Origin of the sequence: Pseudonocardia oceani, from assembly GCF_019263585.2 — a bacterium.
Lineage (GTDB): Bacteria > Actinomycetota > Actinomycetes > Mycobacteriales > Pseudonocardiaceae > Pseudonocardia > Pseudonocardia oceani.
Genome location: NZ_JADQDF010000001.1, coordinates 6,332,243 through 6,389,913 on the forward strand (window position 1 = coordinate 6,332,243; position 57,671 = coordinate 6,389,913).

The following is a 57,671-nucleotide window of genomic DNA, read 5'->3' on the forward strand; positions in this document are numbered from 1 at the left end:
TGACCGCGACCGTCGAGCGCTTCGGCAGCCTCGACATCCTGGTCAACAACACCGGCATCAACCCCACCTACGGCTTCCTCATGGACACCGACCTCGCCGCGGTGAGCAAGACCTTCGACACCAACGTCGTCGCCGCGCTGGGCTACGTGCAGCTCGCCTACCGCGCCTGGATGGGCGAGCACGGCGGCAACGTCGTCAACATCGCGTCGGTGGCGGGCCTGCGCTCCACCGGCGTCATCGCGGCCTACGGGGCGTCGAAGGCGGCGCTGATCCGCCTCACCGAGGAGCTCGCCTGGCAGCTCGGGCCCTCGATCCGCGTCAACGCCGTCGCGCCCGCCGTCGTGAAGACGAAGTTCGCGACGGCGCTCTACGCCGAGGGCGAGGAGAAGACGGCCGCGGCCTACCCGCTCAAGCGCCTGGGCGAGCCCGAGGACGTCGCGCGGGTCGTCGGCTTCCTGGTCTCCGACGCCGCGGCCTGGATGACGGGCGAGACCGTGCGCGTCGACGGCGGCGTGCTGTCGACGGGGACGCTGGGCGCGGTCTAGCCGCGGTCCGGCTACAGCACCGCGGCGTCGGTCCACAGCCGCCCGCTGCGGCCGGTGAGGACGTCGAGCAGCGCACTGGCCTGGCCGTCGGTGAGGCTCGCGGTGTAGTCGACGACCGCCCGCCCGCGGGCCTGGGCGAGCGGGAGTCCCTGGCTGCGGGCCAGCTCGGCGAGGTCGTGCAGCCGCGGGGGCAGGCGCGGGGCGTCGTCGTCGCTGAGCCAGGACGCGAGCGAGCCGACCAGCGAGCGCAGCACCGTCGCCTGGCCGCGCTGGTGCGACGCGAGATCCGCGCGCTGCAGCACGAACCGCTGGTGCACGAACTTCAGCACCGCCACCTCGTGCCACTGCGCCACGGCCAGGGCGACCGGCCCGGAGCGCACCGGCGGGTCGTGGTCGACGACCACACCGCCCGCGAGCCGGGCCGTCCAGCGGGCGGAGAACTCGGCCACCGCGCGCTCCGCGGCCATCGAGCCGTCGAACGCCGTGGCCAGCAGACCGTCGACGAGCTCGTCGCGGACGCGGTCGACGGCCGCGGTGAACGCGTCGTCGTCGTAGGCCCAGCCGTCCTTGTCCGCCAGGCGCCGGCGCAGCGCCTCCAGGCCGGCGCCGGGCCCGGCCGTGGCCGCGTTGCGCCGCCACCCGGCGAGCTCGGCGGCGACCCCGGCCTGCTGCAGCACCCCGACGCGGTGGAAGTCCTCCAGGTCGTGGATGGCGTAGGCGATGTCGTCGGCGGTGTCCATGACCGCGGCCTCGACGGTCTGGCGCCACGGTCCGGTGCCCGGGAAGGCCGCGCGGGCCGAGAGCAGGTCGTCGACCTCGGTCTCGTAGCAGGAGAACTTGGCCGACCCGGAGTCCGGCTCGCCGGGCAGCGGACCGCCGCCGCGGGGCGGCAGCGCGGCCCGGCTGGGGTGCGGGTCGGGGTACCCGCGGCGCGTCCACGGGTACTTGAGGACGGCGGCGCGCACGGCCGCGGTGAGGTCGAGCCCGACGCCGCCGGGCCCGTGCAGGTCGATGGTGGTGACGATGCGGAAGCTCTGGGCGTTGCCCTCGAACCCGTCGGGCAGGCCCAGCTCCTCGCGGGCGGTGCGGTCGAGGACCTGCTCGCCGAGGTGGCCGAACGGCGGGTGCCCGAGGTCGTGGGCGAGCGCGGCGGCCTCGACGACGTCCGGGTCGCACAGGTCGGCTCCCACCCGTTCGCCGACCGCCCGGGCCACCTGCGCCACCTGCAGCGAGTGGGTGAGCCGGTTGTGCACCAGCAGCCCCGACCCGACCGGGCTCACCACCTGCGTGACGCCCGCGAGGCGCGCGAAGAACGGCGAGGCGACGATCCGGTCGCGGTCGACGCGGAACGGGCTGCGCGCCAGGCCCGCGCCGGACTCGCCCGGCCCGGAGCGCCGGGCGGCCCGCGCGGAGGTGATCACGGCGCCACGCTAGCGCCGCCGGGCGACCCGGGCGGGCCTGCGGGTACAACTTCGGTGTGAGCGCCTCCCCCACCGGCCCCGACGGGCACGGCCGCGGCGCCGACGACGTGCTGGTGGTCGGCGGCGGCCCCGCGGGGCGCGCGCTCGCCGCGGAGTGCGGGGCCCGGGGGCTGCGCACGACCCTGCTCGACCCCGCCCCCGCCCGGCCCTGGCCCGCGACCTACGGCGCCTGGGTCGACGAGCTGCCCGACCTGCCGGCCGGCGTCGTCGCCGCGCGGGCCGCGGGGCGGGCGGTGGCGCTCACCGCGCACCGGCTCGACCGCGAGTACGCCGTGCTCGACGTCCCCGCGCTGCGCGTCCACCTCGACGACGGCATGGACCGCGGCGGGGTGCGGGTCCGCGCCGGGCGGGCCGTCGGCTCCCCCGCGCCGGGGTCCGTCGCGCTCGCCGACGGCACCGTGCAGCGCGCGCGGCTGGTCGTCGACGCGGGCGGGCGCGCGCAGCCGCTCGACCCGGGCGCGCCGCGCCGGGTGCCGACCGAGCAGACCGCGTACGGCGTCACGGTCGACGCCGACGTCGCCGCGCCCGTCGTCGCCGACGGCGAGGCGCTGTTCATGGACTGGCGCCCCGACCACGGCGAGCCCGGTTGGCCGACCTTCCTCTACGCCATCCCGCTCGGCGGGGGGCGCGTGCTGCTCGAGGAGACCTCGCTGGCGCGACGCCCCGGCCTGCCGCTGCCCGTCCTGCGCCGGCGCCTGCACGCCCGGCTGCGCCGCCACGGCGTCGTCGTGCCCGGCGACGCCCCGGTGGAGAAGGTGTCGTTCCCGCTCGACCGCCCGCGCCACCGCGCACCGCACGTCCTCGGCTTCGGCGCGGCCGCGCCGCTGGTGCACCCGGCCACCGGCTTCAGCCTCGCCTCCGCGCTGGCGCTGGCCCCCGCGGTGGCCCGCGCCGCCGAGTGCGACGACCCGCTCGCCGCCGCCCGCGCCACCGTCTGGCCGCCCGCCGCCCGGGTGGTGCACCGCGTCCGGGGGGTCGGGCTGGAGGCGCTGCTGCGGATGCCCGCCGAGGAGGTCCCGGGCTTCTTCGAGGTGTTCTTCGGCCTGCCCGAGCGCCACCGCCGCGCCTACCTCTCCGGGCGCGACGACCTGCGCGGCACGCTCGTGACCATGACCGCGCTGTTCGGCTCGGCCGACGGGCGGCTGCGGCGCCGGCTCGTCGGACCGGCGCTGCTCCCGCGCCTGCGCGACAACGGCGAGGAGCGGGAGGCTGCCCCGATCGGGTGATCAGGGCGGTACGGCAACCCAGGGCAGTGCGGCAACCGGGTGCTACCCCGGGTAACCTCGGCGTCCCCGAGACGGAGGCTCCCCCATGTCCGCGTACCGCACCATCGTCGTCGGCACCGACGGTTCCGACACCTCGCTCGCCGCCGTCGACCGCGCCGCCGCCGTGGCCGCCGACAGCGCCGCCGAGCTGGTCATCGTCTGCGCGTACACCCCCGCGGGCCGCGGCGACACCGCGGGCGCCGAGGACGCGCTGAAGGACGAGGCCTACCTCGTCGTCGGGTGGACGCCGGCCGAGGAGACGTTGCGCACGGCCGAGGAGCGCGCCGCGAAGGCCGGCGCCGGGAACATCCGCACCGTCGCCGCCGACGGCGACCCCGTCGAGGTGCTGCGCACCGCCGCGCGCGACGCCGGCGCCGACCTGCTCGTCGTCGGCAACCGGGGACTCAACACGCTCTCGGGCCGCATCCTCGGCTCGGTGCCCTCGGACGTCGCGCGCCGCTCGGGCGTCGACGTGCTGATCGTCCACACCACCTGACCCTTGTCCGCGATCAGGCGCGGGTCCCGGTTCCTCGCCGGCGTCGGCCGACTGTTCTCCGGCGCGGTCGTCCGGCACGTCGCCGGGGACGGGCCGCTCGACGAGGCCGTCGAGGAGATCGTGCTCGGCGCGCCCCGCCGCTACACCCGCGCCGGGCTGGCCGAGGCCACCGACCTCGACGTCGACGAGGGCCGCCGGCTCTGGCGCTCGCTCGGGTTCGCCGAGGTCGGCGACGACGAGGTGCTGTTCACCGACCAGGACGTCGCCGCCGTCCGCCTGATGGCCGGGCTCACCGAGGCGGGCGTGCTGGAACCCGAGGTGCGCGAGGCCGTCGCGCGGGCGGTGGCGCAGTCGATGTCGCGGCTCGCGGAGTGGCAGGTCGGGATGCTGCGCCGGCTGCTGGAGGGCCACGGGCAGGACCTCACGCCGGTGGAGTCGCTGCAGGTGGCCGCAGCCGTCATCCCCGCGCTGGAGCAGCTGCAGAGCTACGTCTGGCGCCGCCACCTCGCCGCGACCGTGCACCGCATGCTGGCCACGGCCGCCGGGCCGGGCGACGGCAGCGACACCTGGCCGCTGGTCGTCGGGTTCGCCGACATGGTCGGCTTCACGCGCACGACCCGGAAGCGCTCGGCCGACGAGCTGTCGGAGATGATCGAGCGGTTCGGCTCGACCACCACCGAGGTGATCGCCGACGGCCGCGGGCGCATCGTCAAGACCGTCGGTGACGAGGTGCTGTTCGTCGCCGACGACGCCCCCGCCGCGGCGTCCATCGCGCTGGGGCTGCAGGAGCGCGTCCGGGCCGAGGACGTCCTGCCCCAGCTGCGGATCGGGCTCGCCGCGGGCCCCGTGCTGACCCGCTACGGCGACGTCTACGGCGAGGTCGTCAACATCGCCTCCCGGCTGACGACGCACGCGCGGCCCGACACGGTCCTCGTCGACGACGCCGTGGCCGCCGCCCTGGCCGACGACGGACGCTTCCGCGTCCGCGCGCTGCGCCCGGTGTCGGTGCGCGGCTACCGGAGCCTGCACCCGTGGCTGCTGGAAGACCGCTCCTGACCTGACCGCGCTCTTGACCTGCAGGCGGGTGCAGCGGGCACGCTGCACCCCATGAGCGACCGCTACTTCGCCCGGATCGGCCTCCCCGCCCCGGCCGCCCCCGACCTCGCGGCGCTGCGCGACGTCGTCGCCGCCCACACGCGGACCATCCCGTTCGAGAACCTCGACCCGCTGACCGGCCGCGACGTCGACATCTCCCCCGACGCCGTCACGGCCAAGCTCGTCGACGGCGGCCGCGGCGGCTACTGCTTCGAGCACAACACGCTGCTGCGCTCGGTCCTCGACGGGCTCGGCTACCGCGTCACCGGGCTCGCCGCGCGGGTCGTGTGGGGCGTCCCGCCCGGCGCCGCCCCCACCCCGCTGAGCCACATGCTGCTGCGCGTCGAGCTGCCCGAGGGCCCGCACCTCGTCGACGTCGGGTTCGGCGGGCAGACCCTCACCGGTGTGCTCGCGCTCGTCCCGGACCTCACGCAGGAGACACCGCACGAACCGTTCCGGGTGCACCTGGACCCGGACTCCGACGGGGTGCACGAGATGCAGGCCCGCATCGGCGACGAGTGGCGGCCGATGTACCGGTTCGACCTGCGGCCCGCGCCGGAGATCGACTACGAGGTCGGCAACTGGTACGTCTCGCGCCACCCCCGCTCCGGCTTCGTCACCGGGCTGCGGGCCGGGCGGGCGGCGCCGGACCGGCGGTTCGCGCTGGGTGGCGTGCTCGCGGGCGGCGGCGCCGCGCTGTCGGTGCACCACCTCGGCGGGCCGAGCGAGCGCCGGGACCTGGGCTCGGCGGCCGAGCTCCGCGAGGTCCTGGAGCGCGACCTGCTGATCGACACCTCCGGCCTGCCCGACCTCGACGAGCACCTGGCCCGCTTCTTCTGAGGCAGCGCCGAACCCGGAGCTCGCACACAGCCTGCGGGGCTCGCACACAGCCTGCGGGGCTCACACACAGGGCCGGACCTGTGTGCCGCCCCCGGGATGTGTGTGCGAGCCGCCTACGATCCCGGTATGGGCGACGTCACGGCCGGGGTCGTGCTCTCCGGGGGCCGCTCGTCGCGCATGGGCACGCCGAAGGCGGCGCTCGAGTGGCACGGTTCGACGCTGCTGCACCGCACGGCGGCGCTGCTCGCCCGCACCGTCGACGGCCCTGTGCTCGTCGTCGCCTCGCCGGGGCAGGAGCTGCCCGCGCTGCCCGCGGGCGTCGAGGTGGTGGAGGACCCCGTCGAGGGCGTCGGCCCGATGCAGGGCATCGCCACCGGCCTGACCGCGCTGCGCGACCGGGCGGGCACCGCGTTCGTCTGCTCCACCGACATGCCGTTCCTGCACCCCGCGTTCGTCGGTGCGGTGCTGCGCGCGGCCGAGCCGGGCGTCGACGTGGCGCTGCCGTTCGCCCGCGGCTTCCGCCAGCCCCTCGCCGCGGCCTACCGCACCGGGCTCGCGGACCTGATCACCTCGCTCATCGCCCAGGGACGCAGCCGCCCCGGGATGCTCTACGAGCACTGCACCGTCGCCCGCCTCGACGACGCCGACCTGCTCGCCGACCCCGCCGTCGCCCGGCTCGACCCGGACCTCGACTCGGTGCTCAACGTCAACGAGCCCGACGACTACACCGCCGCCCGGGCCCGACCGCCCGCCGACGTCGTCGTCCAGTGCTTCGGCGCGCTGGCGGGCGGGGGCAGGCGCGGGCAGCGCACCGTCGCCGCGGCCACGCTGGGCGCCGCCGCGCAGGCGCTCGGGCTGGAGCTCGACCGGCACGTCGTCGCCGCCCTGAACGGCGACCGCATCACCCGCGAACCCCTGCTGCCCCTGGTCGCCGGCGACTCGGTGGCGTTCCTGTCGGCGGACGCGGGGGGCTGAGGCGCGTACGGTCGCCGGTATGACGGCGGGCGGGTACTTCGGGCGGGCCCTGGTCGTCGACGTCGACGGCACCACCGCCACCGGCACCGCGCTCCCCCTCTCCGACGAGGTGCTCCGCGCCTACCTCGGCGGGGTCGGGCTCGGCACCTGGCTGCTGCACCGCCTGGCCCCGGCCGGGGTCGACCCGCTCGCGCCGGAGGCACCGCTGGCGTTCGTGTTCTCCCCGCTCGTCGGCACCCCGCTGACGACGAGCGCGAAGTTCGCCGTCGTCGCGAAGTCGCCGCTGACGGGGCTGCTGACCGACGCGCTGGCGTCCAGCCGGTTCGCGATCGCCGGCAAGCTGACGGGCCACGACGCCATCGTGCTGCGCGGCCGCGCCGCGGAGCTCTCGGTGGTCGTCGTCGACGGCGACGGCGCCCGCCTCGAACCCGCGCCCGAGCTGGCCGGCCTGCCCGCCGCCGACGCCGAGACCGCGGTCCGCGAGCGCTTCGGGCGCGGCTGGAGCACCGCCGCGATCGGCCCGGCGGGCGAGGCGGGCGTCCGCTACGCCACGGTCAGCCACGACGGCCGCCACGCGGGGCGGGGCGGGCTCGGGGCGGTGCTGGGGGCGAAGAACGTCAAGGCGGTGCTGGTCCGGGCCGCCACGCGCGCCGAGGTCGCCGACCCCGCCGCGGTGCTGGCCGCCGCGAAGGACCTGCGCGAGCGCAGCTTCGGCCCGGCCACGGCCAAGTACCGGGAGCTGGGCACGCTCGCGAACCTGCTCGCCTTCAACGCCGTCTCGACGCTGCCGACCCGCAACTTCACCGCCGCCACGTTCGACGGCGCGCACCGCCTCGCCGCCGAGGAGCTCCACGAGCTGCGCGGCGTGGCCCGCAACAGCTGCGCGTCCTGCTCGATCGGCTGCGAGCACATCTACTCGCGCAAGGGCGGCGGCAGCCAGCGCATGGAGTACGAGAACGTGTTCGCGCTCGGGCCGATGTGCGGGGTGTCCGACCCCGACGACGTGTTCGCCGCGTCGGCCCGCTGCGACGAGCTGGGCCTGGACACGATCTCGGCGGGCGGCACGGTCGCGTGGGCCATGGAGTGCGCCGAGCGCGGGATCATCGACGCGCCGTGGCTGCGCTTCGGCGACGGTGCCGCCCTGCTGCGCGCGCTGGACCTCATCGGCCGCCGCGAACCCGGCCTGGGTGCGCTGCTCGCGCTCGGGTCGCGGGCGGCGGCACACGTCGTCGGGCAGGGGTCGATCGACTTCGCGCCGCAGGTCAAGGGCCTGGAGCTGCCCGGGTACGAGCCCCGGACGCTGCAGGCGATGGCGCTGGGCCTGGCCGTCAACTCCCGCGGCGCCGACCACAACCGCTCCGGCGCCTACGAGGCCGACCTCTCCGGCGAGCACGACCGGCTCGACGGCGGCGCCGCGCACGTGGCCGCGGCCGTCGGCACCGAGGACCGGGCCGCGGTGATGGACTCCATGATCCTCTGCAAGTTCCTCCGGGGGGTCTTCACCGAGCCCTTCGACGAGTGGGCCGCGCTGCTGGCGCCGGTCACCGGCTGGGACGTCGACGCCGACGAGCTCCGCGCGGTCGCCCGGCGGATCGTCGCGGCCAAGCGCGCGTTCAACGCCCGCGAGGGCGCGACGGCCGCCGACGACACGCTCCCGGCCCGGATGCTGCAGACGCCGCTGGAGCTGGCGTCGGGTCGCACGGCCACCCTCACGGCCGACCGGCTCGCGACGATGGTCGCCGGCTACTACACCGCCCGCGGCCTCGACGGGACCGGGCGCCCCGGCCCGGACGCCGCCGCGGACCTCCTGCTCGACGGGTGAGGCGGGGAGCGCCGGACCGGCGTCCGGTCCTCTAGTGTCGGGTGGCCGCCATCACCGCCGACCGGGGGACCACATGACGACGCTGCAGGAACCGCCGGCACCCACGTCGGCCCCGACCGTCACCGCCACGATCGACGGGCGCGAGGTCACCGTCGCCGAGGGCACCACGATCTTCGACGCCGCCAGGCGGGCCGGGGTGGACATCCCGGTGCTGTGCCACGACGAGCGCTACGACCCCGTCGGCGTCTGCCGCATGTGCGTGGTCGACACGGGCGGCCGGGTGTTCGCCGCGGCCTGCGTGCGGCCCTGCGAGGACGGGATGGAGGTCGTCACCACCTCCGAGGAGCTCGACCGCAGCCGCGCGGTGCTGACCGAGCTGCTGGTCGCCGACCAGCCCCCGATCGCCGAGGACCCGAAGCAGACCACCACCGGCGACAACCTGCTGCTGGCGCTGGAGCAGGGCCTCGGCGTCGAACGGGGAGCGCTGCCGTGCGGGTCGGGACGCGGGACCGACTCGTCGAACCCGGTCATCGACGTGAACCACGACGCCTGCATCCTCTGCGACCGCTGCGTGCGCGCCTGCGACGACATCCAGGGCAACGACGTCATCGGCCGCACGGGCAAGGGCTACGCCACCCGGATCGCCTTCGACCTCGACGACCCGATGGGCGCCTCGTCCTGCGTCACCTGCGGCGAGTGCGTGCAGGCCTGCCCGACCGGCGCGCTGACGAACAAGTCGATCCGCGACATCGCGATCCGCCCGCGCGAGGAGCTCGACGCCGTCGAGTCCGTCTGCCCCTACTGCGGCGTCGGGTGCGCCATCACCTACCGCGTCGACCGCGAGCAGAACGCGATCTCCTTCGCCGAGGGCCGCGACCAGCCCGGCTCGCAGAGCCGGCTGTGCGTCAAGGGCCGCTACGGCTGGGACTACGCCGCCTCGCCGCAGCGCCTGACGGTCCCGCTGATCCGGGTCGACGCCGCCTACCCGAAGGGCCCGCTGTCGGCCGACGTCCGCGGCGAGGGCACGGGCGACCGGGCCACCGGCCGGGGGGACGCCGACGACGACCGGGGCCGCGGCGGGGGCGGCGGGGACCGCAGCCGCAAGCCCGGCGACAAGCGCGGCGGCCACCGCAAGCCCGGCGGGCTCGTCGACTACGACGAGGTGCTGCCGCACTTCCGCGAGGCCACCTGGGAGGAGGCGCTCGACCTCGTCGCGCGCCGGCTGCGCGAGATCCACGCCGAGGGCGGGCCGGAGTCGATCGCCGGGTTCGGCTCGGCGAAGTGCTCCAACGAGGAGGCCTACCTCTTCCAGAAGCTGGTCCGCACCGGCTTCGGCACCAACAACGTCGACCACTGCACGCGCCTGTGCCACGCGTCGTCGGTGGCGGCGCTGTTCGAGGGCGTCGGCTCGGGCGCGGTGTCCACCACCTACGGCGACGTCGTCAACGCCGACGTGGTGATCATCACCGGCTCCAACCCGACGGCGAACCACCCCGTCGCGTCGAGCTTCTTCAAGCAGGCCCGGCGCCGCGGCACGAAGATCATCTACGTCGACCCGAGGGCGTCGACGGTCGCCGAGCACGCCGACATCCACATCCAGCTCAAGCCGGGCACCGACGTCGCGTTCTACAACGCGGTGATGCACGAGGTGATCCGGCTGGGGCTGATCGACCGGGAGTTCATCGCGTCGCGCACGTCGAACTACGACGAGCTCGCCCGCACCGTCGCCGACTACCCGCCCGAGCGCGCCGCGCAGATCACCGGGGTCGACGCCGACTCGATCCGGGAGGTCGCGCGCACCTGGGGCGAGGCGGGCGCCGGGGTCGTCTACTGGGGCATGGGGATCTCCCAGCACACCACCGGCACCGACAACGCCCGCTGCCTGATCGCGCTGTGCTCGATCACCGGCAACGTCGGGCGCCCGGGCACCGGGCTGCACCCGCTGCGCGGGCAGAACAACGTCCAGGGCGCCTCGGACGCCGGGCTGATCCCGATGTTCTACCCCGACTACCAGGGCGTCGACCGCGAGGCGACGCAGGCGCGGTTCGAGCAGGCCTGGGGCACCCCGCTCAACCCGCAGCGCGGGCTGACGGTCACCGAGATCATCTCCAGCGCGCTGCAGCCCGACGGCGGCGTGCGCGGCATGTACATGCTGGGCGAGAACCCGTTCCTGTCCGACCCCAACATCAACAAGGTGCGCAAGGCGCTGTCGGCCCTGGACTTCCTGGTCGTGCAGGACATCTTCCTCACCGAGACCGCCGAGTTCGCCGACGTGATCCTCCCGGCCACCTCCTACCTGGAGAAGGACGGCACCTACACCAACACCGACCGGCGCGTGCAGCTCGGACGCAAGGTGCTCGACGCGCCGGGGCAGGCCCGGCCCGACTGGGAGATCGTCCAGGACATCGCGCAGCGCGTCGGCCTGGACTGGGCCTACGGCTCGCCCAGCGAGGTGTTCGACGAGATGGTCGCGCTGATGCCGTCCTACGCGAACCTCGCGCACGGCAACCTCGGTTCGTCCGGCAAGCTCTACCCCAACGCCGATCCCGAGCACACCGACGGCACGGTGGTGATGTTCGTCGAGCGCTTCAACACCGACGACGGTCTCGCGCACCTGGTGCCCGCCCAGTGGCTGCCGCCCAAGGAGCTCCCGGACGGCGAGTACCCGCTGGTCCTCAACACCGGGCGCCTGCTGGAGCACTGGCACACCGGCTCGATGACGCGGCGCTCCTACGCCCTCGACGCGATCTCCCCGGTCGCGGAGGTCTACATGCACCCCAAGGACGCGGCCGAGCGCGGGATGGCGCACGGGCAGCGGGTGCGGGCGCGGTCGCGGCGCGGGCAGATCGAGCTGCAGGTGCGGATCAGCCACCGCGAGCAGCTGGGCAACGTCTTCATCCCGTTCCACTTCCGCGAGGCCGCGGCCAACCTGCTGACGATCGACGAGGTCGACCCGTTCGGCAAGATCCCCGAGTTCAAGTTCTGCGCCGTGCAGGTGGAGGTTCTCTGAATGACCGAGACGGCCGATCGAGGGGTCACCGAGCGGGCGGGTGAGGTGCGCGCCCGGCGCGTGCCCGGCGTCGAGGCGCGGGCGGGCAAGTTCCCCGGCCCGTCGCTGATCCCCGCGCTCACCGCGATCCAGGCCCGGCTGGGCTGGCTGCCGCGCGAGGAGCTGGAGGAGCTGGCCCGCGAGGCCCGCCGCCCCCGGTACGAGATCGAGGGGCTCGTCTCGTTCTACCCGCACTTCCGCACCTCGCCCCCGCCCGCGGTCGCGCTGCACGCCTGCCACGACCTGCCGTGCTACCTGCGCGGCGGCGAGGAGCGGATCGCGGAGCTGCGGGAGCGGTTCGGCGAGGGCGGCCCCGACAACCCGGGCGACGTCGAGCTCGTCGAGGTGTCCTGCCTGGGCCGCTGCGACGTCGCCCCCGCGGTGGCGGTGAACGAGCGGCCCGCCGCGCTGTCCGACGTCGACGACCTGGTGGCCGCGGCGCGCGCCGGCGGCGTCGGCGACGCCGCCGCGAAGGGGCGCGAGGAGCCGTGGCCCAACGACCCGTACCCGGCCGGCACCGGCGCCGCGCAGCGCTACGCGACCCTGCGCGCGCTGCGCGCCGGGGAGACCGACGCCGACGCGGTCGTCGCGGCGCTGAAGGACTCCGGCCTGCGCGGGATGGGCGGCGCCGGCTTCCCGACCGGGCAGAAGTGGGACCTGGTCCGTGGCGCGCAGCCCGGCTCCACCAAGTACGTCATCTGCAACGCCGACGAGTCCGAGCCCGGCACGTTCAAGGACCGCCAGATCCTCGCCACCCAGCCGCACCTGGTGCTGGAGGGGCTGCTCGTCGCGATGGAGGTCGTCGACGCGCAGGAGGGCTGGGTCTTCATCCGGCACGAGTACGGGCCCGAGGAGCACGTGCTGCGCGCGGAGATCGACGCGCTGCGCGAGGCCGGGCTCGTCGGTCCCGGGCGGCAGGTCGACGTGTTCGTCTCCCCCGGCGGCTACATCCTCGGCGAGGAGACCGCGCTCTTGGAGTGCATGGAGGGCCACCGGGGCGAGCCCCGCAACAAGCCCCCGTTCCCCGGCAGCTACGGCCTGCACGGGCGCCCGACGCTGATCAACTCGGTGGAGACGTTCGCCGACGTCCCGGTGATCGTGCAGCGCGGCGCGCAGTGGTGGGCCGACCAGGGCCTCGGCGAGTCGGTGGGGTGGAAGTTCTTCGCCGTGTCCGGGCACGTGGAGCGCCCCGACGTCTACTGCGTGCCGATGGGCACCACCGTCGGTGCGCTGATCGAGCTGGCCGGGGGCGTGTCGGAGGGCCGCGCGCTCGGGGCGGTGCAGCCCGGCGGCGCCTCGTCGAACTTCATCGGGCCCGAGCGCCTCGGCACGGCGCTCGACTTCGGCAGCGCCGCGGAGGCGGGCACGATGCTCGGCTCGGGGGCCCTCGTGGTGCTGGCCGAGGGCAGCGACCTGCTGGCCGCGTCCACGAACGTGCTGCGCTTCTTCCGCAACGAGTCGTGCGGCAAGTGCGTGCCGTGCCGGGTGGGGTCGACGAAGGCGCACGAGCTGCTGGTCGGGCGCTCGGAGCTCGACGACGACGAGCGCGCGCAGATCCTGCGGCTGGAGGAGGCGATGCGCAAGACCAGCATCTGCGGCCTCGGCCAGGTCGCGCTCGGTCCGGTGGTCAGCGTGCTCGGGCTCGACAAGGGCGGTGCCGCGGCCCGCGACCAGCCCAAGCCCGGTGGCGAGCCCGCGCAGCCCGACCGATGACCGGTCGTCCCTCGTGCGCGTCGGGGACGGAGTGAGCGGGCGGGAGTTCTTCACCGCCCGCACCGTCGCCGAGGCGCTGGCCGGGTTCGCCCCGGCCCGCCGCACGGCCGTGGAGACGGTCGCGGCGGCGGACGCCCGCCACCGCGTCCCGGCCGCGCCCGTGCGGTCGGCCGCCGCCCTGCCCGGGTTCGCGAAGTCCACCGTCGACGGCTTCGCCGTGCGCGCCGCCGACACCTACGGCGCGTCGGAGGGCCTGCCCTCCTACCTCGATCTGGCCGGTGCGGTGCGGATGGGCCGCGCGCCGACCGTCGCCGTGCCGCCCGGCGGCGCCGTCGCGATCCCGACCGGCGGCGTGCTTCCCGAGGGCGCGGACGCCGTCGTGATGGTGGAGCACACCGCGGAGACGATGCCCGGCACGATCGAGGTGACGCGCCCGGTCGCGCCCGGGGCGGGCCTGGTCCGCGCCGACGAGGACGTCGCCGCGGGCGGTGAGCTGGTGCGCGCCGGTCGGCCCCTGCGCGCCCCCGACCTCGGGCTGCTCGCCGCGGCGGGCGTCACCGAGATCGCCGTGCACGCGCGGCCCCGGGTCGTGGTCCTGTCCACCGGCGACGAGGTCGTGCCCCCGTCGACGCGCGAGCTCGCGCCCGGCCAGGTCCGCGACGCCACCGCCTCGGCGCTGGCCGCGCTCGTGGCCGACGCGGGGGGCGTCCCGGAGCTCGCCGGGATCGTGGGCGACGAGCCGGGCGCGCTCACCGCGGCGCTGCGCGACGTGCTCCCGCGCGCCGACCTCGTGGTCGTGTCCGCGGGCAGCTCGGTCGGCACCCGCGACGAGACGGCAGGCGCGGTCGCGGCGCTGGGCGAGGTGTGGTGCCACGGCCTCGCGATCCGGCCGGGCAAGCCGACGCTGCTCGCGGAGTGCGGCGGCGTCCCCGTGGTCGGGCTGCCCGGGAACCCGCTGTCGGCGCTGGTGGTGTTCGGGCTCGTCGGCGTGCCGCTGGTGTGGCGCCTCGCCGGGGCGCAGGCGCCGCCGCAGCCCGGCACCCGGGCGCACCTGGCCCGGGACGTCGCCTCCGCGGCGGGCCGGCTCGACGTCGTGCAGGTCGAGCTGCGCGACGGGCGGGCGCACCCCGTGTTCGGGCCGTCGGCGCTGCTGTCGGTGCTCACCCGCGCCGACGGGTACGTCGTGGTGCCCGAACCCGCGACCGGGCTCGCCGAGGGCACCGAGGTGACCGTCACCCTGCACCGGTGACCATGGGCGCCCCCGGCGCGGTTACCGTCGGTGCGGTGACCCGCACGAGCCCTTTCGTCTCCGACGTCCCCACCGCCGAGGCGACGGCGGCGTGGCGGGCGGCGTGCGCGGCGGCCGGGTGCCCGGAGCGGACGGGCACCGAGCAGGTGCCGGTGGCCGGCGCCGTCGGGCGCGTCCTCGCCGAGCCGGTGTGGGCGCTGCGCTCCTCTCCCGCCTTCGACTCGGCCGCGATGGACGGGATCGCGGTCCGCGCGGCCGACACGGTGGGCGCCGCCGACACCACGCCGGTGCTGCTCGCCGACTTCGCCGTCGTCGACACGGGCGACCCGATGCCCGCGGGCTACGACGCCGTGGTGATGCGCGAGCACGTGCACCACACCGCCGACGGGCGCGCCGAGCTGCGCGCCGCCGTGCCGCCCTACGAGCACGTGCGCTCGATCGGCGAGGACATCAGCGCCACGGAGCTGCTGCTCCCGGCCGGGCACCGGATGCGGCCCGTCGACATCGCGGCGGCCGCGGCGGCGGGGGCCGTGGCGCCGACGGTGCACCGCAGGCCGCACGTGGTGGTGATCCCGACCGGCGACGAGATCCGCCCGGTCGGCAGCGAGCCCGGCCCGGGCGAGATCCTCGACACCAACTCGATCATGTTGGTCGCGCAGGCCCGCGAGGCCGGGTGCACGGCCGCGGCGACGGAGATCGTCCCGGACGACCCGGAGCGGATCACCGCGGCGCTGCGCGCGGCCGCGGAGGACGCCGACCTCGTCGTGCTCGTCGCCGGGTCCAGCGCCGGGCGCGACGACCACACCGCCCGCGTCGTCGCCGGGGCCGGGACGCTGGCCGTGCACGGGGTGGCGGTGCGGCCCGGGCACCCGGTCGTCCTGGGCGCGGTCGACGGCGGCACCCCCGTCCTCGGGGCACCCGGCTACCCCGTGTCGGCCGCGCTGACGTTCGAGATCTTCGCCCTGCCGCTGCTCGCCGCGCTGGAGGGCGCCGCCCCGCGCGAGCGCCCCTCGACGACCGCCCGCCTCGCGCGCAAGCTGGCCTCGGCGATCGGCTCCGACGACTGGGTCCGCGTGCGGCTGGGCCGCGTCGGCGGCGAGGTCGTCGCCACCCCGCTGCCGCGCGGCGCCGGGGTGCTCACCTCGCTGGTGCGCGCCGACGGCCTGCTCGTCGTGCCGGCCGGGGTGGAGGGCCACCACGCGGGCGAGCGGGTGCGGGTCGAGCTGCTGCGCGGGCTCGCGGAGATCGCGCGCACGATCGTCGCCATCGGCTCGCACGACCTGGTCCTCGACATGGCCTCGTCCGCCCTGCGCTCCGCCGACCCGCTGCTCACGCTCGCCTCGTCCAACGTCGGGTCGCTCGGCGGGCTGGTCGCGCTGCGCGACGGCCTGTGCCACCTCGCCGGGTCGCACCTGCTCGACCCCGCGACCGGCACCTACACGCTGCCCTACGTCGACCGCCTGCTCGGCGACCTCGACGTCGCCGTCGTCCGCCTCGTGCACCGCGACCAGGGCCTGATCGTCGCGCCGGGCAACCCCCTGGGGCTGACCGGGATCGACGACCTGGTCCGCCCGGGCCTGCGCTACGTCAACCGCCAGCGCGGCGCCGGCACCCGCGCCCTGCTCGACCACGAGCTGGGCGCGCGCGGCGTCGACCCGTCGGCGGTGCCGGGCTACGCCCGCGAGGAGCACACGCACCTCGCCGTGGCCGCCGCGGTCGCCGCCGGGCGCGCCGACGCCGGGCTCGGCATCCTGGCCGCCGCCCGCGCGTTCGGGCTGGACTTCGTGCCGGTCGCGCAGGAGCCCTACGACCTGGTGGTCCGCGCCGACGCGCTGGACGACCCGCTGCTCGCGCCGCTGTGGGCGCTGCTCGACGACCCGGCGTTCCGGGGTGGGATCGAGGCCCTCGGTGGGTACTCGTGCGTGGAGACGGGGAGAAGGGTGCGCTGATGGGGCGATTGAGCGTCCGCAGGCCGGTCGTGCGGATCGGGCCGGGCGGCGCGAAGCGCGCGCTCGACACCCTCGCCGCCGAGGAGCCGCTCGAGCTGCGCGTCGACGGGAAGCCGCTGTCGGTCACGATGCGCACACCCGGGCACGACGTCGAGCTCGCGCACGGGTTCCTGCTCACCGAGGGCGTGCTCGGTTCGGCGTCCGACGTGGTCACCGCGCGCTACTGCGATTCCTTCGACGGCCGCCCGGGGGAGGATCGGGGCCGCAACACCTACAACGTCCTCGACGTGGCGCTGGCCCCCGGCGTCGAGCCACCGGACGCGAGCCTGGAGCGCAACTTCTACACGACCTCGTCGTGCGGGGTGTGCGGCAAGGCGAGCCTCGACGCGGTGCGGCTCAAGACCCGCTTCTCCCCCGCCGCCGACCCGCTGGCGGTCACGCCCGCCGTGCTCAGCACGCTGCCCGACGCCCTGCGCGGCGCGCAGAAGCTGTTCGACTCCACCGGCGGCCTGCACGGCGCCGGCCTGTTCACCGCCGACGGGGAGCTGCTCGTGGCGCGCGAGGACGTCGGCCGGCACAACGCCGTCGACAAGGTGCTCGGCTGGGCGCTGCTGAAGGACCGCGTGCCCGCCGCCGGCACGGTGCTCATGGTGTCGGGCCGGGCGTCGTTCGAGCTGGTCCAGAAGGCCGTGATGGCCGGGGTGCCGCTGCTCAGCGCGGTGTCGGCGCCCAGCTCGCTCGCCGTCGAGCTGGCCCAGGACGCAGGCGTCACGCTCGTCGGGTTCCTGCGCGGGGAGACGATGAACGTCTACAGCCACGACGCCCGCGTGACCTGAGCCCGGGCCCGCGGCCGCACCTGCGACGATGACCCCGGTGGTGCCGGTCGGCACCTGTGCGGACCGGAGGACGGATGTCGGGGCGGGACGGGCGCGGCGCGCCCACGCTGGAGTCGGTCGCGGCGCTGGCCGGGGTGTCGCGGGCGACCGCGGGCCGGGTGCTGTCGGGGTCGACCAAGGTCGGTCCGCGGGCGCGCGACGCCGTGCTGGCCGCCGCCGCCGAGCTGCACTACGTCACCAACCGGGCCGCACGCTCGCTCATGACGCGGCGCAGCGACTCGATCGCGTTCGTCGTCGCGGAGTCCGAGGACCGGTTCTTCGCCGACCCCTACTTCTCGCAGGTCCTGCACGGGGCGCACGCCGTCGTCGCCCGCCACGACATGCAGCTCGTGTTCGCCGTGGTCAGCGGCGACGACACCGAGCGCCAGCGCTTCGAGCGCTTCGCGCTGGGCGGCCACCTCGACGGCGCCATCCTGGTCTCCCTGCACGGCGACGACCCGCTCCCCCGCCGCCTGCAGGACGCCGGCGTGCCCGTGGTGCTGTCCGGGCGGCCGTTCGCCCACCAGTCGCGCACGCCGCTCACCTACGTCGACGCCGACAACGTGGGCGGGGCGATGGCCGCCGTCCGGCTGCTCGCCCAGCAGGGCCGGCGGCGGATCGCGACGATCACCGGCCCGCTCGACATGGCCGCCTCGGTCGACCGCGTCGACGGGTTCCGGGCCGAGCTGGCCGCCCACGACGTCGTCGACGCTGGCAGCGTCGACGGCGACTTCAGCATCGTCGGGGGCCGCCGCGCGATGGCCGACCTGCTCGCCGCCGACCCCCTGATCGACGCCGTGTTCGCCGCGAACGACCTGATGGCGGTGGGTGCGCTGCAGGCGGTGCGCGAGGCGGGCAGGCGCGTGCCGGAGGACGTGGCGGTGGTCGGCTTCGACGACTCCGCGATCGCCGTCTCCGCCCAGCCCCCGCTCACGACCGTGCGCCAGCCGATGGTCGAGATGGGCCGGACGCTGGCCACGCTGCTGCTCGACCAGATCACGCACGGCGGCGAGCCGCAGGCCCCGGTGATCCTGCCGACGGAGATCGTCCGGCGCGACTCCGCGTGAGCCCGCCCGTTCCCCGTCCACCGCTTCGTGAGAGCGCTCTCTTGACATCCCACCGCCAGGGGGCCACTCTCCTCCTCACGGTGTGAGCGCGCTCTCACGAGAGACGCCCCTATCGCCGACGACGACGCCGGGCCTGGAGGACATCGCATGACCACGACCCCCCGCACCACCCCGAGGAGCACTCGGGGGCGGACCGCACGCACGACCCTCGCCGCCGCGGTGGCCGGCACGCTGCTCCTCGCCGCCTGCGGCGGGGGCGGTGGCGCGGCCGCCGACGACGGCACCACCGAGCTGACCGTCAGCCTCTTCGGCACGTTCGGCTACGAGGAGCTGGGTCTGTTCGACCGCTACGAGGCCGAGCACCCCGGCGTCACCATCGCCTACGAGTCCACGCAGGGCGAGGACAAGTACTGGCCCGCGCTGCAGACGCGCCTGGCCTCGGGCAGCGGCGTCGCCGACATCCAGGGCATCGAGGTCGCGCGCATCGCCGACGTCGTCGCCAACCAGTCGCAGCTCTGGACCGACCTGCGCAACACCCCCGCCGCCGGCTCGATCGGCAACTACGTCGAGTGGAAGGAGCCGGCGGCCACCACCCCCGACGGCGCCGTCCTCGGTCTCGGCACCGACATCGGCCCGATGGGCATCTGCTACCGCAGCGACCTGCTCGAGCAGGCCGGCCTGCCCACCGACCCCGCGGCCCTCTCGGCGCGGATGACGAGCTGGGAGGACTACGTGGCCCTGGGCCGCGAGTACCAGGCGGCCGCGCCCGAGGGCAGCGCGTGGATGGACTCCGCGGGCGGGTTCTACAACGCGATCGTCTCCACCGAGCAGACGATCTACTACGACCAGGCCGGCATCCTGGTGCACGACTCCAACCCCGCCGTCCGCGCCGCGTTCGACACCGCCGCCGCGGCCGGCCAGGCCGGGCTCACCGCGCGCCTGGAGCAGTTCGTCGACCCGGGCTGGGACGCGGGCTTCGCCTCGGGCAGCTTCGCCACCATCGCCTGCCCCTCGTGGATGATCGGCTACATCAAGGGCAAGGCCGGTGACGCCGGTTCGGGCCTGTGGAACGTCACGACGCTGCCCGGCGGCGCCGGCGGCAACTGGGGCGGCGCCTACCTGGGCATCCCCGCCTCCAGCGAGAACGTCGAGGAGGCCGCCGAGCTGATCGCCTGGCTCACCGCCCCGGAGCGCCAGGCCGAGGTCTTCGCCTCCGCCGGCAACTTCCCCTCGACGACCGGCGGCATCGAGCTGGTCGCCGACGCGACCGACCCGTGGTTCAACGGCGCCCCGATCGGCGAGATCTTCTCCACCTCCACGGCCAACGCCCCGGTCCAGATCCTCGGCCCGGAGGACGGCGTCATCAAGAGCGCGATGGTGGAGGCCCTGCTGTCGGTGGAGGCCAACGGCGTCGCGCCGGCCGAGGCCTGGAACGCCGCCCTGAGCACCGTCTCGAACCAGGTGAGCTGACGTCGGTGTCGATCTCCACCCCCGCACGCCCGGTCCCCGGGGAGCGCACGCCGCCCCCGGGGTCCGGGACCCCACGCCGCTCCTGGCGCACCCGGCTGTTCCAGGCCGAGGAGCGCACCGCGCCGTATGTCTACGTGGCCCCGTTCTTCCTGCTCTTCGCCGCGTTCGGCCTGTTCCCGCTGATCTACACGGCCTGGATCAGCCTGCACTCCTACAAGCTCGGCTCCGAGATGGACTGGCTGGGCCTGGACAACTACGTCTGGCTGTTCTCCAACCCCGACTTCTACAACTCGCTGTGGAAGACCTTCACCATCGGCGTCCTCTCGACGGTGCCGCAGCTCATGATCGCCCTGGGCCTCGCGCACCTGCTGAACTACCGGATGCGGGGCCGCACGTTCTTCCGCGTCGCGATGATCATGCCTTACGCCACCTCGGTGGCGGCCGCGGCGCTGGTCTTCGCCCAGCTGTTCGGTCGTGACGCGGGCGCCGTCAACTGGCTGCTCGGTGTCATCGGGGTCGACGCGGTCGACTGGCGCAACGGCGACTGGACCGCGCAGCTCGCCATCTCGGTCATCGTCATCTGGCGCTGGACGGGCTACAACGCGCTGATCTACCTGGCCGGCATGCAGTCGATCAGCCAGGACCTCTACGAGGCCGCCGCGCTCGACGGGGCCAGCCGCTGGCAGCAGTTCCGCCACGTCACGCTGCCCGGGCTGCGCCCGACGATCCTGTTCACCGTCGTCGTCTCGACGATCGGCGCGAGCCAGCTCTTCGGCGAGCCGCTGATCTTCGGCGGCGGCCAGCCCGACGGCGGGGCGCTGGGCCAGTACCAGACGCTGGGCCTGTTCATGTACCAGCAGGGCTGGACCTACGGCAGCCTCGGCCGCGCCGCCACCGTCGCCTGGGTGACGTTCCTGGTGATCATCGTGCTGGTGCTGGTCAACACCGCGATCACGAAGCGGAGGCGGACGTGACCGCCACCCTCGAACGCCCGCCGGTGACCGTCGTGCCGCCCGCGTCCTCGCGCAGGCGGCTGCGGCGCAACGACTCCGCGGGCGGACTCACCTACGTCCTGCTCGCGCTCACCGCGTTCGTCTTCCTCGTCCCCTTCTACTACATGATCGTCGCGGCCAGCCGGCCGATGGCGGAGATGAACCAGACCCCACCGCCGCTGCTGCCGGGCCCGGACCTGTGGTCCAACGTCGTCAAGGCGATCGAGTCGCAGGACATCGGGCTGGCCCTGATGAACTCGACGATCGTCTCGGGCGTCATCACCGTCAGCACGGTCCTGCTGTGCACGCTCGCCGGGTTCGCGTTCGCCAAGATGCGCTTCCGCGGCCGCGGGGTGCTGTTCGCGGTCGCGCTCGGCACGATGATGATCCCGCCGAGCCTGGGGGTCGTGCCGCTCTACGCGCTCATGGCCGACCTCGGCCTGGCGGGCGAGCTCAGCTCGGTGATCCTGCCGTCGCTGGTAGCCGCGTTCGGCGTGTTCTTCATGCGCCAGTACCTGATCCAGACGCTGCCCGACGAGCTGCTGGACGCGGCCAAGGTCGACGGCGCCACGTCGCTGCGGACCTTCTGGTCGATCGTCCTGCCGATCGCCCGCCCAGGCATGGCGGTGCTCGCGATGCTCACGTTCATGACGGCCTGGAACGACTTCTTCTGGCCCGTCATCACGCTCAACTCCTCCAACCCCACCGTGCAGGTGGCCCTCAACAACCTCGGCAGCGGGTACGTCCCGGACACCTCGGTGATCATGGCGGGCACGCTCGTCGGGACGCTGCCGGTGATCGTGGTCTTCCTGCTGCTGGGCCGTCAGATCGTCGGCGGCATCATCGCCGGCGCCGTGAAGGGATGACCGGTGTGACCACCACGCAAGCCCAGCCCACCACGCAAGCCCAGCCCACCACGCAAGCGCAGCCCACGACCCTGCCGCTCACGTTCCCGCCCGGGTTCCTCTGGGGCTCGGCCACCGCGGCGTACCAGATCGAGGGCGCCGTCGCGGAGGGCGGGCGCACCCCGTCGATCTGGGACACCTACGCCCACACGCCCGGCCGGATCGCGGGCGGCGACACCGGGGACGTCGCCGACGACCACTACCACCGCTTCCGCGACGACGTCGCGCTGATGAAGCGGCTGGGCCTCACGTCCTACCGGTTCTCGGTGTCGTGGTCGCGGATCACGCCGCAGGTCACCGCCGACGGGCTCGGGCCGGTCAATCCGGAGGGGCTGGCGTTCTACTCCGACCTGGTCGACGCGCTGCTGGCCGCGGGCATCACCCCGGCCGTCACGCTCTACCACTGGGACCTGCCGCAGGCCCTGGAGGACGCGGGCGGCTGGGCGACGCGCAGCACGGCGGAGCGCTTCGGCGAGTACGCCGGGGTCGTGGCCGCCGCGCTGGGTGACCGCGTGCGGCTGTTCATCACGCTCAACGAGCCGTGGTGCACCGCCTACCTCGGCTACGCCAGCGGGGTCCACGCGCCGGGCCGGACCGAGGACGTCGCCGCGCTCGCCGCGGTGCACCACCTCAACCTGGCCCACGGCCTCGGCGCGGCCGCGGTCCGCCGTGCCGTGCCCGACGCGCGGGTGTCGATCAGCCTCAACCTGGTGTGGGTGCGGCCGGAGACCACCTCGGCCCGCGACGTCGACGCCGCCCGCCGCGTCGACGGCCTGCAGAACCGGGTCTTCCTCGACCCCCTCCTGCACGGCACCTACCCCTCCGACGTCCTCGTCGACACCGCGGGCGTCACCGACTGGGGGTTCATCCGGCCCGGCGACCTCGAGGTCATCGTGGCGGGGGGCGTCGACGTGCTCGGCGTCAACTACTACTCCCCCACCGTCGTGCGGCACTGGACGCGCGAGCGGCCCAAGGAGTACGCCGACGGCCACGGGGACGGGGCGGCGAGCCCGTGGATCGCGTGCGAGGACGTCGAGTTCCCGCGCCGCCCGGGCCGCAAGACCGACATGGGCTGGGGCATCGACCCCCGCGGCATGACCGAGCTGCTGGTCCGGATGGCGCGCGAGCACCCGGGTCTGGATCTGATGGTCACCGAGAACGGGGCCGCCTTCCCCGACGTCGTGGGGGCCGACGGCCGCGTCGCCGACCCGGACCGCCGCGAGTACCTGCGCACCCACATCGCCGCCGTGCACGCCGCCATCGCCGCGGGGGCGCCGGTGATCGGCTACTGCGTGTGGTCGCTGCTCGACAACTTCGAGTGGGCCTGGGGGTACGGCAAGCGCTTCGGGATCGTGCACGTCGACTACGACACCCAGGAGCGCACGGTCAAGGACAGCGCGCTGTTCTACGCCGACGTGATCCGGGCGAACGCGGTCCAGCCCTGATCGCCCCCGCGCTGCGCCGGTGGCCCCTGGTGGGTGGGCCACCGGCGCGGTGCGTTCCGCGGAACGCTCCCTCCCTGCACCGCGCATGCAGGGCTGCGGCGTTCGCGGCCGCCGAACGGGAGCAGCACCTGCGCGGTCGCGTTCCGCGGAACGCGGAATCGCCGCCGCCGCGGGTGCAGGCTTCGGCAGACCGCGTTCCGCGGACCCACGAGTGCCCCGCCACTGCTACCGGGATCAGCGCAACTGCGACCGCAGGGCCGCCAACTCCGCCAGCGCCTCGTCCGGGTCCTCCGCCGCCGGGATCAGCACCACCGAGTCGGCCCCGGCCTCCACCAGCGCTTCGAGCGAACGGGCGGCATCCTCCCCCGACACCGTCAGGTCGTCGAGCCACGCGTCGGGCAGGTCCCCCGACCCGCCGGCCCCGCACCACGCCGCGATCGGACCGGCCAGCTGTCCCCACTGCCCCGACGCCCCACCGTCGCGCAGGCCGTCGGCGACGAGCGGGAGCAGGGACGCGCGGTCGGGCGCGGCGTAGGCGTAGACGGTGAGGTGGTGCGGGTCGGTGCGGCCGGCCTCGGCGCGGCCCTCGTCGATCCGCTCCCGCGCCCACCGGACGTAGGACGGGACGGACAGCTCGGTCAGCACCGTGCCGTCGGCGACCCGCCCCGACACCCGCAGCGACCGCGGCCCGCGCACCCCGGTGGCCACCGGCGGCACGACGGGCGGCGGGAACGCCAGGACGACGTCGTCGAGAAGCACGTGACGCCCGTCGACGGTGACCCGCTCGCCGCGCAGCAGCGCCCGCAGCGCGGCCGTGGTCTCCTCCAGCGCCGCGAGCTGCGACGCAGGGAAGGCACCGATCTGCTGCACCCACTCCGTGACGCCGTGGCCCAGCCCCGGGCGCAGCCGCCCGGGGAACATGCGGGCCAGTGCGGCCACCTCCAGCGCGGTGGCGGCCGGGTTGCGGAACACGGCGGGCAGGACGCCCAGGCCGACCTCGATCCGCTCGGTCGAGGCGAGCGCGACCCCTCCCGCGGCGACCGCGCCGGCGTAGAAGCAGTCCTCGACGAGCCACAGCTCGTCGAGACCCAGCGCCTCCACGCCGCGCGCGTAGGCGGCCGTGTGCTCCGGCGGGACCTCCCGCCGGAGCATCGCCCCCAGCCGCACGCCCGACACCGCAGTCCCGTGCGCCCGGCTCACCTCAGACGCGGATCAGACGCGGAAGCCGAGGGCGCGCAGCTGCTCGCGGCCGTCCTCGGTGATCTTGTCCGGGCCCCACGGCGGCATCCAGACCCAGTTGATCTTGATGTCGTCGACCAGGCCGCCCTGGCCGCCACCGGTCAGCGCGGAGCGGGTCTGCTCCTCGATGACGTCGGTCAGCGGGCAGGCCGCGCTCGTCAGCGTCATGTCGATCGTGGCCACGCCGTCGACGGCCTGGATGCCGTACACCAGGCCCAGGTCGACGACGTTGATCCCGAGCTCGGGGTCGACCACGTCGCGCATGGCCTCCTCGAGGTCGTCGATCGACGGGCCCGCGGCGGGCGCGGGCGGCTCGGGCATGCCGGCGGCACCCCGGACGACGGTCTCGTCGGTCTCGCTCACGCTTTCTCCCCTTCCGTGCGGACGACGGCGTCCTTGAACGCCATCCAGCCCAGCAGCGCGCACTTGACGCGCGCCGGGTACTTCGCGACGCCGGCGAACGCGACGCCGTCACCGAGGACGTCCTCGTCGGGCTCGACCTTGCCGCGCCCCTGCGTCATCTCCTGGAACGCCTGCAGGATCTTCATCGAGTCGCCCACCGACCGCCCCACGACGAGGTCGGTGAGCACCGACGCCGACGCCTGGCTGATCGAGCACCCCAGCGTGTCGTGCGAGACCTCCGTGACCGTGTCGCCGTCGAGCTTCACGCGCAGCGTGATCTCGTCGCCGCAGGTCGGGTTGATCTGGAACGACTCGGCGTCGAACGGCTCGCGCAGTCCGGCGCCGTGCGGCGTGCGGTAGTGGTCCAGGATGATCTCCTGGTACATCTGCTCCAGCTGCATCTCAGGCCACTCCGAAGAACTCCCGGGCGGCCCGCACGCCGTCGACCAGCGCGGTGACCTCCTCGGGGGTGTTGTAGACGTGGAACGACGCGCGGGCCGTGGCGGCCACGCCGAAGCGGCGGTGCAGGGGCCACGCGCAGTGGTGGCCCACGCGGATCGCGACGCCGCGGTCGTCGAGGACCTGGCCGACGTCGTGCGCGTGCACGCCGTCGACGACGAACGCGACGGCTCCGCCGCGGTCGTCGGTGGTGGCCGGGCCGATCACCCGGACGCCGGGGATCGCCGACAGCCCGTCGATCGCCAGCGCCGTGAGCTCCTGCTCGTGCGCGTGCACGGCGTCCATGCCGATCTCGGTGAGGTAGTCGACGGCCGCCGCGAGGCCCACGGCCTGCGACGTCATCGGCACCCCGGCCTCGAAGCGCTGCGGCGGCGGGGCGTAGGTCGACCCCTCCATCCGCACCATCTCGATCATCGACCCGCCCGTGAGGAACGGGGGCATGGCCGCGAGCAGCTCCGCGCGGCCGTAGAGCACGCCGACCCCGGACGGCCCGAGCATCTTGTGCCCGGAGAACACCGCGAAGTCGACGTCGAGCTCGGTGAGGTTGACCGGCATGTGCGGCACCGACTGGCAGGCGTCGAGCAGGACCAGCGCGCCGACCGCCCGCGCGCGGCGCGACAGCTCCGCCACCGGCAGGACCGTGCCGAGCACGTTGGACTGGTGCGCGAACGCGACGATCTTCGTGCGCTCGGTGATCGGGTCCCCACCGTCGGAACCACTGCCGAGGTCGAGCCGGCCGTCGTCGCCGACCCGGAACCACTTGAGGACGGCACCGGTGCGCCGGCACAGCTCCTGCCAGGGCACCAGGTTGGCGTGGTGCTCGAGGTCGGTGACGACGATCTCGTCGCCCGGCCCGATCTCGAAGCGCTCCGCGCCCGGGAAGCCCGCGGCGTTGCACCCCGCAGACGCGTTGGACAGGGCGTACGCCACGAGGTTGATGCCCTCGGTGGCGTTCTTGACGAAGACGACCTCGCCCGGATCGGCACCGACGAACGCGGCGATCCGCGCGCGGGCCGACTCGTAGGCGTCGGTGGCCTCCTCGGCGAGCTGGTGCGCACCGCGGTGCACCGCCGCGTTGTGCTGCTCCAGGAAGCTGCGCTCGGCGTCGAGCACCTGGCGCGGGCGCTGCGCGGTGGCCCCCGAGTCGAGGTAGACCAGCGGCCGACCCCCGCGCACGGTGCGCGCGAGGATCGGGAAGTCCGCCCGGATCTTCGTGACGTCCATCAGACCGTCGCCCGTCAGACCGACGCCGGCTGGGTGAAGCGCACGTACCCGTTCTTCTCCAGCTCGTCGGCGAGCTCGGGGCCGCCGGACTCGACGACCTTGCCCCCGGCGAAGACGTGCACGACATCGGGGCGGATGTGCTGCAGGATGCGCGTGTAGTGCGTGATCAGCAGGACGCCGGTCTCGCCGCCCTCGCGGTAGCGGTTGACGCCCGCGGAGACGACGCGCAGGGCGTCGACGTCGAGGCCGGAGTCGGTCTCGTCGAGCACCGCGAACTTCGGCTTGAGCAGCGAGAGCTGGAGCACCTCCTGGCGCTTCTTCTCACCGCCGGAGAAGCCCTCGTTGACGTTGCGCTCGGCGAAGGCCGCGTCGATCTCGAGGTCGGCCATGGCGGTCTTGACCTCCTTGACCCACGTGCGCAGCTTCGGCGCCTCGCCGCGGACCGCGGTGGCCGCGGAGCGCAGGAAGTTGGCCGTGGACACGCCGGGGACCTCGACCGGGTACTGCATGGCGAGGAACAGGCCGGCGCGGGCGCGCTCGTCGACGGTCATCGCCAGCACGTCGGCGCCGTCGAGCAGGATCTCGCCCGAGGTGACCTCGTACTTGGGGTGGCCGGCGATCGCGTACGCGAGGGTCGACTTGCCCGAGCCGTTGGGGCCCATGATCGCGTGGGTCTCGCCCGCGCGGATCGTCAGGTCGACCCCCGTGAGGATCTCCTTGGTGCCGCCGTCGACCGCGATCGAGACGTGCAGGTCCTTGATCTCCAAGGTGGACATGTGAGTGTGCTCCGTGGTGGTGGTGTCAGACGCCGGTGACGGCGAGCTCGGCCTCGACGAGGGCTTCGAGCCGCTCACGCAGGTCCGGGAGGGTGATCTTGGACAGGATCTCGCCGAAGAAGCCGCGGACGACGAGCCGGCGGGCCGCGTCCTCGGGGATGCCGCGGCTCTGCAGGTAGAACAGCTGCTCGTCGTCGAAGCGGCCCGTGGCACTGGCGTGGCCGGCGCTGACGATCTCGCCGGTCTCGATCTCCAGGTTCGGCACCGAGTCGGCGCGGGCGCCGGGGGTGAGCACGAGGTTGCGGTTGAACTCGAACGTCTCGGTGCTCTCGGCGGCCGCGCGGATCAGCACGTCGCCGATCCAGACGGTGTGCGCGCCCGTGCCCTGCAGCGCGTTCTTGTAGAGCACGTTGCTGCGGCAGTGGGAGACGCCGTGGTCGACGAGCAGGCGCTGCTCGAGGTGCTGCTCGGCGTCGGCGTAGCCCAGGCCCAGCAGCTCGGCGTCGCCGCCGGGGCCGCGGTAGTTGACCGTGGACACGATGCGCACGAGGTCGCCGCCCAGCTGCACCGCGACGGCGCGCAGGGTGGCGTCGCGGCCGACCGAGAAGTGGTGGGACCCCGCGTGCACGGCGTCGTCGGCCCACTCCTCGGTGACCACCAGGTGCAGCGTCGACCCGTCGGCCACGACGACCTCGAGGTTGTCGGCCAGCGTGCCCGAGCCCCGGTTGACGACGACGACCGTGGCGACCGTGTGCGGCGTGGTGCGGATCTGCACGTGGCCCGCGGCCACGACGCCCTCCCCGGGCCCGGTCACCGTGACGGTGACCGGCTCGGGGGTGCCGTCGAGCGTGACGACGGTGGCGCGGTCGAAGCCCGACCAGGCCGCCGCGGCGATGCGGTCGGCGGGGATGCCGCCCTCGCCGATGCGCGCGTCGTCGCGGCCGACCGTCTCGACCGAGGCGCCGCCGCCGACGACGACCTCGGGCGCGGCCGTGAACTCCGTCGTCTCCCACAGCCCGCGCAGGCGGCGCTTCGGCGTGAACCGCCAGTTCTCCTCACGACCGCTGGGGACCTCGAAGGCCGCCACGTCGTAGGAGGTGAAGCGCTCGCTCGCGCTGGCCAGGGGCTTGGAGCCCATGCCCTTCTTGGCGCCGGCCAGCTCGGGGGCCAGGCCGGCAATCGTCTCAGTCATCCGACCCTCACTCATCCAACACTGCCCTCCATCTGCAGCTCGATGAGCCGGTTGAGTTCCAGTGCGTACTCCATGGGCAGCTCGCGCGCGATGGGCTCGACGAACCCGCGCACGACCATGGCCATGGCCTCGTCCTCGGTGAGCCCGCGGCTCATCAGGTAGAACAGCTGGTCCTCGCTGACCTTCGAGACCGTGGCCTCGTGCCCCATCGAGACGTCGTCGTTGCGGACGTCGACGTAGGGGTAGGTGTCGGACCGGCTGATCGTGTCGACGAGCAGCGCGTCGCACTTCACCGTGGACCGCGAGTGGTGCGCGTTCGGGTTGACCCGGACGAGCCCGCGGTAGGAGGTGCGACCGCCGCCGCGCGCGACCGACTTCGAGATGATCGTCGACGACGTGTGCGGCGCCAGGTGCGTCATCTTCGCGCCGGCGTCCTGGTGCTGGCCCTCGCCCGCGAACGCGATCGAGAGGACCTCGCCCTTGGCGTACTCGCCCATCAGCATGACGGCCGGGTACTTCATGGTGACCTTGGAGCCCAGGTTGCCGTCGACCCACTCCATGGTGGCGCCGGCCTCGGCCTTGGCCCGCTTGGTGACCAGGTTGTAGACGTTGTTCGACCAGTTCTGGATCGTCGTGTAGCGGCAGCGGCCGCCCTTCTTCACGATGATCTCGACGACCGCGGAGTGCAGCGAGTCGGAGCTGTAGATCGGCGCCGTGCAGCCCTCGACGTAGTGCACGTAGGCACCTTCGTCGACGATGATCAGCGTGCGCTCGAACTGGCCCATGTTCTCGGTGTTGATCCGGAAGTAGGCCTGCAGCGGGATGTCGACGTGCACGCCCGGCGGGACGTAGATGAACGAGCCGCCCGACCACACCGCGGAGTTCAGCGCGGAGAACTTGTTGTCACCCGACGGGATCACCGAGCCGAAGTACTCCCGGAACATCTCCGGGTGCTCCTTCAGTGCCGTGTCGGTGTCGAGGAAGATGACGCCCTGCTCCTCGAGGTCCTCGCGGATCGAGTGGTAGACGACCTCGGACTCGTACTGCGCCGCGACACCGGACACCAGGCGGGCCTTCTCGGCCTCGGGGATGCCCAGCTTGTCGTAGGTGTTCTTGATGTCGGCGGGCAGGTCGTCCCAGGTGGCGGCCTGCTTCTCCGACGAGCGCACGAAGTACTTGATGTTGTCGAAGTCGATGCCCGAGAGGTCGGAGCCCCAGCGCGGCATCGGCTTCTTCTCGAACATGTCGAGGGCCTTGAGGCGGAAGTCGAGCATCCACTGCGGCTCGGACTTCAGCGCGGAGATGTCGGCGACGACGTCCGCGGACAGACCGCGACGGGCCGTGGCGCCGGCGGCGTCCGGGTCGGCCCAGCCGAAGTCGTAGCGGCCGAGCGTCGCGAGCGTCTCCTCCTGGGTGAGTGCTTCAGGAGCGGTCGTCATTCGGACTGCCTCCCTCTCGGGATCGTTGCCCCGGGGCGCCGCCCCGGAGTCGTGGTGGTGTTCATCCGCCGGACCTCGGGAAGGTCCAGCGGGATGTGCGTGGTGCACGCGGAGTCGCCGCGCGCGATGGTGGCGAGCCGCTGCACGTGGGTGCCCAGCAGCTCGGCGAAGGCGTGGGTCTCGGCCTCGCACAGCGCCGGGAACTCGGCCGCCACGTGGGCGACCGGGCAGTGGTGCTGGCACAGCTGCACGCCGTGCCCGCCGTCGCGGGCCTGTGCGGCGTAGCCCCGCGCCGTGAGCACGTCGGCCAGAGCCTGGACCCGCGCGCCGGAGCCGTGGGCCGCCTCGACCTTCGCGACGCCGTCGCCGAGCAGCTGCTCGACGCGGCTCTGCGCGAAGCCCTCGACCGCGTCGGGACCGCCGTGCTCGACCAGGTAGCGCAGCGCGGCGACCGCGAGGTCGTCGTAGCCGTGCCCGAACCGCGCCCGGCCGGAGTCGGTGAGCAGGTACTCCCGTGCCGGACGGCCGCGGCCGCGCGGGCCCCGGCGGGGGGCGTCGCGGACCTCGGCCTCGCCGTCGGCGATCAGCGCGTCGAGGTGCCGGCGCACCGCCGGGGAGGACAGGCCCAGACGAGCCGCGACGTCCGCGGCGACGATCGGGCCCTGCTCCATCAGCAGGCGCGCGACGGACTCCCGGGTTCGCCCGTCTGCGGGCAGGTGCCCGTCGAGGGGCGTTCCGGTGCTTTTCACAACACCAGTGTTGCGTATATACCGCGAGACGGCAAAGGCACCCCCTCCACGGGTGAGGCGCTTCACTCCCGGACCCCCTCGATACGCTCCGGCCATGACCGCACCGGGGGTGGACACCACGATCGCACCCGGCGGTCCGCCTGCGGCCCCCGCGCGCGACCCCAGCCGCACCGCCCGGCTGCTCGGCCTGGTCGGCTCGCTGCTCATGGCGGGCGGGGCGCTGGGGTCCGGCGCGCTGCCCGTCCCGAACCCGCTGTTCGGCATCCGGGTGCTCAGCCTGCCCAGCCGCAACGCCACCGTCGCCATCGCCGTCACCTACGCCGGGATCGGCATGGTCGTGCTGGCCTGGCTGTGGATCGGCAAGATGCTGCGCGAGAACGGCGCCGTGGTCCCGGCACCGGACCGCCGCCAGCTCGCGCGCACGGCCGTGCTGTGGGCGATCCCGCTGGCCCTGGCCCCGCCGCTGTTCTCCCGCGACGTCTACAGCTACCTCGCCCAGAGCGCCACGCTGGCCCGCGGGCTCGACCCGTACACCCTGGGCCCGGCCGAGGCGTTCGGTGTCGACGACCCCCTGGTGCGCTCCATCCCCACGATCTGGCGCGACACCGGGGCCCCGTACGGCCCGTTCTTCCTCGTCCTCGGCCGCGGCATCACCGCGCTCACCGGCAACGACATCGTGGCCGGGGTGTTCGCGCACCGGGCGCTGGCGCTGCTCGGCGTCGCGATGATCGTGTGGGTGCTGCCCAAGCTGGCGCGGCGCTGCGGGCTCGACGTCGGCCTGGCGATGTGGCTCGGCGCGGCCAACCCGCTCGTGCTGTTCCACCTGATCAGCGGCATGCACAACGAGTCGCTCATGGTCGGGCTCATGCTCGTCGGGTTCGAGGTGGGCCTGCGTGCCGGCGACCGCTGGTGGGACCCCCATCTGCTGGCCGGCGGGGTGCTGATCGTGCTGGCCTCGGCGGTCAAGCTCCCGGCGCTGCTCGCGCTGGGGTTCCTGGGCATCGAGTGGGCGCGCCGGCGCGGCGGGCGGGTGCGCGACGTCGCCGTCGCCACGGCCCTCCACACCGGCATCGCCGTGGCGGTCTACGCGGCGTTCGGGATCGGCACCGGTCTCGGGCTGGCCTGGCTCGACGCCCTCGACGCGCCCAGCCTCATCCGCAGCTGGCTGTCGATCTCCACCGACCTCGGGCTGCTGGGCGGGCAGGTCGGCATCATCCTGGGCGGCCTGGGAGACCACACCGACGCCGTGCTCGGGCTGACCCGTACCGCCGGGCTCGTCGCCGCGGCGCTGCTGGCCGGCTGGCTGATGCTCGCCGTGCTGCGCGGGCGCCTCGACGCGATCACCGGGATGGCCGCCGGGATGGCGGCGGTCGTCGTGCTCAGCCCGATCGTGCACCCCTGGTACCTGCTGTGGGCCGTGATCCCGCTGGCCGCCACGAAGGCGATGCCCAAGGCCCGCCGGGCGATGCTCGTCATCTCCGGGATCCTCGCGATCGTCGTGCCGCCCACGGGCGCCGACTTCAACTTCCGCGCCTACCAGCTCCCGATGTCCATCATCGCCGGGCTGCTGGTGATCGCCCTGACGCTGCTGGTGGTGCGACGCAGCCTCGTCGGGCGCACCGGCGTCGACGTCGACGCCTGGCCCGGGCACGTCCCGGCGGGTCGCCCGAAGGAGGACCGGGGGGCACCTCTCTAGACTCACCGTGTGAGCTCGCAACCCGCCGTGTCCGTGCGTGGCCTGGTCAAGCGCTACGGCCGGAGCACCGCGGTCGACGGGCTCGACCTCGAGCTCGCGCCGTCGTCCGTGCTGGCCCTGCTGGGGCCCAACGGAGCGGGCAAGACCACCACCGTCGAGGTGTGCACGGGGTTCACCCGGGCCGACGCGGGCGAGGTGCGCGTGCTGGGCGTCGACCCCGCCGGCGCTCCCGACGCCCTGCGCGCCCGGATCGGCGTCATGCCGCAGGGCGGCGGCGCGTACCCCGGGGTGCACGCCGGGGAGATGCTGCGGGTCGTCGCGGCCTGCGCGGCGCACCCGCTCGACGTTGCCTGGCTCTCGGGTGTGCTGGGGCTCGACGCCTGCGGCCGCACCCCCTACAAGCGCCTGTCCGGCGGGCAGCAGCAGCGCCTCGCGCTCGCGTGCGCCGTCGTCGGGCGTCCGGAGCTGGTGTTCCTCGACGAGCCGACCGCCGGCATGGACCCCCAGGGCCGCCGCCTGGTCTGGGACCTCATCTCCGCGCTGCGCCGCGACGGCGTCGCCGTGCTGCTCACCACGCACCTCATGGAGGAGGCGGAGGCACTGGCCGACGACGTCGTGATCGTCGACCACGGCCGCGTCGTCGCCCACGGCACGCCCGCCGCCCTGACCGCGGGTGAGCAGCAGGAGCTGCGGTTCCGGGCCCGCCCCGGGATGGACCTCGACGGCCTGCGCACCGCCCTGCCCGAGGGCTACGGTGCGGCCGAGCCCATCGCCGGGCGCTACCTCGTGCAGGGCCGGATCAACCCCGCGGTGCTGTCCGTGATCACCTCGTGGTGCGCCGAGCAGGGCGCGCTGGCCGACGACGTGCAGGTGGCGCGGCGCAGCCTGGAGGACGTGTTCCTCGAACTGACCGGACGGGAGCTGCGCGCATGACGTCCTCGATGTACTCCTCGCCGCAGGGCGCGTTCGTGCCCGGCACGTTCACCCCGCGCCCCGGCGCCGGCTCGCCCGGGCGGATGCTCGCCGCGCAGGCCGGCACCGAGCTGCGACTCGCGCTGCGCAACGGCGAGCAGGTGCTGCTGACGCTGCTCATCCCCGTCGTGCTGCTGGTCGGGCTGACGCTGCTCGCGCTCGTGCCGCTGCCCGAGCCGCGCGTCGACGCCGTGACGCCGGGGGTGCTGGCGCTCGCGGTGATGTCGACGGCGTTCACCGGGCAGGCGATCGCCTTCGGCTTCGACCGCCGCTACGGCGTGATCCGCCGCCTCGCCGCCACCGCGCTCCCCCGCTGGCTGCTCGTCGTGGGCCGGCTCGTCGCGGTGCTGGGGGTTGTCGTCATCCAGATGGTGGTGCTCGGCGCCCTCGCCGCGCTCCTGGGCTGGCGACCCGCCGCGGCCGGTCTGGCCTGGGGCGTGCTGCTGGTGCTGCTCGGGTCGGCCGCGTTCGGCGCGCTCGGCATCCTGCTGGGCGGCACGCTGCGCGCCGAGGTGACCCTCGCCGTCGCCAACGTCGTGTGGTTCGTCCTGCTGCTCGCGGGCGGCATCGTGATCCCGCTCTCCCAGCTCCCCGGCCCGCTCGCCGCCGTGGCCTCGGTGCTGCCGTCGGGCGCGCTGGCCGAGAGCCTGCGCACGGTGCTGACCACGGGCGCACCCCCGGCCCTCGTCCCGGTCCTGGTGCTGGTGGCGTGGACGGTGGGTGCGGGCCTGCTCGCGACGCGCGTGGTGAAGCTGCGCTGAGCCGCGACCGCCGTCGCACGGCTGGTGGCTCGTCGCACGGGCTGCAGCACGTGCGAGCGGCCCGAACCTGTGCGACAGCACTCGGGCTGTCCACCACCTTCGCCGTTCGGCTCCGGCGCGGCCTCCTTCCCCGGCATCGTCGTCGCATGGACATCGACGACGCGCGGCTGCTCACCCGGCGCGAGCTGCTCGCCCACGGGTTCGACGACACCGAGATCCGGGCCCGGCGACGGCGCGGGGAGCTGTGCCGCGTCCGCCGCGGCGCCTGCGCCCGGCCGGGCGCGCTGCCCGGTCGCCCGGTGTGGGGCGGCCCCCTGCGCCGGGTGCAGCTGACCCGCAGCCGCCGCTCGGGGGCCCGGTGCACCGCTGACCTGCACGTCCACGCCGCGCCGCTGGAGCCGTGGGAGATCACGTGGGTCGACGGCGTCGCCGTCACCTCGCTGGCCCGGACGCTCGCCGACGTGGGGCGCCACCTCGGGTTCGAGCAGGCGGTGGTCGTGGCGGACGCGGCGCTGTGGCGCGAGCTCGTCACGCGGGCCGAGCTGGACGAGGCGCTCGACGCGGCGCGCGGACGCCCGGGCGTGCCCGCCGCCCGTCGCGCGCCGGGTTTCGCCCGGTGGGGCGCCGAGAGCGTCGGGGAGTCGCGCGGCCGCGTCGCGATGCTGCGCGCGGGCCTTCCCGAGCCGGTGCTGCAGTGGGCGGTCCGGACGGCGACGGGGGTCGTGCCGGCCGGCCGCACCTCCGGCGACGTCGTGTACGCGGAGAAGCGGCGCGAGGACGCGATGCGCGGCGAGGGCCCGGGCGCGGTGCGGTGGTGCTGGGCCGACCTCGACCCGTTCGACGTGACGGCCACGCGGCTGAGGCGCACGTTCCGCGCCTGAATCCGCCATCGCACAGGCTCCGGCTCGTCGCAGGTGCTGCAGCGTGTGCGACGCACCACGGCCCGTGCGGCCGCGACGGGGTGGCCGCGACGGGTGGCCGTGCCGGCCCGCGCCTACGATCGTGGGGTGAGCGTTCTCGACCGCCTCCCCGTCACCTCCCCCACCACCGTGCGCCGCCTCGCCGTGGCGAACCTGGTGGCGCAGGTCGGGATCATGGTGACCGGGGTGACCGTGCGGGTCACCGGCTCGGGGCTCGGCTGCCCGGGCTGGCCGGAGTGCTTCCCCGGCAGCATGGTGCCGGTCTCGCACGCCGACGTGGCCCCGCTGCACCAGTGGGTCGAGTTCGGCAACCGGATGCTGACGTTCGTGCTGGTGGTCATCGCCGCGCTGGTGCTGCTCGCCGCGCTCGGCACGCGCCCGCGGCGCCGCCGGCTGACGCTGCTGGCCGCCGTGATGCCGGCCGGGATCGTCGCGCAGGCCGTGATCGGCGGGATCACCGTGCTCACCGACCTGGCCTGGGGCGGGGTGTCGCTGCACTTCATGGTGTCGGCGGTGCTCGTGTGGCTCTCCGCCGGACTGGTGCGGGCCGCGGGCGAGGGCGACGGGCCCGCGCTGCCGCTGGTGCCGGGGGCGATCCGCGGGCTCGTCGCGGTCAGCTCGGGCGTGCTCGCGGCGCTGCTCGTGGCGGGCACGCTGGTCACGGCGGCCGGCCCGCACGCGGGCGACTCCGCGACGCCGCGGCTGGGCCTGGGCGTCGAGGCCACCGCGCAGCTGCACGCGGAGCTCCTGTTCGGCTACCTCGGGCTCCTGGTCGGCCTCGGGTTCGCGCTGCACGCCGTCGGGGCGCCCGCGGCGGTCGTGCGCCGCTTCCGCGTGCTGCTCGTGGTCGTGCTCTCCCAGGGTGCGCTCGGCGGGATCCAGTACGCGATCGGCGTGCCGGAGGTGCTGGTCGTGCTGCACGTCCTCGGCGCCGGGCTGGTCACGGCGGCCGCGGCGGCCCTGTGGTTCGCCACGGTCGAGCGCAGCACCGCGGCCGTCGCCACCCGGGATGCGGAGCCGGCGCTCGCCGGGCCATGATCGGCCCGTGCGCGCCATCCAGATCACCGGGGCCGGTGGGCCCGACGTCCTGATCCCGACCGAGCTCGACGACCCGGTCGCCGGGCCCGGCGAGATCCTCGTCGAGGTCGCGGCCGCGGGCGTCAACTTCATCGACACCTACCAGCGCGCGGGCATCTACCCGATGACGCTGCCCTACGTGCCCGGGATGGAGGGCGCGGGGCGGGTGCGGGCGCTGGGCGAGGGCGTCGACGGCGTCGCCGTCGGCGACCGCGTGGCGTGGTGCGAGCAGCTGGGCAGCTACGCCGAGCTGGTCGTCGTCGAGGCGGCCAAGGCGGTCCCGGTGCCCGACGGCGTCGCCGACGAGGTGGCGGTCGGCGCCCTGCTCCAGGGCATGACGGCGCACTTCCTCGTGCACGACACCTACCCCGTGCAGCCCGGTGACGACGTGCTGGTGCACGCCGCGGCAGGCGGCGTCGGGCTGCTGCTCACCCAGCTCGCGTCGGCGAAGGGGGCCCGGGTGATCGCGACCGTCTCCACGGCGGAGAAGGAGGAGCTGGCCCGGGGCGCGGGAGCGGCGGAGGTGATCCGGTACACCGGCACCGACGACCTCGCGCGCGACGTGCGCGCCCTCACCGGTGGCACCGGCGTCGCCGTGGCCTACGACGGCGTCGGTGCGGCCACCTTCGACGCCAGCCTCGACTCCCTGCGCCTGCGCGGGATGCTCGTGCTGTTCGGTGCGGCCAGCGGCCCGGTGCCGCCGGTCGACCCGCAGCGGCTCAACCGCGGCGGCTCGCTGTTCCTCACCCGGCCGACCCTGTTCCACCACGTGGCCACGCCCGAGGCGCTGCGGGCGCGGGCCGCGGCGGTGTACGCCGCCGTCGCCGACGGCACCCTCGACGTCCGCATCGGGCACCGCCACCCGCTCGCCGACGCCCGCGCCGCCCACGAGGACCTGCAGGCCCGCCGCACGACCGGGAAGGTGCTACTCGTCCCCTGAGGACGGGTAGAACAGCACCGGCCCGGTCACCTCGACGGCGACGCGCTGCCCCACCGCGGGCAGTTCGGCGTCGGCGGTGCGGCAGCGCAGGACGGAGCCGCCGTACTCCACGAGCACCGTCGAGTCGTGGCCGTGGAAGATCACCTCTCGCACGGTGGCGGCCGCGCCGTCGCGCAGCCGGAGCTGCTCGGGGCGCAGCAGGACCCGGCCCGGCCCGTCCGGCCCGTCGACGTCGAGGCGGCCCAGCGCGGTCTCGGCCCGGCCGCCGCACACCTGCGCGTCCAGCACGACGGCCTCGCCGACGAACGTCCCGACGTCGAGGTCGACCGGGGCCCGGTACAGCTCGTGCGGTGCGCCGGCCTGCACGACCCGACCCGCGGCGAGGACAGCGACGCGGTCGGCCGCGCCGAGCGCCTCCTGCTGGTCGTGGGTGACGAGCACGGCCGCGGCGCCCGCCGCGCGCAGTGCCGTGCACACCTGCTCGCGGACCTCGGCGCGCAGCCCGGCGTCGAGCGCGGTGAACGGCTCGTCCAGCAGCACCAGTGCGGGTGCCGGGGCGAGCGCGCGGGCCAGCGCGACGCGCTGCTGCTGGCCCCCGGACAGCTCGGCCGGGCGGCGCGGGCCGTACCCGGGCAACCCGACGAGCTCCAGCACCTCCTCGACACGGCCGGAGCGGCGCCCCGCCCGATCCAGCCCGAAGCCGACGTTGCCGGCCACGGTGAGGTGTCCGAACAGCGCCCCGTCCTGGGGCACCAGGCCCACCCCGCGGCGCTCGGGCGCGACGTCGACCCCGGGCCCGGCGACCAGCCGCCCGGCGAGCTCGACGGTGCCGTCGTCGAGCGGGTGGAACCCGGCGATCGCGCGCAGCAGCGTGGTCTTGCCGCAGCCCGACCCGCCCAGGACGGCCACCAGTTCCCCCGCGGCCACCGTCAGGTCGATCCCGTGCAGCACGGGGGTGCCGGGGTAGGAGGCCCGCGCCCCGCTGACGACCAGCGCCGGCGTCACCGCCGCACGGCCCGGTCGAGCAACAGGACGGGGACGGCGGCGAGCACGACGAGCAGGATCGCATAGGGCGCGGCGGCGGCGTACTGGCCGGCACCGGTGTGGGTCCACAGCCGGATGGCGAGCGTGTCGTCGCCGGTCGGCCGCAGCAGCAGCGTCGCGGGCAGCTCCTTGGCCACGGTGAGGAACACCAGCGCCGCGCCCGCGGCCACGCCGGGCGCGGCGAGCGGGACCGTCACCCGGGCCAGCGTCGCGACCCGGCCGTGGCCCAGCGAGCGCGACACCTCCTCCAGCCGCGCCGGGGTGGCCGCGACGGCCGCCCGGATCGACCCGACCGCCAGCGGCAGGAACAGCACCGCGTAGGCGAGCACGAGCAGCGGCGTCTCCTGGTAGATCCCGGGCAGCAGCCGGATCCCGAGGAACACCAGCGCGAGGCCCACGGTGATGCCGGGCAGCGCGTGCGCGACGTAGGTCGAGGCCTCCAGCGCGGCCGTGGCCCGGCCGCGGTAGCGGGCGGCGAGCACCCCGACCGGCAGCGCCAGCACCGTCGTGAGCAGCGCCGCGAGCGCCGCGACCTCCAGGGTGACCACTGCGGCCGCCCCGAGATCGGGCAGGTCCAGCCCCAGCGACGACCCGACGACCATCCAGTGCGTGAGGCTCCACGCCGGGATGCCGAGCGAGACGGCGACGACCAGGGCCGAGAACCCGAGCCAGGGCAGCCGCGCCCGGCCCAGCCGCACCGGGGCGGCGGGCCGGGCCGCGCCGCGGGCGACCCGGTGGGCGGCCCGGCCCCGCGCCCGGGCCTCGCCGAGGGTGACCACCGCGGCCAGGGCCACCAGCACGCAGCCGAGCACGGCGGCGGGTGTGCGGTCGAACGTGCCGCGGTAACTCGTGTAGATCCCGAGCGTGAACGTGTCGTAGCGCATCAGGGACACCGCACCGAAGTCGCTGAGCACGTACAGCGCCACGAGCAGCCCGCCCGCGGTGGCGGCGGGCCACGCCTGCCGCAGCGTGACCCCGAGCAGCACCCGCGCCGGCCCGTGCCCGAGCGAGCGAGCGACCTCCTCCAGCCCGCCGTCGGCGGCCCGCAGCGCCGCCGCCACCGGCAGGTAGACGTAGGGGTAGCTGACGGCCGCGAGCACCCCGAACGCGCCCGCGAACCCGGCCGACCCCGGCCACTCCGAGATCCAGGTGAAGCCGGCGACGTAGGAGGGCACCGCCAGCGGCAGCGCGAACAGCACCGCGAGCACCCGCCGCCCGGGCAGGTCGGTGCGGACGACGAGCCAGGCCGCGAGCGACCCGACGACGACGCACACCGCGGTGACCGCGGCGGCGAGCAGGACGCTGGAGACGAGCAGGTCCAGGGTCCGCGGACGCCCGAGCACGTCCAGGAACAGGCCCGGGCCGCGCTCCAGTGCCCGCAGCACGAGGTAGAGCACCGGCACGACCGCGACGACCCCGGCGACGGCGCCCCACACGAGCAGCGGCGCGGGCGCCCGGCCCCGCCGCGACCGGCGCGGGGGCCCGGCCGTGGCGGTCGCCGGGCGCTCCGCGACCGCCGTCACAGCAGCCCGACCTCCTGCAGCATCGTCTCCGTCTCGGCCAGCGACGACAGGTCCGCCAGCTCGACGTCCGGTGCGGACAGCGACTCCAGCGGCGCGAGGTCGACGTCCTGGCGGGCCGGGGTGATCCCGGCGATCACGGGGTACTCGGCGGTCTCGTCGACGAGGTACTGCTGCGCCGGCGCCGACAGCAGGAAGCGCACGGCCTCCAGCGCGGGGGCCGGGTCGCCCGCGGCGGCCGTCACGCCCACCCCGGCGACGTTGACCAGTCCCAGCGGGTCGTCGGCGACGAAGTGGTTGCGCACCGGGTACGTGGCGGCGTCGACCTCGGCGAGGTCCTGGTAGAGGTAGTAGTGGTTGACTAGGCCGAGCTGCACGGTGCCGGCCGCCACGGCGTCGACGACGGCGCCGTTGCCCTCGAACTTCTGCGGGTTCGTGGCGGCGAAGGCCGTGAGCCACTGCCGGGCCCCGTCCTCGCCGCGGATCAGCCGCAGACCGGTCACGAACGACAGCCAGGACGCGTTCGACGGCGCGATGCCGACCTGACCGGCCCACCGCGGGTCGAGCAGGGCGTCGAGCGAGGCGGGCAGGTCGGCCGCCGGCACCAGGTCCGTGTTGTAGGCGACGACCCGCGCCCGTGCCGAGGTGGCCACCCACGTCCCGTCGGTGGCCCGGTAGTCCTCCAGCGCGGGCTCGAGCACGTCGGCGGGGATCGGGGCCAGCAGCCCGGCGCCGGAGACGGCGCCGAGCGCCCCGGCGTCCTGGGCGAAGAACAGGTCGGCAGGCGACGCTGCTCCCTCCTCCAGCAGCTGCGCTGCCATCTCGCCGGTGCTGCCGTAGCGGACCTCGACCGGCACGCCCACCGCCGTCTGCAGCTGGGCGATCAGCGGGCCGACGAGCTCCTCGTTGCGCCCGGAGTAGATCGTGAGGACGCCGTCGCCCTCCGCAGCGGGCTCGGCGGCCGCGGGGGGCGCCGCGGCCGGAGCACCTCCGCAGGCGGCGAGCGCCGCCCCCACCACGACGACCGCGACCGCCCGAATCACGCGCTTGCTGGTTGTGTGCACCGTTGATCCCTTTCGCGAAGTTGAGCGGAGGCTAACCTATGTAGGGGTCCAGGTCGACGGTCCGCCGGCGCTGCGCCAGGCTGGACTGATGAGCAGCCGGTTCGACGACCTCCAGGACTACCTCGACCTCCCGCGCCTGTCCGGGCTCGCGCTCTCCCCCGACGGCACCCGCCTCGTGGTCTCGGCCGCGACGCCCGGCCCCGACCGCACGCGGTTCGTCACGGCGCTCTGGGAGGTCGACCCGGCCGGGGAGCGGCCCGCGCGGCGACTGACCCGCAGCGCGAAGGGCGAGGGCGGGGCCGTCTTCACCCCCGGCGGCGACGTGCTGTTCACCTCCGCCCGCCCGGACCCCGGCGCCGCCGAGCAGCCGCCGGACTCCCCCGCCGCGCTGTGGCGGCTGCCCGCGTCGGGCGAGGCCGAGGTCGTCGGCACCCGGCCCGGTGGCGTGGGCGGGGTCGTCGTCGCGCGCGAGGCCGGCACCGTCGTCGTGACGTCGATGACGCTGCCCGGCTCCACCTCCGGCGAGGACGACGAGGCCCGCCGCAGGGCGCGGCGGGAGAAGAAGGTCAGCGGCGTGCTGCACGCCGCGCACCCCGTCCGCTTCTGGGACCACGACCTCGGCCCGGACGCCCCGCGCCTGCTCACCGCGCCCGAGCCCGGTGGCGGGTGGATCGACCTCACCCCGGAGCCCGGGGCGGCGCTCGTCGAGGGCGACCACGACGTCACCCCGGACGGTAGGCATGTCGTCAGCACGTGGGCGGTGCCGCTGCGCGGCGGCGGCACCCGCTCGACGCTGGTCGTCATCGACGTCGCCACCGGCGAGCGGCGCGTGCTCGCCGACGACCCCGGCCACGAGTTCTCCGCGCCCGTCCTCAGCCCGGACGGCACGCGCGTCGCCTGCGTCCGCGAGCGCTTCTCCACCCCCGACACCCCCACCGACATGCGCCTGGTGGTCGTGCCACTGGCCGGTGACGAGCCCGTCGACGTCGCCCCGGGCTGGGACCGGTGGGCCGGCGGCGCGCGGTGGACCCCGGACGGCGCCGCGCTCGTCGTCACCGCCGACGACGGGGGCCGCGCGCCGGTCTTCCGGATCGAGGACGGCACGGTCACCCGCCTCACCGGCGACCACGGCGCCTACACCGACGTGCGGGTGTCGCCGGACGGGGCGCACGTCTACGCGCTGCGCAGCGCGGTCGACGCCCCGCCCGCGCCGGTCCGCCTCGACGCGCGCACGCCCGACCAGCAGCCGGTCCTGCTCCCGGCGCCGGAACCCGCACCGGAGGTGCCCGGCACGCTCACCGAGGTGCACGCCGCCGCCGCCGACGGCACGCCGCTGCGCGCCTGGCTGGTCCTGCCCGACGCCGAGGGGCCCGCGCCGCTCGTGCTGTGGGTGCACGGTGGCCCCCTGGGCAGCTGGAACGCCTGGCAGTGGCGCTGGAACCCCTGGCTGATGGCCGCGCGCGGGTACGCCGTCCTGCTGCCCGACCCGGCGCTGTCCACCGGCTACGGGCTCGACTTCGTCGCCCGCGGCTGGGGCGAGTGGGGCGGCGCCCCGTACAACGACCTCATGGCGCTCACCGACGCCGCGGTCGCCCGCGACGACGTCGACGCCGACCGCACCGCCGCGATGGGCGGGAGCTTCGGCGGCTACATGGCGAACTGGATCGCCGGCCACACCGACCGCTTCGCCGCGATCGTCACCCACGCGAGCCTGTGGGCGCTCGACCAGTTCGGCCCGACGACGGACGCGCCCTGGTACTGGCGTCGTGAGATGACCCCGGAGATGGCGGAGGCCCACAGCCCGCACCGGTTCGCCGACGCGATCTCCACGCCCGTGCTGGTGATCCACGGCGACCGCGACCACCGCGTGCCCGTCGGGGAGGCGCTGCGGCTGTGGTGGGACCTGGTGAGCCGCTTCGACGGCGACCCGGACCACCTGCCCCACCGGTTCCTGGTGTTCCCCGACGAGAACCACTGGATCCTCACGCCGCAGAACGCCGCGGTCTGGTACGAGACGGTCATCGCCTTCCTGGACCACCACGTGCTCGGAAAGGACTGGGCGACGCCGGAGCTACTGCGTTAGACCCACCAGGGGCAGACCGCGCAGGCGGTCGATGTCGGCGGTCTGGGTGGCCACGACGTCGTCGGCGAACCCGGCGACGAACAGGTCGGTTCCCGACGCCCGGACCTGCGCGGCCATCGCCAGGGCACCCTCGTGGTGCGCGATCATCGTCGCGACGAAGAGCCGGTCGAACGCCGGCCCGGACGCCGCGGCGAGCTCGGCGAGCCGCTCCGCCGCGACCATGCCGGGCACGGCCGCGTGCGCCGGGTGCCCCGGGTGCCCGGACCCGTGGCGCGCCAGCCACGCCCGCAGCACCGCCACCTCGGGCCCCTGCACGCCCGCGATGCGCTCGGCCATCGCCCGCACGCCGGAGTCGGCGGCACGGCCGGGGGCCAGCGCCGCCACGGCGAGCGCCTGCTCGTGGTGCGGGATCATCGCGGCGACGAACTCCACGTCGGCCGGCGACACCGGCACCGGGGCCCGCCGCTGCGCGGCCTCCGCCCCGCCCATCACCCGCGCGGGCTCCCCCGGCGCACCCGGCACGACGGTCCGCAGGCCGGGCTCGGCCGCCCCGCAGCCGGCGAGGGCAGCCACCAGTGCGGCGAGGACGACCGGGCGGCGCATGGGCCGACGCTAGCGGGCGGCCGCACCGGTCGGGTGGATCCCGGGCGCGGGAGCCCCGGGATGTCGGATCCGCCCGGCACAGTGGGCCGGGGCGGGCGGGGCTGTGCGGGTCGAGGGGGAGCACGACGGTGGGACGACGGGTGCGGGCGTGTGGGGTGGCCGTGACGGCGATGCTGCTGGCGCTGCTGGCGCCGGTGCCCGCCTCGGCGGACGTGCCGGAGCTCCCCGCGCCGGTCGTGCCGGGCGTCGGCGAGATCGTGACCAGCGCGAACGTCCGGCCGATCGCGAACCTGCCGAAGCAGGCGCCCTTCGACGGCGAGCAGTCGCACGGCACGGACATGGCCTTCGCGGACGGCCACGCCTACGTCGGCAACTACGACGGGTTCGTCGTCTACGACGTCCGCGAGCCCGCGGAGCCGCGGATCGTCAGCCAGGTGCTCTGCCCCGGCTCCCAGAACGACGTCTCCGTCTCGGACGGGCTGCTGTTCCTGTCCACCGACTCCCGCTGGAGCGACGACACGTGCTCCGCGGTGCCGCAGAACCGCGGCGGGCTCCCCTACTGGGAGGGCATCAAGGTCTTCGACGTCAGCGACCCGGCGAACCCGGCGTACCTCACGTCGGTGGCCACGGCCTGCGGCTCGCACACCCACACGCTGGTGCCCGACACCGCGGGCGAGTCGCTCTACCTCTACGTGTCCTCCTACGCCCCCTCCCCCGACCTGCCGGGCTGCCTGCCCCCGCACGACAGGATCTCGATCGTCGAGGTGCCGCTGGCCGACCCGGCCGCCGCGGCCGTCGTCGCCGAGCCGGTGCTGTTCCCCGACGGCGGCAACCCCGGCCCGGGCAGCGACACCACCACCGGCTGCCACGACATCACCGCCTACCCCTCGCGCCACCTCGCGGCGGGCGCCTGCATGGGCGACGGCGTGCTGATGGACATCAGCGACCGCGAGGCCCCCCGCGTCATCGAGCGGGTGCGCGACGACACCCACTTCGCGTTCTGGCACAGCGCCACGTTCAACGACGCGGGCACCAAGGTCGTGTTCACCGACGAGCTCGGCGGCGGCAGCGCGGCCACCTGCACGGCCGCGGTCGGGCCGCTGCGCGGCGCCGACGGCGTCTACGACATCGTCGGCGGGCGGCTGGAGTTCCGCAGCTACTACAAGATCCCCCGGATGCAGGGCGAGACGGAGAACTGCGTCGCCCACAACGGCTCGCTCATCCCCGTGCCGGGCCGCGACGTCATGGTCCAGGCCTGGTACCAGGGCGGGGTCTCGGTCTGGGACTTCACCGACTCCGCGCGCCCCGTCGAGATCGGCTTCTTCGAGCGCGGGCCGGTGTCGGACACCGAACTGGTGCTGGGCGGGTCGTGGTCGGCCTACTGGTACGACGGCCACGTCTTCTCCTCCGACATCCGCGAGGGGCTCGACGTCCTCGCCGTCGACGACCCGCTGATCGCCGGGGCCCGGGCCGTCGACTTCGACGTGCTCAACCCGCAGACCCAGGAGCGCCGCGTCGGCTGACGGCGTTTCCCCCCGCGGCGACCGTGGGTAGCCACCTCCACCGACACATGAGGAGGCACGCATGGGTGGCAACAGGATCGTCGTCTACAAGGAGCCGGGCGTCGTCGCGGTGGAGGACCACGACGCGCCGAAGCTCGAGGTGCCCGCCGAGGTCGCGCAGGCCAAGGGGCTCACCCGCAAGGCCGAGCACGGGGTCATCCTGCGCACGGTCTCGACGAACATCTGCGGCTCCGACCAGCACATGGTCCGCGGCCGCACCACGGCTCCCCCGGGGCAGACGCTGGGCCACGAGATCACCGGCGAGGTCGTGGAGAAGGGCAGCGACGTCCAGTTCGTCGACATCGGCGACATCTGCTCGGTGCCGTTCAACATCGCGTGCGGCCGCTGCCGCAACTGCCGCGAGGGCCAGACCGGCATCTGCGAGAACGTCAATCCCGGCCGCGCCGGCTCGGCGTACGGCTACGTCGACATGGGCGGCTGGGAGGGCGGCCAGGCCGAGTACGTCATGGTGCCCTTCGCCGACTTCAACCTGCTGAGGTTCCCCGACCGCGACCAGGCGCTGGAGAAGATCCTCGACCTGACGATGCTGTCGGACATCTTCCCCACCGGCTACCACGGCGCCTACACCGCCGGCGTGACGACGGGCTCGACCGTCTACGTCGCCGGTGCCGGCCCGGTCGGCCTCGCCGCGGCGTACTCGGCGAACCTGCTGGGCGCGGCCGTGGTCATCGTCGGCGACCTCAACCAGGACCGCCTCGCGCAGGCCCGCTCGTTCGGCTGCGAGACCATCGACATCTCCGCGGACGCCACCCTGGAGGACCAGATCGCGCAGATCCTCGGCACGAACGAGGTCGACTGCGCGGTCGACGCCGTCGGGTTCGAGGCCACCGGTCACGGCAGCGGCGCGAGCGAGGCCCCGGCCGCGGTGCTAAACTCGATCATGTCGCTGACCCGCGCGGGCGGCAGCCTGGGCATCCCGGGCCTCTATGTCACCGGCGACCCGGGCGCACCCGACGACGATGCCAAGGAGGGCACGCTCAAGGTGCGCCTCGGGCTCGGGTGGGCGAAGAGCCACTCGCTCTACACCGGCCAGTGCCCGGTGCTGAAGTACAACCGCGGCCTGATGATGAGCATCCTGCACGACAAGGCCCACATCGCCGACGCGGTCGGCGCCACGGTCCTGCCGCTGGAGGACGCCCCGCGCGGCTACCAGGAGTTCGACCAGGGGGCGGCGAAGAAGTACGTGCTCAACCCCAACGGGCTGATCCCGGCGGCCTGACGCACCGGGCCGACGGCACCTCGCACACCGAGTGGGGACCTCGCACACGGTCGACGGTGTGCGAGGTGCTCAGCCGGTGTGCGAGGTGGGCCCCAGCCGGCGGGCGATCCGCGCCGCGACCGGCGCGAAGTCGGCGAGGTCCCGCCACGTCCAGCGCGTCATGTGCAGGCCCTCGTCGCGGATCGCGTCCTCGCGCCGCTTCTCCGCGAACAGCACGTCGCCGGCGTCCTGCCCGGGGAACAGCAGGCGCCCGTACTTCACGCGCCCGTCGAACTCGCCGACGCAGCGCTGCCGCGGCCACGCGAAGTCGACCTCGCCCACCGCCGCGCCGCCGGCCGTCACCACCGGCCACTGCAGCACCGGGGCGGGCAGCCCGGCGACGTGCAGCGCGACCCGGCTGCGGGACTCCCCGACGCTCATGCTCCCGGGGGCGGCGAAGCGCAGCGCCCGGTCGGCCGCCGGGTTGCCGGGCCGGCGTGCTCCACGGGCGACGGCGGCGTCGAGCTCCCCGCGCGTGACGAGGTGGCGGTGCAGCGCGGCGTCCGCGACGACGACGGCGTGCTCGAAGGGCGCCGACCTGCCGATGTCGGCCAGGGTGCGTGCGAGCGAGGTGACCCGCACGCCGTCGACCTCGACCACCTCGTCGGCGTCCAGCTGCGCCGCGTGCACGTGCGCGAAGCGGCCCACGCGGGCGCCCGAGCGGCGCGGGCGGGTGCTGTGGACGCGGTCGAGCGGCAGGTCCCACGCCGGCAGGCCGTGCAGCACCGCGGCCGTCACGTGGCTGAGCACGGCGTCCGCGGCCATCTCGTGCGCCGCGGCCAGCGCCCGGGCACGGTGCCACTGCTCGGGCCCGGTGGGCGCCTCGCTGAGGTAGTGCCCGCGCCGGAGGCGGACCAGCTCGCCCGTGCGCAGGCGGCGGCGCAGCTCGTGCTCGCGCACCCCGGCCGCGAGGAGGTCGGGGCGGCGGTGGAACGCGGAGGTCACGCGAGGAGGGTGCCGGGCGGGGGTGGGCCGCCGTGGGCGTTCGGCGGAACTCGTCGCCGTCGCCGCGCACCTCGCACACCCGCTGACCACCCCGCACACCGTCGACCGTGTGCGAGGTCACCACCCGCTGTGCGAGGTGGCCGGGGCGAACCCTAGAAGGGCAGGCCCAGCACCGGGAGGCCGATGGCCGCGTCGACCGCGATCGCGGCGAACAGCAGGCACAGGTAGGCGTTGGAGAGGTGGAACAGCTTCATCGGGGTGGGGTCCTCCCCCGACGCCACCGCCACGTGCAGCCGGTGGGCCGAGAAGAGGAACCAGGCCCCGCCCAGCACCGCGACGGCCGCGTAGACCCACGAGGTGACCGGCAGCAGCAGGAGCGTGACCGCGCCCATCACCCAGGAGTAGGCGACGATCCGGCGCGACACCTGCACCGGCGTGGCGACGACGGGCAGCATCGGCACGCCCGCGGCCGCGTAGTCCTCGCGGTAGCGCATCGCCAGCGCCCAGAAGTGCGGCGGCGTCCAGAAGAAGATGATCGCGAACATCACCAGCGCCGGCCACTCCACCGTGCCGGTGACCGCGGCCCAGCCGATGACGACGGGCATGCAGCCCGCCGCACCGCCCCAGACGATGTTCTGCGAGGTCCGGCGCTTGAGCAGCAGCGTGTAGACCAGCACGTAGAACGCGATGGCGGCCACCGACAGCGCGGCGGCGAGCCAGTTGGTGGTGAGGCCGAGCCACAGCGAGCTGAGCACGCCGAGCACGAGGCCGAAGACCAGCGCGTTGCGCGGCGGCACCTGCCCCTTGGCCAGCGGGCGGCGCGCCGTGCGCTTCATGACCTTGTCGATGTCGGCGTCGACGACGCAGTTGAGCGCATGCGCGCTCGCCGCGGCCAGCGCGCCGCCCAGGAGCGTGGCGACGATCAGCCAGACACTCGGCCAGTCATCATTCCCCGAGGCGCGCTGCGCCAGGAACATCGCCGGCACGGTGACGACCAGCAACTGCTCGATGATGCGCGTCTTCGTCAGGCCCAGGTAGGCGCCGACCGTCGTGCGCACCCGTGCCCGGAATCCGACGGGCGTCGGTGCCACGTGGGCCACGGGCACACTCACCGGCACTACCTCGATCCGCGATGTGGTGGGGCGGTTCTTCTACAGCGCGTCGATCCTAGCCCGGCGCATGGCGGGGCGCCCTGTCGGGTAACCGGGCCCAGCACCGCGAGCGGAGCCCCACGTGCCCGCCCCACGTGGATAGGCTGCCGGGGACGCGCCGTGGCGTTCCGACCACGTGACCGAGAACTCCGCAGTGACCAGAACTCCGCAGTGGACCGAGAGCAGGGAGCCTCCGTGCCCGTGACCCAAGAGGACATCGCCCGTCTGACGCAGGCGTCGTTGCCCGCCGACTGGACCGACCTCGACAGGCGCGCCGTCGACACGGTGCGCGTCCTGGCCGCCGACGCCGTGCAGAAGGCCGGTTCCGGCCACCCCGGCACCGCGATGAGCCTCGCCCCGCTGGCGTACAGCCTGTTCCAGAAGGTGATGCGCCACGACCCCACCGACGCCGACTGGATCGGCCGCGACCGCTTCGTGCTGTCCTGCGGCCACTCGAGCCTGACGCTCTACCTGCAGCTGTTCCTCGGCGGCTGGGGGCTGGAGCTCGACGACATCGAGAACCTGCGTCAGTGGGGCTCGGCCACCCCCGGCCACCCCGAGCACCGGCACACCCCGGGCGTCGAGATCACGACCGGCCCGCTGGGCCAGGGCCTCGCGTCCGCCGTCGGCATGGCGATGGCCGCCCGCCGCGAGCGCGGCCTGTTCGATCCCGACGCCGGGCCCGGCGAGAGCCCGTTCGACCACCAGATCTTCGTCATCGCCTCCGACGGTGACATCGAGGAGGGCGTCACGGCCGAGGCGTCGTCGCTGGCCGGGCACCAGCAGCTGGGCAACCTCACCGTCGTCTACGACGACAACAAGATCTCCATCGAGGACGACACCGACATCGCGCTGTCCGAGGACACCGCGAAGCGCTACGAGGCCTACGGCTGGCACGTGCAGGTCGTCGAGGGCGGCGAGAACGTCACCGGCATCCTCGACGCGCTGGCGGCGGCGAAGGCCGAGACCGCGCGCCCGTCGTTCATCCTGCTGCGCACGATCATCGGCTTCCCCGCGCCGACGAAGATGAACACCGGCAAGGCGCACGGCTCGGCGCTGGGCGACGAGGAGATCGCGGCGGTCAAGGAGATCGTCGGGATGGACCCGCAGAAGACCTTCCAGGTCGACGCCGACGTCCTCGAGCACACCCGCGCGCTGCGCGAGACCGGCCGCGCCGCCCACGAGGAGTGGACGTCCACGTTCGACGCGTGGGCCGAGCGCGAGCCCGACCGCAAGGCGCTGCTGGACCGCATGCTCGGCCGCACCCTGCCCGAGGGCTGGGAGAAGGCGCTGCCGAGCTGGGACGTCGATCCCCAGGGCCTCGCCACCCGCAAGGCGTCGGGCGAGGTGCTCAAGGCCCTGGCCGACGTGCTGCCCGAGCTGTGGGGCGGGTCGGCCGACCTCGCCGAGAGCAACAACACGACGATGGAGGGCGCCGACTCGTTCGGGCCGACCTCGATCGCCACGACGATGTGGAACGCGCAGCCCTACGGCCGCACGCTGCACTTCGGCGTCCGCGAGCACGCGATGGGCGCGATCATCAACGGCATCGCGCTGCACGGGCCGACCCGCCCCTACGGCGGCACGTTCCTCATCTTCTCCGACTACATGCGTCCCGCCGTCCGCCTCGGCGCGGTGATGAAGTGCGCCGGCATCTACGTCTGGACGCACGACTCGATCGGCCTGGGCGGCGACGGGCCGACCCACCAGCCGATCGAGCAGCTCTCCGCGCTGCGCGCCATCCCGGGCCTGTCCGTGGTGCGCCCGGCCGACGCCAACGAGACCGCGTCCGCGTGGAAGGCGATCCTGGAGCGGCCCGAGGGCCCGTGCGGGCTCGCCCTGTCGCGCCAGAACCTGCCGACCCTGGAGGGCACGACCGTCGAGGGCGTCGCCCGCGGCGGTTACGTGCTGGCCCCGGCATCCAACGAGGGGACGTCCTCGGGCACCCCGCAGCTGGTGATCATCGCCACCGGCTCGGAGGTCGCGCTGGCCGTCGACGCGCGGAAGGTCCTGGAGGACCGCGGCGTTCCCACCCGTGTGGTGTCGATGCCGTGCGTGGAGTGGTTCGACGAGCAGGACCAGGCCTACCGCGAGTCGGTCGTCCCGAAGGCCGTGAAGGCGCGGGTCGTCGTCGAGGCGGGCGTCGCGCAGTCCTGGTACCGGTTCGCCGGCGACGCGGGCGAGATCGTCTCCATCGAGCACTACGGCGCGAGCGCCGAGGCCGACATCCTGTTCCGGGAGTTCGGCTTCACCACCGAGGCGGTCGTGGAGGCCGCCGACCGCAGCCTGGCGTCCATCGCCGGCGACGCAGTCTGAGGAGACCGCACATGAGCAACGACCGTCTCAAGGCGCTGGCCGACGCCGGCGTCTCCATCTGGCTCGACGACCTGTCCCGCGAGCGCCTGCAGAGCGGCAACCTGCGTGAGCTCATCACGGAGTCGCACGTCGTCGGCGTCACCACCAACCCCACGATCTTCGCGGGCGCGCTGGCCAACGGCGAGGCCTACGACCAGCAGGTCCGCGACCTCGCCGGGCGCGACGCGTCGGTCGAGGACGCGGTCCGCGAGATCACCGTCGCCGACGTGCAGCAGGCCTGCGACGTGTTCAGCGGCACCTGGGAGGCCACCGGCGGCGTCGACGGGCGCGTGTCGCTCGAGGTCGACCCGGGCCTGGCCCGCGACACCGAGGGCACCGTCGCGCAGGCGATCGACCTGTGGAAGGCCGTCGACCGGCCCAACCTGCTGGTCAAGATCCCGGCCACCGAGGCCGGCCTGCCGGCGATCACCCGCGCGCTGGCCGAGGGCATCTCGGTCAACGTCACGCTGATCTTCTCCGTCGAGCGCTACCGCGCCGTCATGGGCGCCTACCTCGACGGCCTGGAGCAGGCCGCCGCCAACGGGCAGACCCTCGCCGGCATCGCGTCGGTGGCGAGCTTCTTCGTCTCCCGCGTCGACTCCGAGATCGACAAGCGGCTGGAGGCGATCGGCACCGACGAGGCGCTGGCGCTGCGCGGCAAGGCGGGCGTCGCGAACTCGCGGCTGGCCTACGCCGCGTTCCAGGAGGTGTTCTCCGGTGAGCGCTGGGAGAAGCTGACCGCGCAGGGCGCGAAGGCGCAGCGGCCGCTGTGGGCGTCGACGGGGGTCAAGAACCCCGACTACTCCGACACGCTCTACGTCACCGAGCTCGTCGTCGCCGACACCGTCAACACGATGCCGGAGAAGACGATGCAGGCCTTCGCCGACCACGGCGAGGTGGAGGGCGACCGCGTCACCGGCACCGCGGCCGAGGCGCAGGAGGTCTTCGACTCCCTGGAGCGCGTGGGCGTCGACCTCACCGACGTGTTCCTCGCGCTGGAGGACGAGGGCGTCGAGAAGTTCGAGAAGTCCTGGGCGGAGCTCGGCGACACCGTGCAGGGCCAGCTCGACGGCGCGAAGGCCTGACCGGTCCCGTGGTGACCACCGCCGTCCACCCGGCCGCCGACGTCCTCGGCCGGCTGGTGGACGGCGCTGTCGCGTCCGCGGTCGGCGACGGCCCACGCGCGGCGTGCGTGCGGGCGGCGCGCCCGCTCGTCGGGGAGGTCACGGCGCTGCGTGACACGCTGCACGCCGCGGGCCTGGCCAAGGTCCTGCTCGTGACGACGCCCGCCACCGGCGCCGTCGCCGAGGTGCTCGCCGGCGACGGCGCGCGCCTGCTCGTGCTCGACTCCCCCGACCCGGTCCGCGTGGCCGACGCGCTCGACGGCGATCTCGAGGCCACCGTGCTCGTCGTCGCCGTCCCGCCCGGTGCCGACCGCTCCGGGCCCGACGCCGTCGTGGCCGCGGTGCGGGCGGGGTTCGCGGCGGAGGGGTTCGACGCCGACGCGCAGACCGTCGTCGTCGCCGGGCCCGGTGACGCCGTCGCCGACAGCGCCCGCGTGGTCGCGGGCGGGGCCGACGGCGCCTTCTCCGCGTACGCGCTGGTGCCGGCCGGGCTGGCCGGGGCCGACGTCGAGGGGGTCGTCGCCGACGCGGTGGCGGCCCGCGAGCGCTACGTCGTCGACGACCCCGGCAACCCCGCGCTCGTGCTCGGCGCGCTGCTCGCGGAGCACCCGTCGGTGGTGCTCGACGTCCGGTGGCCCGCCGCGCTGATCGACGCCGTGCTGGTCGACGTGGGGCTGCCCGGCGCCGGGCCGGTCCCGGTCGTCGTCGACGACGGGCCCGCGGGGCCGGGCCTCGCCGACGCGCTCACCGTCCGCCCCGGCGGCGCGGTCGAGCTCGACGGGCCGGTCGCCGCGCGGGTGCTGCTGTGGGAGCACGCGGCGGCGGTCGCGGCGCACCTGCGCTCCCCCGTCGACGGTGCGGCGCCGGAGGGGCCACCGTCCGCGGTCTTCGTCGACGGCGACGTCACCGTCTCGGCCGGGCCGTGGCTGCCCGAGGGCACCACCACCGCCGTCGACGCCCTGCGCGCGCTGGCCGCCGCGGGCGGCACGCACCTCGCGCTGCACGCGCACCTCGACCGCGAGTCCGACGCCTCGGTGGCCGTGCTGCGCGGCGAGCTGGCCCGGCGGACCGGCGCCACCGTCACCTTCGACTGGGGCGCCGCGCAGCGACCGGGCGCCGCGGTGTGCCTGCTCACCGGCGCGGGCGACGGCCGCGCCGACCTCGGCGCCGCGCAGGAGGCGGCCGTCGCCGCCGACGCCGCGGCCCAGACCGGCCCGGTGCTGCGGCTGCACATGCACGACCGCCTCGCCGGCCTGGTGGCCGTCGTGCGGGCGGTCCAGGACCTGTAGGACGATCACGACCGTGCTGGCACGAGAGTGGAGACACCCATGACGGCCAATCCGGGGGCGGGCTGGAGCAACCCGCTCCGCGACGCCCGCGACAAGCGGCTCCCCCGCATCGCGGGACCCTGCGGGCTGGTGATCTTCGGGGTCACCGGGGACCTGTCGCGCAAGAAGCTGATGCCCGCCATCTACGACCTCGCCAACCGCGGGCTGCTGCCCCCGGGCTTCGCGCTCACCGGGTTCGCCCGCCGCGAGTGGGAGACCCAGGACTTCGGCCAGGTCGTCTACGAGGCCGTGAAGGCCCACGCGCGCACCCCCTTCCGGCAGACGGTCTGGGACCGCCTCGCCGAGGGCTTCCGGTTCGTCCAGGGCAGCTTCGACGACGACGACGCGTTCGACCGCCTGGAGGACACCGTCCGCGAGCTCGACCGGGAGCGCGGCACGGGCGGCAACCACGCCTTCTACCTCTCGATCCCCCCGTCGGCGTTCCCCGTGGTGTGCAAGCAGCTCTCGCGCTCGGGCCTGGCCGACCAGGAGGGCCTGGAGCAGTGGCGCCGGGTCGTCATCGAGAAGCCGTTCGGGCACGACCTGGCCTCGGCCAAGGAGCTCAACGGGATCGTCAACGACGTCTTCCCCGAGGACTCGGTGTTCCGCATCGACCACTACCTCGGCAAGGAGACCGTCCAGAACATCCTCGCGCTGCGCTTCGCCAACCAGCTGTTCGAGCCGATCTGGAACTCCCACTACGTCGACCACGTGCAGATCACCATGGCCGAGGACATCGGCCTCGGCGGCCGCGCGGGCTACTACGACGGGATCGGCGCCGCGCGCGACGTCATCCAGAACCACCTGCTGCAGCTGCTCGCGTTCATCGCGATGGAGGAGCCCACGTCGTTCTCCTCCGACGAGCTGCGCGCGGAGAAGACCAAGGTCCTCAAGGCCACCCGGCTCGCCGGCCCGCTGAGCGAGACCACCGCCCGCGGGCAGTACACCGGCGGGTGGCAGGGCGGAGAGCTCGTCCCGGGGTTGACCGGGGAGGAGGGGTTCGACCCCGACTCCGGCACCGAGACCTACGCGGCCATCACCGTCGAGGTCGACACCCGCCGCTGGGCGGGTGTGCCGTTCTACCTGCGCACCGGCAAGCGCCTGGGCCGCCGGGTCACCGAGATCGCGGTGATCTTCAAGCGGGCGCCGCACCTGCCCTTCGACGCGACGATGACCGAGGAGCTCGGCCAGAACGCGTTCGTGGTGCGGGTGCAGCCCGACGAGGGCGTCACCATGCGGTTCGGGTCGAAGGTCCCGGGCAGCCAGATGGAGGTCCGCGACGTCACCATGGACTTCGGCTACGGCACCGCGTTCACCGAGGCGTCCCCCGAGGCCTACGAGCGCCTGATCCTCGACGTCCTGCTCGGCGAGCCCAGCCTGTTCCCGGTGAACGAGGAGGTCGAGCGCTCCTGGGAGATCCTCGACCCGGTCATCGAGCACTGGCACGAGGAGGAGAGCGGGCCCGACCCGTACCCCGCGGGCTCCTGGGGCCCCGAGTCCGCCGACGCCATGCTCGCCCGCACCGGCCGCACCTGGCGCCGGCCGTGACGCCGCCGGCTCTGATTCCCCTGGCCGTGAAGGAGCTCCGCCCGTGATCGTCGACCTGCCGTCGAGCAACACCTCGGCCGTCAACAAGAAGATCGTCGAGCTGCGGGAGAGCGGGGGCGTGCTGGCCCTGGGGCGCGTGCTGACCCTCGTCATCGTCACCGACGACGGCACCACCATCGAGGCCGCGATCGAGGCCGCCAACGCGGCCAGCCGCGAGCACCCCTGCCGGGTCATCGTGCTGGCCCGCGGGCAGCGCAAGGCCGCGCCGCGGCTCGACGCGCAGATCCGCGTGGGCGGCGACGCCGGGGCCAGCGAGGTCATCGTGCTCCGCGGCTACGGCCCGCTCGCGGCCGACGACGCCGGCGCCGGGATGGTCATGCCGCTGCTGCTGCCCGACGCGCCCGTCGTCGCGTGGTGGCCGGGCGAGGCCCCGGCCGTGCCGTCACAGGACGCGGTCGGGGTGCTCGCGCAGCGCCGGATCACCGACGCGCTGGCGTCGAAGAACCCGCTCAAGGCGTTCGAGCAGCGCCGGGCCCGGCACGTCGCCGGCGACACCGACCTCACCTGGACCCGCCTGACGTCCTGGCGGGCGCTGCTGGCCACCGCGCTCGACGCGCCGCCGCACGAGGACGTCACCGGGGCCGTCGTGGCCGGGGAGGCGGTCTCGCCGTCCACCGACCTCATGGCCGGGTGGCTCGCCGCGCGGCTGGGTGTGAAGGTCAAGCGCTCCCCCGCCGAGACCGGGCAGGGCCTGGTCTCGGTGCGGCTCGACCGCCCGTCCGGGCCCGTCGAGCTGGTGCGCCCCGACAGCAAGGTCGGCAGCCTGCGCCAGCCCGGGCAGCCCGACCGGCTCGTCGCGCTGGCCCGCCGGGAGGTGCGCGACTGCCTCGCCGAGGAGCTGCGCCGGCTCGATCCGGACGAGATCTACGGGGCGGCGCTCGCCGGCGTCTCCCAGGTGACCCGCGGCCGCACGCCGGTCAAGGTCCCCGCCGTGGTGGGTGCCTGATGGCCGCCGACATCACCGTCCACGCCGACCCCGACGTCCTCGCCGCGGCCGCGGCCGCCCGGCTGCTCACGCGGCTGGTCGACCTGCAGGCCGCCGGCACCGCCCCGAAGCTGGTGCTCACCGGCGGCGGGGTGGGCATCGCGATGCTCGAGCACATCCGCCGGACCCCGGCCCGCGACGCCGTCGACTGGGGGCAGGTCGAGTTCTGGTGGGGCGACGAGCGGTTCCTGCCGCCCGGGCACCCCGACCGCAACGAGACCCAGGCCCGCGAGGCGCTGCTCGACCACGTGCGCGTCGACCCGGCGAAGATCTTCCCCATGGGCGCCGACACCGGCACGGGCCCGTCCGGGGCCGAGGCGGCGGCCGACGCCTACGCGCAGCTCCTCGCGAAGGCCGCGCGGCCCGAGGACCACGGCCCCGTGCCGTCGTTCGACGTGTTCCTGCTCGGCATGGGCGGGGAGGGCCACACGGCGTCGGTGTTCCCGCACTCGCCCGCGGTCTACGAGACCGAGCGCACGGTCGTCGCCGTGCACGGCTGCCCCAAGCCCCCGCCCACCCGCGTCTCGCTCACGCTGCCGGCCATCCGCAGCGCGGCCGAGGTGTGGATCGTGACCACGGGCGAGGCGAAGGCCGCGGCGGTGTCGATGGCGCTGAGCGGGGCCGGGGAGGTCGCGCTGCCGGTCGCCGGGGCGCGGGGCAGGCGGCGCACGCGGTGGCTGCTCGACCGCACCGCGGCGTCGAAGCTCCCCCGCGACCTGGTGCCCGCGATCGGGTGACCGCGCTCCGGCATCTGGTCGTCGACGGGGCCAACGTCGTCGGGTCGCGGCCCGACGGCTGGTGGCGTGACCGGGCCGGGGCGGCGCAGCGCTTGGCCGCCCGGCTCGCGGCGGCGCTGGACGCCGGGCCCGGCCCGCTCGGCCTGGGCGACGGCGGGCTGGTCCACCTGGTGCTGGAGGGCGCCGCCCGCACGGCCGAACCCGCCCCGCACCCCCGGCTGCGGGTGGTGCGGGCGACCGCCGACGGCGACGGCGCGATCGTCGACGTCGTCCGCTCCCTGGGGACGGGCGTGCTGGTGGTGACGGCCGACCGCGGGCTCGTCGCGCGGGTCACTGCGGAGGGCGCGCGGACGGTCGGCCCCTCGGCGCTGCTGCGGGAACTGGACGGTCGGGCCGGCCCGGATCGGCCCGGCCCGGATCGGCCCAGCCGGCCCGGCCGCACCAGCCCCGACTCCTAGCCGATCACCACCAGCTGCGCCCGGTCGCGCACCCCGAGCTTCACCATCGCCCGGCTGAGGTGGGTCTTCGCCGTCGCCGGGCTGACGACGAGCCGGGCCGCGATCTCGTCGTCGGCCAGCCCGGTCGCCACCGGCGCGACGACCTCCCGCTCCCGGTCGGTGAGCCGGTGCGCGGCTCAGCCGCGCCGACGGGACGTACTCGCGGCGGCGCCCGACGCCCCGACCGCGCTCGCCACCACCGGGCGGCGCGGCAGCGGGCTGGAGTAGACGACGCTGGTCGTGACGGCGCCGAGCCCGGAGATCCGGCCGGTGACCTCCTCGAGGTGGCGCATCGTGCGGGCGCGGACGGTCAGCACGAAGCAGTCCTCGCCGGTGACGTGGTGGGCCTCGCCGATCTCGGGCGTCGTGGCCAGCAGGTCGCGGAAGGGCTTGTAGTTGCCGTGCGGGTAGCGCAGCCGCACCATCGCGGTGATCGCCAGGCCGAGCTTCTCCGGGTCGACCTCCGCGCCGTACCCGGTGATCACGCCCGTCTCCTCCAGCCGCCGCACCCGCTCGGTGACCGCGCTGGGCGAGAGCCCGACCGTGCGGCCGAGGTCGGCGTAGCTCGCCCGCCCGTCGGACTGCAGGGCTTCCAGCAGGCGCCAGTCGATGTCGTCCAACGATTCCCCGGTCATGATGGCAAACTACCGTGGATCACGCCTGTCCGGCACCGCGGGCGGGACCTAGCGTCACGGCCATGACCGACG

Annotated in this window: 50 protein-coding genes and 1 pseudogene (2 of these 51 running past the window's edge); 34 read left to right on the forward strand and 17 right to left on the reverse strand. The window is 74.8% G+C overall.

Annotated elements, in window-relative coordinates; all coding sequences use genetic code 11:
• Positions 1 to 545, forward strand: the 3' portion of a protein-coding gene (locus I4I82_RS31750) for an SDR family oxidoreductase (protein WP_218592573.1). Its footprint begins 235 nt before the window's first position; only the last 545 of its 780 coding nucleotides appear in the window; its start codon lies off the left edge, out of view; the stop codon is at positions 543 to 545.
• Positions 546 to 556: 11 nt separating this feature from the next.
• On the opposite strand, the gene I4I82_RS31755 is transcribed toward I4I82_RS31750, so the two are convergent.
• The gene (locus I4I82_RS31755) at positions 557 to 1,966 is read right to left on the reverse strand and encodes a deoxyguanosinetriphosphate triphosphohydrolase family protein (RefSeq protein ID WP_218592574.1); all 1,410 of its coding nucleotides are present in this window, start codon (positions 1,964 to 1,966) and stop codon (positions 557 to 559) included.
• A gap of 56 nt (positions 1,967 to 2,022) precedes the next feature.
• On the opposite strand from I4I82_RS31755, the gene I4I82_RS31760 reads away from it, so the two are divergent.
• The 16 genes from I4I82_RS31760 to I4I82_RS31835 all read left to right on the forward strand — a co-directional run bounded on the left by I4I82_RS31760 (position 2,023) and on the right by I4I82_RS31835 (position 23,233).
• Positions 2,023 to 3,252: a lycopene cyclase family protein gene (locus I4I82_RS31760; protein WP_226370366.1), complete on the forward strand. Its 1,230-nt coding sequence runs from the start codon at positions 2,023 to 2,025 to the stop codon at positions 3,250 to 3,252.
• An 85-nt stretch (positions 3,253 to 3,337) separates the two neighbouring features.
• The gene (locus I4I82_RS31765) at positions 3,338 to 3,787 is read left to right on the forward strand and encodes a universal stress protein (RefSeq protein WP_218592575.1); all 450 of its coding nucleotides are present in this window, start codon (positions 3,338 to 3,340) and stop codon (positions 3,785 to 3,787) included.
• Between the two features lie 3 nt (positions 3,788 to 3,790).
• A complete protein-coding gene (locus tag I4I82_RS31770) occupies positions 3,791 to 4,843 on the forward strand; it encodes an adenylate/guanylate cyclase domain-containing protein (protein ID WP_225920738.1) in 1,053 nt (350 codons plus the stop codon).
• Positions 4,844 to 4,894: 51 nt separating this feature from the next.
• Positions 4,895 to 5,722 (forward strand): arylamine N-acetyltransferase family protein, encoded by an 828-nt coding sequence (locus tag I4I82_RS31775; RefSeq protein ID WP_218596339.1) that lies wholly within the window; start codon positions 4,895 to 4,897, stop codon positions 5,720 to 5,722.
• A 126-nt stretch (positions 5,723 to 5,848) separates the two neighbouring features.
• Positions 5,849 to 6,697: a molybdenum cofactor guanylyltransferase gene (mobA, locus tag I4I82_RS31780; RefSeq protein ID WP_218596340.1), complete on the forward strand. Its 849-nt coding sequence runs from the start codon at positions 5,849 to 5,851 to the stop codon at positions 6,695 to 6,697.
• 19 nt (positions 6,698 to 6,716) lie between these two features.
• Positions 6,717 to 8,519: an aldehyde ferredoxin oxidoreductase family protein gene (locus I4I82_RS31785; protein ID WP_218596341.1), complete on the forward strand. Its 1,803-nt coding sequence runs from the start codon at positions 6,717 to 6,719 to the stop codon at positions 8,517 to 8,519.
• Positions 8,520 to 8,592: 73 nt separating this feature from the next.
• Entirely contained in the window at positions 8,593 to 11,529 is a 2,937-nt protein-coding gene (gene fdhF / locus I4I82_RS31790; protein ID WP_218596342.1) for a formate dehydrogenase subunit alpha, read from the forward strand.
• Positions 11,530 to 13,281: an NAD(P)H-dependent oxidoreductase subunit E gene (locus I4I82_RS31795; RefSeq protein WP_218591977.1), complete on the forward strand. Its 1,752-nt coding sequence runs from the start codon at positions 11,530 to 11,532 to the stop codon at positions 13,279 to 13,281.
• A gap of 13 nt (positions 13,282 to 13,294) precedes the next feature.
• Positions 13,295 to 14,530: a molybdopterin molybdotransferase MoeA gene (locus tag I4I82_RS31800; RefSeq protein ID WP_218596343.1), complete on the forward strand. Its 1,236-nt coding sequence runs from the start codon at positions 13,295 to 13,297 to the stop codon at positions 14,528 to 14,530.
• A gap of 35 nt (positions 14,531 to 14,565) precedes the next feature.
• The gene (locus tag I4I82_RS31805; RefSeq protein WP_218591979.1) at positions 14,566 to 16,479 is read left to right on the forward strand and encodes a molybdopterin biosynthesis protein; all 1,914 of its coding nucleotides are present in this window, start codon (positions 14,566 to 14,568) and stop codon (positions 16,477 to 16,479) included.
• Entirely contained in the window at positions 16,479 to 17,315 is an 837-nt protein-coding gene (gene fdhD / locus I4I82_RS31810; protein ID WP_218591980.1) for a formate dehydrogenase accessory sulfurtransferase FdhD, read from the forward strand. Before I4I82_RS31805 ends, fdhD begins: the two co-directional genes overlap by 1 nt.
• A 74-nt stretch (positions 17,316 to 17,389) precedes the next feature.
• Positions 17,390 to 18,421, forward strand: coding sequence for a LacI family DNA-binding transcriptional regulator (locus tag I4I82_RS31815; protein WP_218591981.1), 1,032 nt, complete (start codon positions 17,390 to 17,392; stop codon positions 18,419 to 18,421).
• Positions 18,422 to 18,568: 147 nt separating this feature from the next.
• Positions 18,569 to 19,891 (forward strand): ABC transporter substrate-binding protein, encoded by a 1,323-nt coding sequence (locus I4I82_RS31820; RefSeq protein ID WP_218591982.1) that lies wholly within the window; start codon positions 18,569 to 18,571, stop codon positions 19,889 to 19,891.
• Between the two features lie 5 nt (positions 19,892 to 19,896).
• Positions 19,897 to 20,865: a carbohydrate ABC transporter permease gene (locus I4I82_RS31825; protein WP_226370367.1), complete on the forward strand. Its 969-nt coding sequence runs from the start codon at positions 19,897 to 19,899 to the stop codon at positions 20,863 to 20,865.
• Entirely contained in the window at positions 20,862 to 21,749 is an 888-nt protein-coding gene (locus I4I82_RS31830; protein ID WP_226370368.1) for a carbohydrate ABC transporter permease, read from the forward strand. Before I4I82_RS31825 ends, I4I82_RS31830 begins: the two co-directional genes overlap by 4 nt.
• A 5-nt stretch (positions 21,750 to 21,754) precedes the next feature.
• Positions 21,755 to 23,233, forward strand: coding sequence for a GH1 family beta-glucosidase (locus I4I82_RS31835; protein WP_226370369.1), 1,479 nt, complete (start codon positions 21,755 to 21,757; stop codon positions 23,231 to 23,233).
• 234 nt (positions 23,234 to 23,467) lie between these two features.
• Here I4I82_RS31835 and I4I82_RS31840 read toward each other — a convergent pair whose 3' ends face one another.
• From I4I82_RS31840 to I4I82_RS31875, 8 genes are all read right to left on the reverse strand, one after another.
• The gene (locus I4I82_RS31840; protein WP_226370370.1) at positions 23,468 to 24,400 is read right to left on the reverse strand and encodes an LLM class flavin-dependent oxidoreductase; all 933 of its coding nucleotides are present in this window, start codon (positions 24,398 to 24,400) and stop codon (positions 23,468 to 23,470) included.
• Between the two features lie 45 nt (positions 24,401 to 24,445).
• Positions 24,446 to 24,793, reverse strand: a complete 348-nt coding sequence (locus I4I82_RS31845) for a metal-sulfur cluster assembly factor (protein WP_172169042.1) — start codon at positions 24,791 to 24,793, stop codon at positions 24,446 to 24,448.
• Positions 24,794 to 24,831: 38 nt separating this feature from the next.
• On the reverse strand, positions 24,832 to 25,275 hold the full coding sequence (sufU, locus tag I4I82_RS31850; RefSeq protein ID WP_218591015.1) for a Fe-S cluster assembly sulfur transfer protein SufU: 444 nt from the start codon (positions 25,273 to 25,275) through the stop codon (positions 24,832 to 24,834).
• A gap of 1 nt (position 25,276) precedes the next feature.
• Positions 25,277 to 26,557, reverse strand: coding sequence for a cysteine desulfurase (locus I4I82_RS31855; protein WP_218591014.1), 1,281 nt, complete (start codon positions 26,555 to 26,557; stop codon positions 25,277 to 25,279).
• Between the two features lie 14 nt (positions 26,558 to 26,571).
• Complete coding sequence (sufC, locus tag I4I82_RS31860) at positions 26,572 to 27,333, reverse strand: Fe-S cluster assembly ATPase SufC (RefSeq protein ID WP_218591013.1); 762 nt, start codon at positions 27,331 to 27,333, stop codon at positions 26,572 to 26,574.
• 25 nt (positions 27,334 to 27,358) lie between these two features.
• Positions 27,359 to 28,471, reverse strand: a complete 1,113-nt coding sequence (gene sufD, locus I4I82_RS31865; RefSeq protein WP_225922633.1) for a Fe-S cluster assembly protein SufD — start codon at positions 28,469 to 28,471, stop codon at positions 27,359 to 27,361.
• 65 nt (positions 28,472 to 28,536) lie between these two features.
• A complete protein-coding gene (sufB, locus tag I4I82_RS31870) occupies positions 28,537 to 29,964 on the reverse strand; it encodes a Fe-S cluster assembly protein SufB (RefSeq protein WP_172162330.1) in 1,428 nt (475 codons plus the stop codon).
• Complete coding sequence (locus I4I82_RS31875; protein WP_372451483.1) at positions 29,961 to 30,713, reverse strand: helix-turn-helix transcriptional regulator; 753 nt, start codon at positions 30,711 to 30,713, stop codon at positions 29,961 to 29,963. Before I4I82_RS31875 ends, sufB begins: the two co-directional genes overlap by 4 nt.
• Before the next feature lie 94 nt (positions 30,714 to 30,807).
• Here I4I82_RS31875 and mptB point away from each other — a divergent pair, with 94 nt between their 5' ends.
• From mptB to I4I82_RS31905, 6 genes are all read left to right on the forward strand, one after another.
• Complete coding sequence (gene mptB / locus I4I82_RS31880) at positions 30,808 to 32,409, forward strand: polyprenol phosphomannose-dependent alpha 1,6 mannosyltransferase MptB (protein WP_218591010.1); 1,602 nt, start codon at positions 30,808 to 30,810, stop codon at positions 32,407 to 32,409.
• Positions 32,410 to 32,418: 9 nt separating this feature from the next.
• Positions 32,419 to 33,342, forward strand: coding sequence for an ABC transporter ATP-binding protein (locus I4I82_RS31885; RefSeq protein WP_218591009.1), 924 nt, complete (start codon positions 32,419 to 32,421; stop codon positions 33,340 to 33,342).
• Positions 33,339 to 34,142, forward strand: a complete 804-nt coding sequence (locus I4I82_RS31890; RefSeq protein ID WP_218591008.1) for an ABC transporter permease — start codon at positions 33,339 to 33,341, stop codon at positions 34,140 to 34,142. The genes I4I82_RS31885 and I4I82_RS31890 overlap by 4 nt, the downstream gene beginning before the upstream one ends.
• Before the next feature lie 146 nt (positions 34,143 to 34,288).
• Complete coding sequence (locus I4I82_RS31895) at positions 34,289 to 35,023, forward strand: hypothetical protein (RefSeq protein ID WP_218591007.1); 735 nt, start codon at positions 34,289 to 34,291, stop codon at positions 35,021 to 35,023.
• A gap of 126 nt (positions 35,024 to 35,149) precedes the next feature.
• On the forward strand, positions 35,150 to 36,100 hold the full coding sequence (locus I4I82_RS31900) for a COX15/CtaA family protein (protein ID WP_226370371.1): 951 nt from the start codon (positions 35,150 to 35,152) through the stop codon (positions 36,098 to 36,100).
• Positions 36,072 to 37,079, forward strand: a complete 1,008-nt coding sequence (locus I4I82_RS31905) for a quinone oxidoreductase family protein (RefSeq protein ID WP_218591006.1) — start codon at positions 36,072 to 36,074, stop codon at positions 37,077 to 37,079. The genes I4I82_RS31900 and I4I82_RS31905 overlap by 29 nt, the downstream gene beginning before the upstream one ends.
• Here I4I82_RS31905 and I4I82_RS31910 read toward each other — a convergent pair.
• Genes I4I82_RS31910 through I4I82_RS31920 form a run of 3 tightly spaced genes read right to left on the reverse strand, consistent with a single transcriptional unit; the run spans position 37,065 to position 40,707 of the window.
• Positions 37,065 to 38,084: an ABC transporter ATP-binding protein gene (locus I4I82_RS31910; RefSeq protein WP_226370373.1), complete on the reverse strand. Its 1,020-nt coding sequence runs from the start codon at positions 38,082 to 38,084 to the stop codon at positions 37,065 to 37,067. The two genes, I4I82_RS31905 and I4I82_RS31910, sit on opposite strands and share 15 nt — an antisense overlap.
• On the reverse strand, positions 38,081 to 39,646 hold the full coding sequence (locus I4I82_RS31915; RefSeq protein WP_226370374.1) for an ABC transporter permease: 1,566 nt from the start codon (positions 39,644 to 39,646) through the stop codon (positions 38,081 to 38,083). The genes I4I82_RS31910 and I4I82_RS31915 overlap by 4 nt, the downstream gene beginning before the upstream one ends.
• The gene (locus I4I82_RS31920) at positions 39,643 to 40,707 is read right to left on the reverse strand and encodes an extracellular solute-binding protein (RefSeq protein WP_226370375.1); all 1,065 of its coding nucleotides are present in this window, start codon (positions 40,705 to 40,707) and stop codon (positions 39,643 to 39,645) included. The genes I4I82_RS31915 and I4I82_RS31920 overlap by 4 nt, the downstream gene beginning before the upstream one ends.
• An 88-nt stretch (positions 40,708 to 40,795) precedes the next feature.
• On the opposite strand from I4I82_RS31920, the gene I4I82_RS31925 reads away from it, so the two are divergent.
• The gene (locus I4I82_RS31925) at positions 40,796 to 42,790 is read left to right on the forward strand and encodes a S9 family peptidase (protein ID WP_218591005.1); all 1,995 of its coding nucleotides are present in this window, start codon (positions 40,796 to 40,798) and stop codon (positions 42,788 to 42,790) included.
• Here I4I82_RS31925 and I4I82_RS31930 read toward each other — a convergent pair.
• Positions 42,779 to 43,393, reverse strand: coding sequence for a DUF305 domain-containing protein (locus tag I4I82_RS31930; protein ID WP_218591004.1), 615 nt, complete (start codon positions 43,391 to 43,393; stop codon positions 42,779 to 42,781). The two genes, I4I82_RS31925 and I4I82_RS31930, sit on opposite strands and share 12 nt — an antisense overlap.
• Before the next feature lie 170 nt (positions 43,394 to 43,563).
• On the opposite strand from I4I82_RS31930, the gene I4I82_RS31935 reads away from it, so the two are divergent.
• Positions 43,564 to 44,916, forward strand: coding sequence for an LVIVD repeat-containing protein (locus I4I82_RS31935; protein ID WP_218596565.1), 1,353 nt, complete (start codon positions 43,564 to 43,566; stop codon positions 44,914 to 44,916).
• Between the two features lie 61 nt (positions 44,917 to 44,977).
• Positions 44,978 to 46,195, forward strand: coding sequence for a formaldehyde dehydrogenase, glutathione-independent (gene fdhA / locus I4I82_RS31940; RefSeq protein ID WP_218594488.1), 1,218 nt, complete (start codon positions 44,978 to 44,980; stop codon positions 46,193 to 46,195).
• A gap of 69 nt (positions 46,196 to 46,264) precedes the next feature.
• Here the strand turns inward: fdhA and I4I82_RS31945 are convergent, their stop codons facing one another.
• Positions 46,265 to 47,179: a hypothetical protein gene (locus tag I4I82_RS31945; RefSeq protein WP_218596344.1), complete on the reverse strand. Its 915-nt coding sequence runs from the start codon at positions 47,177 to 47,179 to the stop codon at positions 46,265 to 46,267.
• Positions 47,180 to 47,331: 152 nt separating this feature from the next.
• On the reverse strand, positions 47,332 to 48,291 hold the full coding sequence (locus I4I82_RS31950) for a heme o synthase (protein WP_372451489.1): 960 nt from the start codon (positions 48,289 to 48,291) through the stop codon (positions 47,332 to 47,334).
• A 234-nt stretch (positions 48,292 to 48,525) separates the two neighbouring features.
• Between I4I82_RS31950 and tkt the strand changes: the two genes are divergently transcribed.
• The 7 genes from tkt to I4I82_RS31985 are packed head-to-tail and all read left to right on the forward strand — an operon-like array spanning position 48,526 to position 56,925.
• Complete coding sequence (gene tkt / locus I4I82_RS31955) at positions 48,526 to 50,646, forward strand: transketolase (RefSeq protein WP_218593126.1); 2,121 nt, start codon at positions 48,526 to 48,528, stop codon at positions 50,644 to 50,646.
• A gap of 11 nt (positions 50,647 to 50,657) precedes the next feature.
• Positions 50,658 to 51,770 (forward strand): transaldolase, encoded by a 1,113-nt coding sequence (gene tal / locus I4I82_RS31960; RefSeq protein WP_218593125.1) that lies wholly within the window; start codon positions 50,658 to 50,660, stop codon positions 51,768 to 51,770.
• An 11-nt stretch (positions 51,771 to 51,781) separates the two neighbouring features.
• A complete protein-coding gene (locus I4I82_RS31965; RefSeq protein WP_218593124.1) occupies positions 51,782 to 53,098 on the forward strand; it encodes a hypothetical protein in 1,317 nt (438 codons plus the stop codon).
• Positions 53,099 to 53,137: 39 nt separating this feature from the next.
• A complete protein-coding gene (gene zwf / locus I4I82_RS31970; protein WP_218593123.1) occupies positions 53,138 to 54,685 on the forward strand; it encodes a glucose-6-phosphate dehydrogenase in 1,548 nt (515 codons plus the stop codon).
• 43 nt (positions 54,686 to 54,728) lie between these two features.
• The gene (gene opcA / locus I4I82_RS31975) at positions 54,729 to 55,691 is read left to right on the forward strand and encodes a glucose-6-phosphate dehydrogenase assembly protein OpcA (RefSeq protein WP_218593122.1); all 963 of its coding nucleotides are present in this window, start codon (positions 54,729 to 54,731) and stop codon (positions 55,689 to 55,691) included.
• Complete coding sequence (gene pgl, locus I4I82_RS31980; protein WP_218596566.1) at positions 55,688 to 56,467, forward strand: 6-phosphogluconolactonase; 780 nt, start codon at positions 55,688 to 55,690, stop codon at positions 56,465 to 56,467. Before opcA ends, pgl begins: the two co-directional genes overlap by 4 nt.
• Positions 56,464 to 56,925 (forward strand): hypothetical protein, encoded by a 462-nt coding sequence (locus tag I4I82_RS31985; RefSeq protein ID WP_218591657.1) that lies wholly within the window; start codon positions 56,464 to 56,466, stop codon positions 56,923 to 56,925. The genes pgl and I4I82_RS31985 overlap by 4 nt, the downstream gene beginning before the upstream one ends.
• Here the strand turns inward: I4I82_RS31985 and I4I82_RS31990 are convergent.
• A pseudogene (locus tag I4I82_RS31990) lies at positions 56,922 to 57,101 on the reverse strand (helix-turn-helix domain-containing protein); the annotation flags it as partial. The gene I4I82_RS31985 and the pseudogene I4I82_RS31990 sit on opposite strands and share 4 nt — an antisense overlap.
• Entirely contained in the window at positions 57,102 to 57,599 is a 498-nt protein-coding gene (locus I4I82_RS31995) for an Lrp/AsnC family transcriptional regulator (protein ID WP_218591656.1), read from the reverse strand.
• 62 nt (positions 57,600 to 57,661) lie between these two features.
• On the opposite strand from I4I82_RS31995, the gene I4I82_RS32000 reads away from it, so the two are divergent.
• Positions 57,662 to 57,671 carry the 5' portion of a rhodanese-like domain-containing protein gene (locus I4I82_RS32000; RefSeq protein WP_218591655.1) on the forward strand. 383 nt of this gene lie beyond the right edge of the window, so only the first 10 of its 393 coding nucleotides appear in the window; it begins with the start codon at positions 57,662 to 57,664; the stop codon falls past the right edge of the window.

Bases quoted from the DNA above. Each gene is read 5' to 3' on its own strand.
- I4I82_RS31905 (WP_218591006.1), top strand. From the start codon at position 36,072: ATGCGGAGCCGGCGCTCGCCGGGCCATGATCGGCCCGTGCGCGCCATC.
- I4I82_RS31815 (WP_218591981.1), top strand. From the start codon at position 17,390: ATGTCGGGGCGGGACGGGCGCGGCGCGCCCACGCTGGAGTCGGTCGCG.
- sufU (WP_218591015.1), bottom strand. From the start codon at position 25,275: ATGCAGCTGGAGCAGATGTACCAGGAGATCATCCTGGACCACTACCGC.
- I4I82_RS31765 (WP_218592575.1), top strand. From the start codon at position 3,338: ATGTCCGCGTACCGCACCATCGTCGTCGGCACCGACGGTTCCGACACC.
- I4I82_RS31785 (WP_218596341.1), top strand. From the start codon at position 6,717: ATGACGGCGGGCGGGTACTTCGGGCGGGCCCTGGTCGTCGACGTCGAC.
- zwf (WP_218593123.1), top strand. From the start codon at position 53,138: ATGACGGCCAATCCGGGGGCGGGCTGGAGCAACCCGCTCCGCGACGCC.
- I4I82_RS31890 (WP_218591008.1), top strand. From the start codon at position 33,339: ATGACGTCCTCGATGTACTCCTCGCCGCAGGGCGCGTTCGTGCCCGGC.
- I4I82_RS31775 (WP_218596339.1), top strand. From the start codon at position 4,895: ATGAGCGACCGCTACTTCGCCCGGATCGGCCTCCCCGCCCCGGCCGCC.
- mptB (WP_218591010.1), top strand. From the start codon at position 30,808: ATGACCGCACCGGGGGTGGACACCACGATCGCACCCGGCGGTCCGCCT.
- tal (WP_218593125.1), top strand. From the start codon at position 50,658: ATGAGCAACGACCGTCTCAAGGCGCTGGCCGACGCCGGCGTCTCCATC.
- fdhA (WP_218594488.1), top strand. From the start codon at position 44,978: ATGGGTGGCAACAGGATCGTCGTCTACAAGGAGCCGGGCGTCGTCGCG.
- I4I82_RS31855 (WP_218591014.1), bottom strand. From the start codon at position 26,557: ATGGACGTCACGAAGATCCGGGCGGACTTCCCGATCCTCGCGCGCACC.
- sufC (WP_218591013.1), bottom strand. From the start codon at position 27,333: ATGTCCACCTTGGAGATCAAGGACCTGCACGTCTCGATCGCGGTCGAC.
- I4I82_RS31930 (WP_218591004.1), bottom strand. From the start codon at position 43,393: ATGCGCCGCCCGGTCGTCCTCGCCGCACTGGTGGCTGCCCTCGCCGGC.
- I4I82_RS31795 (WP_218591977.1), top strand. From the start codon at position 11,530: ATGACCGAGACGGCCGATCGAGGGGTCACCGAGCGGGCGGGTGAGGTG.
- I4I82_RS31820 (WP_218591982.1), top strand. From the start codon at position 18,569: ATGACCACGACCCCCCGCACCACCCCGAGGAGCACTCGGGGGCGGACC.
- I4I82_RS31935 (WP_218596565.1), top strand. From the start codon at position 43,564: ATGCTGCTGGCGCTGCTGGCGCCGGTGCCCGCCTCGGCGGACGTGCCG.
- mobA (WP_218596340.1), top strand. From the start codon at position 5,849: ATGGGCGACGTCACGGCCGGGGTCGTGCTCTCCGGGGGCCGCTCGTCG.
- I4I82_RS31845 (WP_172169042.1), bottom strand. From the start codon at position 24,793: ATGCCCGAGCCGCCCGCGCCCGCCGCGGGCCCGTCGATCGACGACCTC.
- I4I82_RS31895 (WP_218591007.1), top strand. From the start codon at position 34,289: ATGGACATCGACGACGCGCGGCTGCTCACCCGGCGCGAGCTGCTCGCC.
- I4I82_RS31925 (WP_218591005.1), top strand. From the start codon at position 40,796: ATGAGCAGCCGGTTCGACGACCTCCAGGACTACCTCGACCTCCCGCGC.
- fdhD (WP_218591980.1), top strand. From the start codon at position 16,479: ATGGGGCGATTGAGCGTCCGCAGGCCGGTCGTGCGGATCGGGCCGGGC.
- I4I82_RS31995 (WP_218591656.1), bottom strand. From the start codon at position 57,599: ATGACCGGGGAATCGTTGGACGACATCGACTGGCGCCTGCTGGAAGCC.
- fdhF (WP_218596342.1), top strand. From the start codon at position 8,593: ATGACGACGCTGCAGGAACCGCCGGCACCCACGTCGGCCCCGACCGTC.
- sufB (WP_172162330.1), bottom strand. From the start codon at position 29,964: ATGACGACCGCTCCTGAAGCACTCACCCAGGAGGAGACGCTCGCGACG.
- sufD (WP_225922633.1), bottom strand. From the start codon at position 28,471: ATGGGCTCCAAGCCCCTGGCCAGCGCGAGCGAGCGCTTCACCTCCTAC.